General features: G+C 72.5%; 51 protein-coding genes (1 of these 51 cut by a window edge). 19 read left to right on the plus strand and 32 right to left on the minus strand.

Annotation, left to right across the window (positions count from 1 at the left end; genetic code table 11):
- Nucleotides 1–347: 347 nt before the first annotated feature.
- Nucleotides 348–1,355, minus strand: coding sequence for a stage II sporulation protein M (locus AC07DW_RS25660; RefSeq protein WP_478860043.1), 1,008 nt, complete (start codon nucleotides 1,353–1,355; stop codon nucleotides 348–350).
- A gap of 117 nt (nucleotides 1,356–1,472) precedes the next feature.
- Here AC07DW_RS25660 and AC07DW_RS25665 point away from each other — a divergent pair, with 117 nt between their 5' ends.
- On the plus strand, nucleotides 1,473–2,492 hold the full coding sequence (locus AC07DW_RS25665; RefSeq protein WP_478860044.1) for an RDD family protein: 1,020 nt from the start codon (nucleotides 1,473–1,475) through the stop codon (nucleotides 2,490–2,492).
- A 10-nt stretch (nucleotides 2,493–2,502) separates the two neighbouring features.
- Here the strand turns inward: AC07DW_RS25665 and AC07DW_RS25670 are convergent, their stop codons facing one another.
- From AC07DW_RS25670 to AC07DW_RS25705, 8 genes are all read right to left on the minus strand, one after another.
- Nucleotides 2,503–3,117, minus strand: a complete 615-nt coding sequence (locus AC07DW_RS25670) for a hypothetical protein (protein WP_478860045.1) — start codon at nucleotides 3,115–3,117, stop codon at nucleotides 2,503–2,505.
- A 137-nt stretch (nucleotides 3,118–3,254) separates the two neighbouring features.
- Nucleotides 3,255–4,712, minus strand: coding sequence for an adenosylhomocysteinase (ahcY, locus tag AC07DW_RS25675; protein WP_478860046.1), 1,458 nt, complete (start codon nucleotides 4,710–4,712; stop codon nucleotides 3,255–3,257).
- 306 nt (nucleotides 4,713–5,018) lie between these two features.
- The gene (locus tag AC07DW_RS25680; protein ID WP_478860047.1) at nucleotides 5,019–5,954 is read right to left on the minus strand and encodes a cation diffusion facilitator family transporter; all 936 of its coding nucleotides are present in this window, start codon (nucleotides 5,952–5,954) and stop codon (nucleotides 5,019–5,021) included.
- An 83-nt stretch (nucleotides 5,955–6,037) separates the two neighbouring features.
- Nucleotides 6,038–7,204, minus strand: coding sequence for a mannose-6-phosphate isomerase, class I (manA, locus tag AC07DW_RS25685; RefSeq protein WP_478860048.1), 1,167 nt, complete (start codon nucleotides 7,202–7,204; stop codon nucleotides 6,038–6,040).
- Between the two features lie 52 nt (nucleotides 7,205–7,256).
- Nucleotides 7,257–8,543, minus strand: coding sequence for an SIS domain-containing protein (locus AC07DW_RS25690; protein WP_478860049.1), 1,287 nt, complete (start codon nucleotides 8,541–8,543; stop codon nucleotides 7,257–7,259).
- A 144-nt stretch (nucleotides 8,544–8,687) separates the two neighbouring features.
- Nucleotides 8,688–8,870, minus strand: coding sequence for a Trm112 family protein (locus AC07DW_RS25695; protein WP_478860050.1), 183 nt, complete (start codon nucleotides 8,868–8,870; stop codon nucleotides 8,688–8,690).
- Nucleotides 8,871–9,234: 364 nt separating this feature from the next.
- Nucleotides 9,235–10,626 (minus strand): phosphomannomutase/phosphoglucomutase, encoded by a 1,392-nt coding sequence (locus tag AC07DW_RS25700; protein ID WP_478860051.1) that lies wholly within the window; start codon nucleotides 10,624–10,626, stop codon nucleotides 9,235–9,237.
- A gap of 75 nt (nucleotides 10,627–10,701) precedes the next feature.
- Complete coding sequence (locus AC07DW_RS25705; protein WP_478860052.1) at nucleotides 10,702–11,130, minus strand: DUF3499 domain-containing protein; 429 nt, start codon at nucleotides 11,128–11,130, stop codon at nucleotides 10,702–10,704.
- A gap of 273 nt (nucleotides 11,131–11,403) precedes the next feature.
- On the opposite strand from AC07DW_RS25705, the gene AC07DW_RS25710 reads away from it, so the two are divergent.
- Nucleotides 11,404–11,832, plus strand: coding sequence for a metallopeptidase family protein (locus tag AC07DW_RS25710; RefSeq protein ID WP_478860053.1), 429 nt, complete (start codon nucleotides 11,404–11,406; stop codon nucleotides 11,830–11,832).
- A gap of 28 nt (nucleotides 11,833–11,860) precedes the next feature.
- Here the strand turns inward: AC07DW_RS25710 and AC07DW_RS25715 are convergent, their stop codons facing one another.
- From AC07DW_RS25715 to AC07DW_RS25725, 3 genes are all read right to left on the minus strand, one after another.
- Complete coding sequence (locus AC07DW_RS25715) at nucleotides 11,861–13,411, minus strand: DUF5719 family protein (RefSeq protein WP_478860054.1); 1,551 nt, start codon at nucleotides 13,409–13,411, stop codon at nucleotides 11,861–11,863.
- Nucleotides 13,408–17,142, minus strand: coding sequence for a glycosyltransferase (locus AC07DW_RS25720; RefSeq protein WP_478860055.1), 3,735 nt, complete (start codon nucleotides 17,140–17,142; stop codon nucleotides 13,408–13,410). The genes AC07DW_RS25715 and AC07DW_RS25720 overlap by 4 nt, the downstream gene beginning before the upstream one ends.
- A gap of 646 nt (nucleotides 17,143–17,788) precedes the next feature.
- On the minus strand, nucleotides 17,789–18,052 hold the full coding sequence (locus AC07DW_RS25725) for a WhiB family transcriptional regulator (RefSeq protein WP_023588371.1): 264 nt from the start codon (nucleotides 18,050–18,052) through the stop codon (nucleotides 17,789–17,791).
- Between the two features lie 678 nt (nucleotides 18,053–18,730).
- Here AC07DW_RS25725 and AC07DW_RS25730 point away from each other — a divergent pair.
- From AC07DW_RS25730 to AC07DW_RS25740, 3 genes are read left to right on the plus strand one after another with little or no spacing between them, the layout of a single operon-like run.
- Nucleotides 18,731–19,237: a cysteine dioxygenase gene (locus AC07DW_RS25730; RefSeq protein ID WP_478860056.1), complete on the plus strand. Its 507-nt coding sequence runs from the start codon at nucleotides 18,731–18,733 to the stop codon at nucleotides 19,235–19,237.
- 42 nt (nucleotides 19,238–19,279) lie between these two features.
- Nucleotides 19,280–20,236 (plus strand): 2-phospho-L-lactate transferase, encoded by a 957-nt coding sequence (gene cofD, locus AC07DW_RS25735; protein ID WP_478860057.1) that lies wholly within the window; start codon nucleotides 19,280–19,282, stop codon nucleotides 20,234–20,236.
- Entirely contained in the window at nucleotides 20,233–21,537 is a 1,305-nt protein-coding gene (locus AC07DW_RS25740) for a coenzyme F420-0:L-glutamate ligase (protein WP_478860058.1), read from the plus strand. Before cofD ends, AC07DW_RS25740 begins: the two co-directional genes overlap by 4 nt.
- 21 nt (nucleotides 21,538–21,558) lie before the next feature.
- Here the strand turns inward: AC07DW_RS25740 and AC07DW_RS25745 are convergent, their stop codons facing one another.
- The 3 genes from AC07DW_RS25745 to AC07DW_RS25755 form a co-directional block, all read right to left on the minus strand.
- Nucleotides 21,559–22,563 (minus strand): DNA-3-methyladenine glycosylase family protein, encoded by a 1,005-nt coding sequence (locus AC07DW_RS25745; protein ID WP_478860059.1) that lies wholly within the window; start codon nucleotides 22,561–22,563, stop codon nucleotides 21,559–21,561.
- Nucleotides 22,564–22,696: 133 nt separating this feature from the next.
- Complete coding sequence (manB, locus tag AC07DW_RS25750; RefSeq protein ID WP_478860060.1) at nucleotides 22,697–23,779, minus strand: mannose-1-phosphate guanylyltransferase; 1,083 nt, start codon at nucleotides 23,777–23,779, stop codon at nucleotides 22,697–22,699.
- Between the two features lie 109 nt (nucleotides 23,780–23,888).
- Nucleotides 23,889–25,298, minus strand: a complete 1,410-nt coding sequence (locus AC07DW_RS25755) for a peptidoglycan recognition protein family protein (RefSeq protein ID WP_478860061.1) — start codon at nucleotides 25,296–25,298, stop codon at nucleotides 23,889–23,891.
- Between the two features lie 126 nt (nucleotides 25,299–25,424).
- Between AC07DW_RS25755 and AC07DW_RS25760 the strand changes: the two genes are divergently transcribed.
- From AC07DW_RS25760 to AC07DW_RS25775, 4 genes are all read left to right on the plus strand, one after another.
- On the plus strand, nucleotides 25,425–26,177 hold the full coding sequence (locus AC07DW_RS25760; protein ID WP_478860062.1) for a TIGR03089 family protein: 753 nt from the start codon (nucleotides 25,425–25,427) through the stop codon (nucleotides 26,175–26,177).
- Nucleotides 26,178–26,395: 218 nt separating this feature from the next.
- Nucleotides 26,396–27,541, plus strand: a complete 1,146-nt coding sequence (locus AC07DW_RS25765) for an LCP family protein (protein WP_478860063.1) — start codon at nucleotides 26,396–26,398, stop codon at nucleotides 27,539–27,541.
- A gap of 246 nt (nucleotides 27,542–27,787) precedes the next feature.
- Nucleotides 27,788–29,560, plus strand: a complete 1,773-nt coding sequence (locus AC07DW_RS25770) for an LCP family protein (protein ID WP_478860064.1) — start codon at nucleotides 27,788–27,790, stop codon at nucleotides 29,558–29,560.
- A gap of 29 nt (nucleotides 29,561–29,589) precedes the next feature.
- Nucleotides 29,590–31,284, plus strand: a complete 1,695-nt coding sequence (locus AC07DW_RS25775) for an LCP family protein (RefSeq protein ID WP_478860065.1) — start codon at nucleotides 29,590–29,592, stop codon at nucleotides 31,282–31,284.
- 4 nt (nucleotides 31,285–31,288) lie between these two features.
- Here the strand turns inward: AC07DW_RS25775 and AC07DW_RS25780 are convergent, their stop codons facing one another.
- A complete protein-coding gene (locus AC07DW_RS25780; RefSeq protein WP_478860066.1) occupies nucleotides 31,289–32,308 on the minus strand; it encodes a glycosyltransferase family 2 protein in 1,020 nt (339 codons plus the stop codon).
- 167 nt (nucleotides 32,309–32,475) lie between these two features.
- Here AC07DW_RS25780 and AC07DW_RS25785 point away from each other — a divergent pair, with 167 nt between their 5' ends.
- Nucleotides 32,476–33,963, plus strand: coding sequence for an LCP family protein (locus AC07DW_RS25785; RefSeq protein WP_478860067.1), 1,488 nt, complete (start codon nucleotides 32,476–32,478; stop codon nucleotides 33,961–33,963).
- A 311-nt stretch (nucleotides 33,964–34,274) separates the two neighbouring features.
- On the opposite strand, the gene AC07DW_RS25790 is transcribed toward AC07DW_RS25785, so the two are convergent.
- Nucleotides 34,275–34,811, minus strand: a complete 537-nt coding sequence (locus AC07DW_RS25790) for an acyl-CoA thioesterase (protein ID WP_478860068.1) — start codon at nucleotides 34,809–34,811, stop codon at nucleotides 34,275–34,277.
- Between the two features lie 119 nt (nucleotides 34,812–34,930).
- Between AC07DW_RS25790 and AC07DW_RS25795 the strand changes: the two genes are divergently transcribed.
- Nucleotides 34,931–36,166 (plus strand): LCP family protein, encoded by a 1,236-nt coding sequence (locus AC07DW_RS25795; protein ID WP_478860069.1) that lies wholly within the window; start codon nucleotides 34,931–34,933, stop codon nucleotides 36,164–36,166.
- A gap of 39 nt (nucleotides 36,167–36,205) precedes the next feature.
- Here the strand turns inward: AC07DW_RS25795 and AC07DW_RS25800 are convergent, their stop codons facing one another.
- Entirely contained in the window at nucleotides 36,206–36,388 is a 183-nt protein-coding gene (locus AC07DW_RS25800) for a DUF397 domain-containing protein (protein ID WP_478860070.1), read from the minus strand.
- Nucleotides 36,385–37,221, minus strand: a complete 837-nt coding sequence (locus tag AC07DW_RS25805; protein ID WP_478860071.1) for a helix-turn-helix domain-containing protein — start codon at nucleotides 37,219–37,221, stop codon at nucleotides 36,385–36,387. The genes AC07DW_RS25800 and AC07DW_RS25805 overlap by 4 nt, the downstream gene beginning before the upstream one ends.
- Before the next feature lie 132 nt (nucleotides 37,222–37,353).
- On the opposite strand from AC07DW_RS25805, the gene AC07DW_RS25810 reads away from it, so the two are divergent.
- The 3 genes from AC07DW_RS25810 to AC07DW_RS25820 all read left to right on the plus strand — a co-directional run bounded on the left by AC07DW_RS25810 (nucleotide 37,354) and on the right by AC07DW_RS25820 (nucleotide 39,581).
- Nucleotides 37,354–37,794 (plus strand): ATP-binding protein, encoded by a 441-nt coding sequence (locus AC07DW_RS25810; protein ID WP_478860072.1) that lies wholly within the window; start codon nucleotides 37,354–37,356, stop codon nucleotides 37,792–37,794.
- Between the two features lie 278 nt (nucleotides 37,795–38,072).
- A complete protein-coding gene (locus tag AC07DW_RS25815) occupies nucleotides 38,073–38,933 on the plus strand; it encodes a helix-turn-helix domain-containing protein (protein WP_478860073.1) in 861 nt (286 codons plus the stop codon).
- Between the two features lie 54 nt (nucleotides 38,934–38,987).
- Nucleotides 38,988–39,581: a Uma2 family endonuclease gene (locus AC07DW_RS25820; protein ID WP_478860074.1), complete on the plus strand. Its 594-nt coding sequence runs from the start codon at nucleotides 38,988–38,990 to the stop codon at nucleotides 39,579–39,581.
- A gap of 12 nt (nucleotides 39,582–39,593) precedes the next feature.
- On the opposite strand, the gene AC07DW_RS25825 is transcribed toward AC07DW_RS25820, so the two are convergent.
- Nucleotides 39,594–40,241: a hypothetical protein gene (locus tag AC07DW_RS25825; protein WP_478860075.1), complete on the minus strand. Its 648-nt coding sequence runs from the start codon at nucleotides 40,239–40,241 to the stop codon at nucleotides 39,594–39,596.
- A 110-nt stretch (nucleotides 40,242–40,351) separates the two neighbouring features.
- On the minus strand, nucleotides 40,352–41,509 hold the full coding sequence (locus AC07DW_RS25830; protein ID WP_423547381.1) for an acyl-CoA dehydrogenase: 1,158 nt from the start codon (nucleotides 41,507–41,509) through the stop codon (nucleotides 40,352–40,354).
- Between the two features lie 180 nt (nucleotides 41,510–41,689).
- Between AC07DW_RS25830 and AC07DW_RS25835 the strand changes: the two genes are divergently transcribed.
- A complete protein-coding gene (locus tag AC07DW_RS25835; RefSeq protein ID WP_478860076.1) occupies nucleotides 41,690–43,033 on the plus strand; it encodes a UDP-glucose dehydrogenase family protein in 1,344 nt (447 codons plus the stop codon).
- Nucleotides 43,034–43,077: 44 nt separating this feature from the next.
- Entirely contained in the window at nucleotides 43,078–43,458 is a 381-nt protein-coding gene (locus AC07DW_RS25840) for a VOC family protein (protein WP_478860077.1), read from the plus strand.
- Nucleotides 43,459–43,483: 25 nt separating this feature from the next.
- On the opposite strand, the gene AC07DW_RS25845 is transcribed toward AC07DW_RS25840, so the two are convergent.
- The 4 genes from AC07DW_RS25845 to AC07DW_RS25860 form a co-directional block, all read right to left on the minus strand.
- Nucleotides 43,484–44,557 carry a dipeptidase gene (locus AC07DW_RS25845; protein WP_478860078.1) on the minus strand — a complete coding sequence of 358 codons (1,074 nt, stop codon included), beginning with the start codon at nucleotides 44,555–44,557 and terminating at the stop codon, nucleotides 43,484–43,486.
- A 201-nt stretch (nucleotides 44,558–44,758) separates the two neighbouring features.
- Nucleotides 44,759–45,949 (minus strand): dipeptidase, encoded by a 1,191-nt coding sequence (locus AC07DW_RS25850; RefSeq protein ID WP_478860079.1) that lies wholly within the window; start codon nucleotides 45,947–45,949, stop codon nucleotides 44,759–44,761.
- Nucleotides 45,946–46,470 (minus strand): 5-(carboxyamino)imidazole ribonucleotide mutase, encoded by a 525-nt coding sequence (purE, locus tag AC07DW_RS25855; protein ID WP_478860094.1) that lies wholly within the window; start codon nucleotides 46,468–46,470, stop codon nucleotides 45,946–45,948. The genes AC07DW_RS25850 and purE overlap by 4 nt, the downstream gene beginning before the upstream one ends.
- A gap of 4 nt (nucleotides 46,471–46,474) precedes the next feature.
- Nucleotides 46,475–47,671 carry a 5-(carboxyamino)imidazole ribonucleotide synthase gene (locus tag AC07DW_RS25860; RefSeq protein WP_478860080.1) on the minus strand — a complete coding sequence of 399 codons (1,197 nt, stop codon included), beginning with the start codon at nucleotides 47,669–47,671 and terminating at the stop codon, nucleotides 46,475–46,477.
- Nucleotides 47,672–47,731: 60 nt separating this feature from the next.
- On the opposite strand from AC07DW_RS25860, the gene AC07DW_RS25865 reads away from it, so the two are divergent.
- The gene (locus AC07DW_RS25865; RefSeq protein WP_478860081.1) at nucleotides 47,732–48,256 is read left to right on the plus strand and encodes a GtrA family protein; all 525 of its coding nucleotides are present in this window, start codon (nucleotides 47,732–47,734) and stop codon (nucleotides 48,254–48,256) included.
- On the opposite strand, the gene AC07DW_RS25870 is transcribed toward AC07DW_RS25865, so the two are convergent.
- Together AC07DW_RS25870 and AC07DW_RS25875 are read right to left on the minus strand one after the other, a co-directional pair.
- Nucleotides 48,253–49,530, minus strand: a complete 1,278-nt coding sequence (locus AC07DW_RS25870) for an ATP-binding protein (RefSeq protein WP_478860082.1) — start codon at nucleotides 49,528–49,530, stop codon at nucleotides 48,253–48,255. The two genes, AC07DW_RS25865 and AC07DW_RS25870, sit on opposite strands and share 4 nt — an antisense overlap.
- 9 nt (nucleotides 49,531–49,539) lie before the next feature.
- Nucleotides 49,540–50,217, minus strand: a complete 678-nt coding sequence (locus AC07DW_RS25875; RefSeq protein ID WP_478860083.1) for a response regulator transcription factor — start codon at nucleotides 50,215–50,217, stop codon at nucleotides 49,540–49,542.
- A gap of 486 nt (nucleotides 50,218–50,703) precedes the next feature.
- Between AC07DW_RS25875 and AC07DW_RS25880 the strand changes: the two genes are divergently transcribed.
- Nucleotides 50,704–52,224 (plus strand): peptide MFS transporter, encoded by a 1,521-nt coding sequence (locus AC07DW_RS25880; RefSeq protein WP_478860084.1) that lies wholly within the window; start codon nucleotides 50,704–50,706, stop codon nucleotides 52,222–52,224.
- A gap of 338 nt (nucleotides 52,225–52,562) precedes the next feature.
- Here AC07DW_RS25880 and AC07DW_RS25885 read toward each other — a convergent pair whose 3' ends face one another.
- Nucleotides 52,563–53,144, minus strand: a complete 582-nt coding sequence (locus AC07DW_RS25885) for an ATP-binding protein (RefSeq protein ID WP_478860085.1) — start codon at nucleotides 53,142–53,144, stop codon at nucleotides 52,563–52,565.
- 149 nt (nucleotides 53,145–53,293) lie between these two features.
- Entirely contained in the window at nucleotides 53,294–53,662 is a 369-nt protein-coding gene (locus AC07DW_RS25890; RefSeq protein ID WP_478860086.1) for an STAS domain-containing protein, read from the minus strand.
- Nucleotides 53,663–53,889: 227 nt separating this feature from the next.
- On the opposite strand from AC07DW_RS25890, the gene AC07DW_RS25895 reads away from it, so the two are divergent.
- The gene (locus AC07DW_RS25895) at nucleotides 53,890–54,798 is read left to right on the plus strand and encodes an RNA polymerase sigma factor SigF (protein ID WP_478860087.1); all 909 of its coding nucleotides are present in this window, start codon (nucleotides 53,890–53,892) and stop codon (nucleotides 54,796–54,798) included.
- Nucleotides 54,799–55,002: 204 nt separating this feature from the next.
- Here the strand turns inward: AC07DW_RS25895 and AC07DW_RS25900 are convergent, their stop codons facing one another.
- The 3 genes from AC07DW_RS25900 to hutI all read right to left on the minus strand — a co-directional run.
- Nucleotides 55,003–55,695, minus strand: a complete 693-nt coding sequence (locus AC07DW_RS25900) for an aspartate/glutamate racemase family protein (RefSeq protein ID WP_478860088.1) — start codon at nucleotides 55,693–55,695, stop codon at nucleotides 55,003–55,005.
- A 57-nt stretch (nucleotides 55,696–55,752) separates the two neighbouring features.
- Entirely contained in the window at nucleotides 55,753–55,980 is a 228-nt protein-coding gene (locus tag AC07DW_RS25905) for a hypothetical protein (protein ID WP_478860089.1), read from the minus strand.
- Between the two features lie 331 nt (nucleotides 55,981–56,311).
- Nucleotides 56,312–56,593 carry the 3' portion of an imidazolonepropionase gene (hutI, locus tag AC07DW_RS25910; RefSeq protein WP_478860095.1) on the minus strand. The gene runs 966 nt beyond the window's last position, so the window shows 282 of its 1,248 coding nt (coding positions 967–1,248); its start codon lies off the right edge, out of view; the stop codon is at nucleotides 56,312–56,314.

Below are 56,593 nucleotides of genomic sequence, written 5' to 3' on the forward strand. Positions count from 1 at the left end.
GGGCGCTTCCCTTCGGTCTTTCGTGTTTCCAACCCTACCAGATCCTTTTTCCGTTCCGTTTCCGGTTCGGATTCTGTTTCCGGTGGCCGTTGGAGGGCCTTTGCCTTTCGGCTGATCCGACTTTATCAGAATCATTTCCGTCGAGCTAATCGGCGATCGGGATTCGGATGAAGAATCGAATTGGCTCCTCGGAAATCAATTCCGACCGGAGCGAGAGTGACTCTAACGTCCGCGCTCGAACCTGTCCAGTCCGAGGCAACCGTTCAAATCTACCTCCCCACGCGATCCGTGTCAACGGGTCTTGCGGGCGAAGAGGAGACTAGCAGGTCAGCGGGGACGGACGCACATCAGGCGGCGGTCGGCTGGTGCGCACTGCGGTCGGAGGTCTCGACGTCCCCCGTTTCGCCGGCCCGGCCTCCTCGGCCGCCGAGGACGTAGACGTACGCGAGGAAGGCCAGCTCGGCGGCGATGCCGATGGCGACGCGGGCCCAAGTGGGGAGGCCCGACGGGGTGACGAAGCCTTCGATCACGCCGGAGACGAAGAGGACCAGGGCCAGACCCAGGGCCATGCCGAGGGCGGCTCGGCCCTGCTGGGCGAGGGCGGTGCGGCGGGGCAGGGGGCCGGGGTCGATAAGGGTCCAGCCCAGGCGGAGACCGGTGCCGGCGGCGACGAAGACTGCGGTGAGCTCCAGCAGGCCGTGCGGAAGAAGCAGGCCGAGAAAGGTGTCGAGGCGCCCGGCCGACGACATGAGGCCGAGCCCGATGCCGAGGTTCAGCATGTTGAGGAAGAGGATCCACAGGACGGGGACGCAGAGGAACGCGCCGAGAACGAGGCACATGGCGGCGGCCTGCGCGTTGTTCGTCCAGACCTGGGCGGCGAAGGAGGCGGCCGGGTGGCTGGAGTAGTACGTCTCGTACTCACCGCCGGGGCGGGTCATCCGGCGGAGGTCCTCGGGCGCCGCGATGGACGCCTGGACCTCGGGGTGGGTGGCGATCCACCAGCCGATGAGAGCCGCCAGGAGCGTGGAGAGGACGGCGGTCGGGATCCACCAGTGGCGTGAGCGGTAGACCGCGGCCGGGAAGCCCGCGGTCAGGAAACCGGCCGCGTCCCGCCAGGAGGCGCGGCGGGTGCCGGTCACCGTGGCGCGTGCGCGGGCGACCAGCTGGGTGAGCCGGGCCGTGAGCATGGGGTCGGGGGCGCTCGACTGGAGGAGGGAGAGGTGGGTGGCGGTGCGCTGGTAGAGCGCGACGAGTTCGTCGGCCTCGGACCCGGTGAGGTGGCGGCCGCGTCGCAGGAGGTGGTCCAGACGGTCCCACTCGGCGCGGTGGGCGGTGACGTAGACGTCGAGGTCCATGATCGGCTGCTGCTCCAGGCACTGGTGCGTACGGTTCGTACTACTGCGGCGCGCTGACGGCCAGCTTGGCAGACTGGCGTTCGGAGGGGCCGGGAAGGCCGGAGAAGGGTGGGCGCTGTGAGCGGGGTTGTGACGGGCGACGCGGTCGTGCTCGGCTTGCAGCCGGCGAGGCTGCCGAGCCGGGCGCTGGCCCTCGTCATCGACCTGGTCGTCGTGTGGACCGCGTACCTGCTGATATCCGTGGGGCTGGCGATGGCCACCGCCTCTCTGGACGAGGCGGCCGTCATGGCGGTGACGATCGCGACTTTTCTGCTGGTGCTGGTGGGCGGTCCCATAGCGGTGGAGACGCTGTCCCACGGGCGGTCGCTGGGGAAGCTGGCGTGCGGGCTGCGCGTCGTGCGGGACGACGGAGGGCCGATCCGGTTCCGGCACGCGCTGGTGCGGGGGGCCATGGGGGTCGTCGAGATCCTGATGACCTTCGGCGTCGTGGCGTGCGTCGCGTCGCTCGTGTCGGCACGGGGTCGGCGGATCGGTGACGTCTTCGCGGGGACGCTGGTCGTACGGGAGCGGGTTCCGGGGGCTCGGGGGATGGCCGTGCCGCCTCCGCCGCCGTGGCTGGTGGGGCGGTTCGCGCGGCTGGACCTGTCCGCGGTGCCGGACGGGTTGTGGTCGGCGATACGGCAGTACCTGACACGGATGCGGCAGCTCGACCCCGCGGTGGGGCGGGCGCTGGCGGAGCGGCTGGCCGACGATCTCGTGGCGCGGACGGGTACGCCCCCGCCGCCGGGGGTGCCCGCGGCGGAGTACCTGGCCGCCGTCGTGAACGAGCGGCAGGCGCGGGACGCGCGGCGGGCGTTCTCCGCCGCTGGTGCCCGGGCGGCGACGGGTATCGGCGGGCCAGGTGGGGTGGTCGGTACGGGTGGTGCGGTCGGACCGGGTGGTGTGGGTGGCCCCGGTGGGGTGGTCGGTACGGGTGGTGCGGTCCGTCCGGGAGGGTGGAGCGCCCCGGTGGCAGCGGGCCCGGACGCCGGTGCCGATACCGGCCGGGTCGGCGGTGCCGGTGGTGACGCCGGTGGCGGCGACGGTGTCGGCCCCGGGGGTACGCCGCCTGCCACCGGTTTCGCTCCGCCCGCGTAGCGCGGCCGGGTCAGGCGAAGACCGACGGCGGGGTCTCGAGGTCCTCGAGCTCGATGCCGGGGGCTGCGAGGACCACGTCGCCGGCGATGTGGACCGTGTGCCGCTCGCCCGTGTCGAGGGCGTCGACCCGGTACTCGTCCACGGTCAGGGGGCCGTTGTCAGTGGTGTGCGCTTCACTTCTGATCAGGGCCCACGACTGGTCGACGGTGAGGGGGGCGAGGACCGGGTCCGTGAAGGCGACGAGGCGGACCCGGACGGCGGCGGACCCGGGGGTGAGGCGCAGCAGGCGGGATGTCGCGACGAGGAACGCGGGGGACGTGCCGGTGAAGGCGTGGGCGCGCACATTGCCTTCCGTGGCGTGCGTTCCGGTGGGATCGGTACGGACCCAGGTGACGCCGTCGAGGGCGGCGCCGCGGACCTGCCAGCTCGCCGCGTGGAGTTCGAGACGGATGGGGCGGCCGAGGTCGTCGAGGGCGAGGTCGACGGAGCCGGCGTGGTCGCCGGAGGGGGTGGTGGTCTGGGAGACGTAGCGCCAGCCGGAGGGGCCGGGGGCGCAGTGGAAGTGCTCTTCACCGAGGGGGGTGCGATCGTGCGGATCGTGGAGCGAATAACGGCCGCGGGGCATGGGTTCTCGGGTCCTCGGGATCGGCGGTAGGGGACGCCCGGTACGGGGCAGGCCCCCGGCACGGGGGTGCGGGGGCCTGCCTGGTGCGTGCTGCCGGTCACCGGCCGCTGCGGACGTGCGTCAGTGCACGGGCGCCGTCAGTAGCGGTAGTGGTCGGGCTTGTAGGGGCCTTCGACCTCGACACCGATGTAGGCGGCCTGCTCGGGGCGGAGCGTCGTGAGCTTCACGCCGAGCGCGTCGAGGTGCAGGCGGGCGACCTTCTCGTCGAGGTGCTTGGGCAGCACGTAGACGTCGGTCGGGTACTCCTCGGGCTTGGTGAACAGCTCGATCTGGGCGAGCGTCTGGTCCGCGAAGCTGTTGGACATCACGAACGAGGGGTGGCCGGTGGCGTTGCCCAGGTTCAGCAGGCGGCCCTCCGACAGCACGATGATCTTCTTGCCGTCGGGGAACGTCCAGGTGTGGACCTGGGGCTTGACCTCGTCCTTGACGATGCCGGGGATCTTGGCCAGGCCGGCCATGTCGATCTCGTTGTCGAAGTGACCGATGTTCCCGACGATCGCCTGGTGCTTCATCCTGGCCATGTCGGCGGCCATGATGATGTCCTTGTTGCCGGTGGTGGTGATGAAGATGTCGGCCGTCTCGACGACCTCGTCCAGGGTGGTGACCTGGTAACCGTCCATCGCCGCCTGGAGCGCGCAGATCGGGTCGATCTCGGTGACGATCACGCGGGCGCCCTGGCCGCGGAGGGACTCCGCGCAGCCCTTGCCGACGTCGCCGTAGCCGCAGACGACCGCGACCTTGCCGCCGATGAGGACGTCGGTGGCGCGGTTGATGCCGTCGACCAGCGAGTGGCGGCAGCCGTACTTGTTGTCGAACTTCGACTTGGTGACGGCGTCGTTGACGTTGATCGCCGGGAACAGCAGCGTGCCGTCGCGGTGCATCTCGTACAGACGGTGGACGCCCGTCGTGGTCTCCTCCGTGACGCCACGGATCTCGGAGGAGAGGAGGGTCCACTTCTGCGGGTTCTCGGTCAGGGTGCGGTTGAGGAGACGCAGGATGTGGGCGTACTCCTCGCTGTCCGCGGTGGACGGGTCCGGGGCCTCGCCGGCCTTCTCGAACTCGACGCCCTTGTGGACGAGGAGGGTGGCGTCACCACCGTCGTCGAGAATCATGTTGGGGCCGCCGGTGGGGGTGTCCGGCCAGGTCAGCGCCTGCTCGGTGCACCACCAGTACTCCTCCAGCGTCTCACCCTTCCAGGCGAAGACCGGGATGCCCTTGGGGTCGTCCGGGGTGCCCTCGGGGCCCACTGCGATGGCCGCGGCGGCGTGGTCCTGGGTGGAGAAGATGTTGCAGGACGCCCAGCGGACCTGTGCGCCGAGGGCGACCAGCGTCTCGATCAGGACGGCGGTCTGCACGGTCATGTGCAGGGAGCCGGTGATACGGGCGCCGGCGAGCGGCTGGGCCTCGGCGTACTCCTTGCGGATCGCCATCAGGCCCGGCATCTCGTGCTCGGCGAGGGTGATCTCCTTGCGGCCGAACTCGGCCAGGGAGAGATCGGCGACCTTGAAGTCCTGTCGGTTGGCGACAGTCGTCATTTCGAGCTGCTCCTCGTGTTGGGTCGAGGGTGGGTACGGCTGGCTCTGCGAGATGGCCGGACGACACAAGGATGCCCGGTGCTCGCAGTGCAGTCGTCGGAGGCCCTCTCTCCCTCGGCCGGTCCGTCGGACCGCCCGACCGCCATCAGCAGCGACGTCTGGCTCTCTCACGAATCTACACCGATCGGTCCGGAGGACCACAGCCCGCCGGCTCGCGGACGGCGCCTGGAGAGGTGCGCCCTGCGCCGCGGGACGGGAGAGGCCCCCGCCCCTTGCGGGAGCGGGGGCCCATTGTCGCCGGTCCCGTCAGGTGGCGGGGGTGGTGCGCTTGCTGTCCTGGTAGATGTCCGGTTCCAGGTAGATCACGCGGGCGATCGGTACGGCGGCACGGATGCGCGCCTCGGCCGCGTCGATCGCCGCGGCGACCTCGGAGGCCGTGTCGTCGTGCTGGACGGCGATCTTCGCGGCGACCAGCAGTTCCTCGGGCCCGAGGTGCAGCGTGCGCATGTGGATGATGCCGGTGACGGTGTCGTTGTCGACGAGCGCCTCCTCGATCTTCCTGACCTCGTCGATGCCGGCGGACTCGCCGAGGAGCAGCGACTTGGTCTCCGCGGCCAGGACGATGGCGATCACGATGAGCAGGATGCCGATGCAGAGGGTGCCGATGCCGTCCCAGATGCCGTTGCCGGTGACCAGGGCCAGGCTGACGCCGACGAGGGCGAGGACCAGGCCGACCAGCGCGCCGAGGTCCTCCAGGAGGACGACCGGGAGTTCGGGCGCCTTGGCACGGCGGACGAACTCCTTCCAGGAGAGCTTGCCGCGGACCTGGTTGGACTCCTTGATGGCCGTCCGGAAGGAGAACGACTCGGCGATGATCGCGAAGACCAGGACGCCGACCGGCCAGTACCAGGCCTTGATCTCGTGCGGGTGCTTGATCTTCTCGTAGCCCTCGTAGATGGCGAACATGCCGCCGACGGAGAAGAGGACGATCGAGACGAGGAAGGCATAGATGTACCGCTCACGGCCGTAGCCGAAGGGGTGCTGGGGCGTTGCCTCGCGCTGGGCCTTCTTGCCGCCGAGGAGCAGCAGGCCCTGGTTGCCGGAGTCGGCGAGCGAGTGGACGCTCTCGGCGAGCATGGAGGACGAACCACTGAAGAGGAACGCCACGAATTTGCTCGCCGCGATAGCGAGGTTCGCGACGAGTGCCGCCACGATCGCCTTGGTTCCGCCTGACGCGCTCATGCGTGCGGGTGTCCCTTCTGGATGATGCTGGGGGGTGGTTCGTACGGCGGCACATTGTTGCAGTAGCGGTGGTGGGTGGTGCCTCAGGCCACCACCGTGGCACGGAAGACCGTGCCGGTACCGGACAGTTCGGCTCTTTCGCCCGCGGGGACGAAGACGGACTGCCCGGGGGTGAGGGGGAGGTCGTTGGTCCTCGGGGTGCCGGATGTGGCGAGGACGATCTGGGGGGTGGGGGCGGTGATGTCGACGGGGGCGGCGCCTTCCGCCCGTACGTATCGGGAGAGGCGGAACTCGTCGGCCGGTGTCTCGTAGACCTCTTCGCCGGACGGGGAGGCCTCGGGTCGCAGGACGCCGGGGTCGTGCGGTTCGAAGCGGACCACGCGGAGGAGTTCCGGGACGTCGACGTGCTTGGGCGTCAGGCCGCAGCGCAGGACGTTGTCGGAGTTGGCCATGACCTCGATGCCGAGGCCGTCGAGGTACGCGTGCGGGACCCCGGCGCCCAGGTACAGCGCCTCGCCGGGTTGGAGCCGGACGTGGTTGAGCAGCATGGCGGCGAGGACGCCCGGGTCGCCGGGGAAGTGGTGCGCGAGGACGGCGTACGGGGCGTGGGGGCCGCCGAGGCGGTCGCAGACGGCGGCGGTCTCGGTGACGGTGGCGGCCATCTCGGCGCGGTCGGCGGACAGGACGGCGGTGAGGACCTCGCGGAGCGCGGCGTCCTCGGGGTGGGCGCGGAGGAGGTCGACGTACGGCTTGAGGGAGTCGATGTCGAGCGCGGCGAGGAGTTCGGCGGTCCGGTCGGGCGCGCGGAAGCCGCAGAAGCCCTCGAACGGAGTGAGGGCGCAGATGAGTTCGGGCTTGTGGTTGGCGTCCTTGTAGTTGCGGTGGGGCGCGTCGACGGGGACGCCGGCGCGCTCCTCGGCGGCGTGGCCGGCCCGGGCCTGTTCGAGGTCGGGGTGGACCTGGAGGGAGAGCGGGGCGCCGGCCGCGAGGATCTTGAGGAGGAACGGGAGGCGCGGGCCGAACCTGGCGACGGTGGCCGGGCCGAGTTCGCGTTCCGGGTCGGCCTCGATGACGGCCGACAGGGGTTGCTCCGGGTGTCCGGCGCGGGTGACGCGGGAGGGCGCGCCGGGGTGGGCGCCCATCCACATCTCGGCCTGCGGCTCGCCGGTGGGGGCGACGCCGAGCAGTTCCGGGATGGCCGTCGTGGAGCCCCAGGCGTAGGGGCGGACGGTGTTGGAGAGGCGGTCCATGCGTCGTCGTTCCTTGCGTCTTCGCTTGCGGTGCGGCCGGGGGCGGGGGGCGTCAGGTGGTGTGGAGACGGGACGTCAGTGCCAGGTAGACGGCCGCGAAGTCCGTGATCGCGAGGAGCTCCGCGACGCCTTCCAGGTCGGTCGTGCCGTCGTGGGCCGGGCCGGGCGTGACCGCGCCGTCGCCGGCCGGGGTGCCGGTCCCGGTCGCCGGGCCGTCGCCGGTCTCCGGGCGGTCGTCGCCGGGAGCCGGGCCGTCGCCGGTCTCCGGGCCGGTGCCGGTACCGGTCGTGGTGTCCTCGGGTTCGAGTTCGCTGATCGCCGTGTCGTGGCTCAACGCGAGTTCGCGGGCCGCGGGGGCGGCGGTGAGGCCGCCGACGGGGCGGTCGCGGAGCAGGACGACACGGGCGTGCAGGGCCTGGGCCTCGTCCACGCGGTCGCGGAAGAAGTCGTCGGGGTCCGCGCCGCCCGCGAAGTCACCGGCGAGGAGGACGCGGTGGGCGGCGAGTGCTTCGGGGAGTTCGGCCGCGAAGGCGGGGCGGCCGGCCAGCTCGGCGAGCACGGCGGCGAACCGGCGGCCGACCGGGGCCGCCATCGCGCCCTCGGTCCAGATGAGCGGGAGGGTGTCGGCGAGTTCGGCGGCGAGGGTCTTGGCCGGGTTGCCGTACGTGGCGACGGCCGGGCCGCAGCGTTCGGCGGTGCGGTCGAGGCGGTCGGCGACCCGCTGGAGGGTGTCGGCGGGCGCGGTGACGAGGCCGACCCGGTCGAGCAGCGCGAGGAGGGGGGTGAACAGTGCCCACAGGGCGGCGGAGCCGGCCTCCTGGGCTTCCTCGTCGGTCAGCTCGTGGGGGGCGACGGCCATCGGGACGACGAGGCCGTGCGTACCCGTGACGGCCTCGGCGAGCGGGGAGCGCCCGGGTACGACGGCGACGACGGTGACGCCGCGGCGGTAGGCCTGCTCGGCGAGCAGGGCGAGGCCGGGTTCGCTGCCGTCGGTGGTGGTGATCAGGAGCAGGTCCACGGAGCCGGCCCAGCCCGGGAGCGTCCAGCGCAGCGCGCCGGCGGCGGCCGCCACGCCGGTGGAGTGCAGGCGGGCCACGGGCGCGGAGGACCCGGCCAGGGCGGCCACCAGGTCGGCGACGCCGGCGGCCGCGGTGCCGGGGCCGGCGACCAGGATGGAGCGCGGGCGCCCGTCGGGGTTCAGCTCGGTGACGCCCGCCTCGGCGGCGTGGCGGGCGGCGGTGCGTACGCGCGCCCCGGCTTCGGCGGCTCCCCGGAGGAGGCCGCGGCGGTCGGCCCGGGCCAAGGCGTCCGGGTCGTCGAGCAGCGTCTCGTCGAGCATGAGGTGGGGCCTCCGATCGCCGTGCGGTATGGGGTGCGGTGCGGCGCGGCGCCGGGTGAGCGGCGCCCCCTCGTGAGTGGAGGCGGGAACGGCCGGGGTGCCCGTGGGTCCCCGGCGTGGCCCGTGCGCGCTGCCGGTGCGCCGTCAGGCGGGGCGGCGGGCCTCGTCCACGAGGAGGACCGGGATGCCGTCGCGTACCGGGTAGGCCAGGCCGCAGTCGTCGCCGGTGCAGATCAGCTCGGGGGTCTCGGCTGCCGTGCGGTCGCTGAGCGGGGCGTGGCAGGCCGGGCAGGCGAGGATCTCCAGAAGGCCGGCTTCGAGCGGCATGGGGTGGGTCCCTTCGGGCGGGTGAGGCCGGTCGCGGTGGACCGGGTCCTGCGGTCGGTCGTGCGTGGTGCTGTTGTGGGTCGTGCCGTCGTGCTGTTCGCGCGTCGTGCTGTCGTACGGGGTGGTGCTCGTGGCCCGGTCGGTGGTGCGCGTCGGGCCACGTCAGCCTACCGCCGGGGGCCGGCGATGCGGCGTTGGCGGGGACGGGCTCGCCCCCACTCCGCCCCTTCCCGGAACCGCGGGCTTCACCCCCCGACGCCCGCCGGGGATCCGGACGGGACGCCGGGCCCGCCGGGCGTGGAGGGGTGAGGGGTCCGCGTCCCGCCGGCCCGGCGGGGCACGGGTCGGCGCTCGGGGACGCCGGTCAGGGTGTACGGACGAGGGCGAGGACCTCGTCGCGGAGCCGGGCCATGGTCGGTTCGTCGCGGGCCTCGACGTTCAGGCGCAGCAGCGGTTCCGTGTTGGAGGGGCGCAGGTTGAACCACCAGTCGGCGCCCGTGACCGTCAGGCCGTCGAGGTCGTCGGTCGTGACGCCGTCGCGGGACGCGAACGCCTCGCGGACCGCCGCCGTGCGGCCGGGCTGGTCGGCGACCGTGGAGTTGATCTCGCCGGAGCCGGTGTAGCGGTCGTACGAGGAGACCAGCCCGGACAGCGGACCGGACTGGCCGCCCAGCGCCGCCAGGACGTGGAGCGCCGCCAGCATGCCGGTGTCCGCGTTCCAGAAGTCGCGGAAGTAGTAGTGCGCGGAGTGCTCGCCGCCGAAGATGGCACCGGTACGGGCCATCTCCTCCTTGATGAAGGAGTGACCGACCCGGGTGCGCACCGGCGTGCCGCCGTGCTCGCGCACGACCTCGGGCACGGACCACGAGGTGATCAGGTTGTGGATGACGGTCCCCGTGCCGCCGTTCCTGGCCAGCTCACGCGCCGCGACCAGCGCCGTGATCGCCGACGGCGACACCGGGTCGCCCTTCTCGTCCACCACGAAGCACCGGTCGGCGTCGCCGTCGAAGGCCAGGCCCAGGTCGGCGCCCTCCTCGCGCACCCGCTGCTGCAAATCCACGAGGTTGGCCGGGTCCAGCGGGTTGGCCTCGTGGTTGGGGAAGGTGCCGTCCAGCTCGAAGTACATGGGGACCAGGTCCAGCGGCAGGTCCCGGAAGACGCTGGGGACCGTGTGGCCGCCCATGCCGTTGCCCGCGTCGACCACGACCTTCAGCGGCCGGACGGACGTGAGGTCCACGAGGGTCTTGAGGTGGGCGGCGTAGTCGGTGAGGGTGTCGCGCTCGGTGAGCGTGCCGGGTGTGGCCGCCGCTTCCGGTGCGCCCGTCTCCAGCCACTTCTCCGCGAGGGCGCGGATCTCCGCCAGGCCCGTGTCCTGGCCGACCGGGGCGGCGCCGGCGCGGCACAGCTTGATGCCGTTGTACTGGGCGGGGTTGTGCGACGCCGTGAACATCGCGCCCGGCAGCCCGAAGGCCCCGGAAGCGAAGTACAGCTGGTCCGTGGAGCACAGGCCGATCATCGTGACGTCCGCGCCCCGCCGCGCCGCGCCGCGCGCGAACGCGCCGGACAGCCCGGGGGACGACGGGCGCATGTCGTGGCCGACCACGATCGCGTCGGCACGGGTCACCTCGACGAAGGCCGCGCCGAACAGCTCCGCCAGCGGCTCGTCCCACTGGTCCGGGACCACTCCGCGAACGTCGTACGCCTTCACGATCCCCGACAGATCACGAGACGGACCACCAGACAGATCAGCTGTCACTTCCCCGCACCCTCCTGCAAGCCCTGTGTGTCCACCCGCGGTGGAGCACACAAACTACCCGTACGGGGCGAGCGGTCAGGAGTCGGGAGAGCGCAGCACCCGCAGGTGACCTCGGCGCCCGACCTCCACGGGGTCCCCGGCCCGGCCTCCGGGCTTGCCGCCGGCCTGCGCGGCGCGCTCCTGGGGGCGGGCGGCCTCCCGGACGGCGTTGGCGAGCGCTTCGAGGTCGTCGCCGCTGGGGCGGGCGGGGGTGGAGCCGTCCGACAGCCGGACGACCTCCCAGCCGCGCGGCGCGGTGAGGCGCTCGCTGTGCTCGGCGCACAGGTCGTAGCAGTGGGGCTCGGCGTAGGTGGCGAGCGGGCCGAGAACCGCTGTCGAGTCGGCATAGACGTACGTCAGTGTCGCGACGGCAGGGCGGCCGCACGCGGTGCGCGAACAGCGACGTACAGGGCTCACGACGTTGGACGGTACCGCACTCTTGAGCGGGCCGCGACGACTCTCCACCAGGTCACTCGCCCGTGTCGCGGTGTGATGTGCCGCACAGGGGTCGTCGGAAACGCTCTGCTGACCTGCGGGGAAGGTGTCGGCCCGGGGGTCCGGCGGTCGGCCCGCCGAACATCACCCCTCACGAATCCGGTCAATCGTGACGGGCCAACCGATCGGGCAGGCATGCCGAATCGCGTCGAAGTGTGACCGGAACGCGCAATCGTCGACATGCCTCGGGCCCGGCGCGCGGCACGATCGCGGTACGCCGGGGAGAGCTACCCTGCCTCAGTGATGGACAGTCCCGTACCGCCCCGCCCGGCCGAGCCCCGGCCGCGCCGCCGAGACCGCCACGGCCGCGGCATGCGCGGGCCCGTCGCCCCGCCGCAGGTACCGCTCTCCGCCAGCCGTGCCGACACCTTCCGCGATCAGGTCCAGGACTCGGTGGAACGGCTGGAGCGCCGCTGGCCCCAGCTGGCCGACGTCGACTTCCTCGTGCTGGAGGTGCCGGTGGCGCCCGAGGAGTCCGTGCCGCTGGGCGTCTCGGTGCCGGCCGGGCGCGACCGGCCCGCGCGGGTCATCGTCTACCGGCGGCCGGTCGAGCTGCGCGCGAAGAGCCGGGACGAGCGGGCCCTGCTGGTCCACGAGGTCGTGGTCGAGCAGGTCGCCGAGCTGCTCGGGCTGTCCCCCGAATCGGTCGACCCGCGGTACGGGCAGGACTAGCCGGTACGGCGGGCCGGCCCGTACCGGATCAGTCGTCCAGGACGGACAGGTCCTGTTCCGCCGCCGGGACCTCCACCGTCCCCCGGTCGTCGGCGAACGTCTGCACGGTGAACATCGGCAGGCCGTCGTCCGGCTCGGCCAGCGTCCGCGCCGCGTGCACCGGGCCGCCCGAGACGCTCTCCACGGTCAGGGCGTACGAGCCCTTCAACCCGGCCGGCACCGGCGGCGTGACCGCCAGGGTCGTACCGCCGGCGACCTTGTACGTCTTGGTGACCGGCGTCCCGCCCTCCGTGCCGGCCGACGCGGTGACCTTCACCTCCGCGCTCCCGCCGGGCGCCGTCAGCGACAGGGTGGTGCCCTCGGCCCGGTTGTCCGCCACGGTCGCCCGCTCCCCCACCGGCCCGGCCGCCGGGATGAACGCCACCTCCTGGTCGTCGCCCTTGCCGCGCACCACGCGCAGCGCGGCGACCACCGGGGTGGTACGTCCCTTGCGCGCCGGGGACAGCAGCAGTGAGCCCGCCTCGCCGCGCGTGACGTCCTTGAGGTCGACGGCCGCGGTCATGCCCGACTTCACGTGCAGGCTCTCGGCGGCGGCCGGGGTGATCGTGCCGGTCGGGCTCGCGAGCTGGATCCTCAGGTCGGCGTCGTCCTCGCCCGGCGCGTAGGCCACCAGCCGGACGGACGTGGCGTCCGCCGGGATGCCGGGCATCACGAGCGTCCCGGCCGGGTCGGCCGAGGCGGGCAGCCAGTCGCTGCCCAGCTTCTCGTCGGCCGAGCGCACCACCGCGCCGACCCGCCCGCTGCGGGTGGTGACGTGGACGGTGACGTCCTCGGCTGCGGGAGCGGTCGTCAGGGTGGACAGCAGGACCGGCACACCGGACCGGGCGGGGACGGTGATGCCTTCGGTGAGCTGCGTCTTCAGGGCACCGCCGGGCCCGTACAACTCGATGTCGACGACGGTGGCCGTGTCGTCGGGGTTGGTCAGGTGGACGTAGTCCGCGCGCTGCTGGACCGTCGAGGCGCCGGGGAACCAGAAGTCCGTGTCGGGCGGGGTGCAGCTGAGGCCGAGCATCCCGCGGCCGCCGCCCGCCGGGACCTTGGTGGTCTGCTGGGTGGTCCAGCCGGGTGCGAGCCGGCCGGAGGCGGCACCGACCAGGGCCGGGGCGTCACCGCCGTCGACCTCGGCGGCGACCGGCCGGCCGGGCTGGGTGAGCGCGAGGACGGGCTTGTCGGCGGCGGTGGCCTTCTTCGGCGCGTTCGCCTTCCTGGGGTCGGCCGTCGTCACGTCGCCGGTGGCGGCGGAGGGCTTCAGCTCCGCCCGGTCGGCGGCCTCGCCCCCGGTCGCGCCGGCGCCCCGCGGGCCGGCCGCCGGGGTGAACGACGTGTACACGGTCTCGGCGACCTGGGAGTTGCTGGGCGCGGGGCACAGCAGGCTGGAGCGTTCGACCGGGAGCCGTACCGGGGCCTTGGCGGCGGTCGCCGTCCCGCCGTCGCCCGCCGGGGCGGTGAGGACGCCGTACCCGGTGACCGCGGCGAGCGCGGTGACGGCGGCGGCGAGGGAGAGGGTGGTGCGGTTCACTGGTTGCTGCTCCCGTCGGGACGCTGCTCGTTGTCGTACTCGTAGCCGTGGCCCTGCTGCTGCTCGTACTGCCCCGGCGGGTACGGCTGCTCGTACTGGCCCTGGGTGTACTGGTCGTACTGGCCCTGTTCGTAGGGCTGCTGACCGTACGTGCCCTGCTCGTAGGGCTGCTGCGGGTACTGGCCGTACTGCGCGTACTGCTGCGGGTGCCCGGGGTACTGCTGCTGCCCGGGGTACTGCTGGTACGCGTCGGCCGGGTACTGCTGTCCATCGGCCGGATAGGCCGCGTACGCCTGGTCGCCGGTGCCGGCGCCCGCGTCACCGCCGCCCGCTCCGCCGCCGTCCCAGTCGCCGTAGGCCGGCTGCTGCGGCACGCCCGGCGCCGCATACGGATCGGCGTCCGGTACGGGGGCGGGGGCCGGACCGGTCTCCGCGGCGGCCTCCGTCTCCGCCGCCCCGGCGGCGGCCGCCGCCCGCAGCCTGCGCGCCCGCCGGCCGTCGCCCGCCAGGTCCTCGGCGGTCACGGCGGGCTGCTCCTCCTCGGGCAGGTCGTCGTCCACGTCCCTGCGGCGCCCCGGCAGGGCCAGCACGAGGAGGACCACGGCCAGGGAGCACTGGGTCCAGATCCAGGCGGTGTGACCCACCGAGTCGTCATGGGTCAGGTCCAGCCGGCCGCCGGCGGCGGGCAGCTCGAAGCCCTGCGCCCAGTCGTCGACGACCGTCTTCTTCAGGGGCTTGCCGTCGATGGTGGCCTGCCAGCCCTCGTCCGCGCGGTCCGCGATGCGCAGGACGCGGCCGGGACCGCCGGCCGGGATCTCGGTGTGCGCCTCGACCGGGCCCGCGGCGACCGGCAGCCGCTCGCCCTTGCCGTCGCCGCCCGGGACGATGGTGGCCCGCGCGACCTGGCGGTCGACCCGCCACAGCGCGCTGCCGTCCAGCTGGCTGAGCCGGGTGAGCCCCGGCGTGGCGTCCAGGACGCGGCTCATCTGGCGCGGCGCCCCGTCCCGCACCAGGACGTACCGGATCGCGAAGCCGCTCAGCTCGGCGGTCTGGTCCGCGCCGGAGCCGGCGACCAGGTGGGCGACGACCTCGTCGAGGCGGGGGTCGCCGCCGCCGGCCGCGGTGAGCTCGGCGTCGCCGAGGCGGGCCCCGGAGCCGCGCACCAGGGTGTACGGCACATGGGCGGACGACGTGCCGCCCAGGACCAGGGTGCGCGGCTGGTCCCGGGTGTCGCTCTCCTCCGCCACGAAGGCGGGCACCTGGACCGGGTCGCGGCGCTCCAGCGGCCCCGCGGCGCCGCCGAGCATCCAGCTCGCCGCCGAGACGAGCGGGCCGGCGGCGGCGGCCAGGGCGATCAGCACGGCGACGGGCTGGCGCCAGCCGAAGCTCTGCGAGGCGACGCGGGTACGGCCGCCCTCCGCGCCGAGCATGCCGGCCGCCAGCAGCGCGACGCCGTACACCAGGGTGGCCGGTCCTGCCCAGCCGGACCCGCCGGCGGATCCGTTGACCAGCACCGCGAAGACGAGGGCGACCACGGCCGTGACCCACGCCGTACGGATCGCGAACCGCCGCTCGCCGCGCAGCAGGGCGGCGAGCGCCGCCAGGACCAGGCCGACCAGGACCGGGCCGCCGACGGTCCGGGGCCCGCCCGGCGAGACGCCGAGCAGGTCCAGCGGGGACGCCGCCCCCGTACCGAACCGCATCCCGGCCTCCGCGAAGAGGGCGGACGGGTCGGTCAGCAGCGTCAGGGACCAGGGGGCGAGCATCAGTACCGGTGTGCCGACAGCGGCCAGGAAGCGCAGCCCGTACGCGACGAGGTCGCCGCGCCGCAGCGCCAGCACCGCGAGCCCGAGAACGACCGCGAGCGGCCAGACGACGGGCGTGAACGCCATGGTGAAGGTGAGCAGGAAGGCGTACGCCCAGGTGGCGCGCCAGCTGCCGCGCCCCTCGCCGCGCAGCCCGTGCGCCGCGACGGCGGCCCGGGCGATCAGCGGCAGCAGGACCGCGAGGACCGCGGTGCCGACCCGTCCGGTCGCGAGGGCTCCGGTCACGGCGGGCAGGAACGCGTACGCGACGGCTCCCCAGGCGCGCAGCAGCCGGGACTGGACGAGCGAGCGGGAGGCGAAGTACGCGGTGATGCCGGCCAGCGGCACCGAGCAGACCAGCAGCACGGTGAGCGCCAGCCCGGTGGAGCCGAGGAACACGGCGGAGAGGGCGGCGAGGAGCGCGAGGTACGGCGGGGCGGTCTGCGTGCCGCCGGTGCCGAGCGGATGCCACGCGTCCGCGTACCGGTTCCAGAGGTCCCCGACGCCGTCGGGGGCGGGCAGCAGCGCACCGCCCGCCAGCGCGCCGCCGCCGAACAGGCCGCGGCAGGCGACCACCGACGCGACGAGCAGCAGCGCGAAGAGGACGGGGCCCGGCCTGCGGGCGATCTTCTTCAGGCGGGCGAACTGCTCGATCTCCAGGTAGTCGGCGTCGTCCCCGCCGGGGCCCGACTCGACGGCGCCGTGCCGTGAGCCGCCCGAATCGGCGTCCGCGCCGCCGAAGTCGGACATCACCTGCTCGACGGTGACGCGGACGGTGGCGCCGGGCGGCGGGAACAGCGGGCGCAGCTCGGACGCCTCGACGGCCCTCGCGCGCCTCCTGCGGCGGGCCGCGACGATCCGCTCCGGCCGCAGCAACGTGCCGAACAGGCCCATCACTTCGTCGACCGCCTGGCCGGGTGCCTTGCCGACGATGTAGGCGAGCGTACGGAGGAGGGTGCCGACGACGAGGCGGAGCAGGACCCAGGGGAAGGCGATGCCGCGCGCGTTGGCGAGCAGCGTGTAGACGGCGCCCGCCTTGTCGACGCGGTGCGGGCTGGCGACGGAGCGGCCCGCGCAGTCGACGGTGCGCCGCTCGCGCGCGGACGCCTCGGCGTGGCGGAGGACGGCGTCGGGGGCGACGAGGACGCGGTGGCCGGCGGAGTGGGCGCGCCAGCACAGGTCGACGTCGTCACGCATCAGGGGCAGGCGGCGGTCGAAGCCGCCGAGCTCCTCGAAGACGTCACGGCGGACGAGCATCCCGGCGCTGGACACGGACAGCACGGCGCGGACCTGGTCGTGCTGGCCCTGGTCCTGCTCGCGCCGGTCCAGTCCGGTCCAGCGGCGGCCGCTGTTGGCGATGGAGACGCCCACTTCGAGGAGTTGCTTGCGGTCGTACCAGCCGCGCAGCTTGGGGCCGATGACGGCCGCGTACGCGTCGCCGTCCGCGACCCGGAGCAGCTCGGCGAGGGCGCCGGGCTCGGGGGCGGCGTCGTCGTGCAGCAGCCAGAGCCACTGGACGGGCTCTCCGTGCGGCAGGTCCGGCAGGTCGTAGGCGTCGTCGTTCCACGTCCGGCTGACCGGGTCCCAGCCGCTGGGCCGCTTGAGGTAGGGCAGCTCCTCGGGCCCGAGGACGGGCGCGGTGCGGACCGCTTCCTCGACGGCGGCGCCGAATCCCGTACGCCGCGCGAGGTGCAGCACCCGTTCGTCGCCGATGGCCTCGGAGACCAGCCGCGCGGAGTCGTCGGCGCTGCCGGTGTCGGCGGCGACGACGTTCTGCACGGGGCGCTCCTGGCCGAGCAGCCCGGCAAGGACGTCCGGCAGCCACCGGGCGCCGTCGTGGGACACGAGCACGGCGGTGACGACGTGCCTGGGGAACTCGGGCTGCTGCGTGGGGGGAACGGGGGTGAACGCGGCTGTGGCGGACATCGGGTTACGGGCCCTCCGGCCGGGGGTCGCCCGCGGGGGGCGTCGGAGCGTCTCGGACGGAGGCCCACACTAATGGCTGGCACGTCACCGTTCCGCCGCCTGTGGACAGCGCGCGGACGGTGGCCCGTTCCTTACGGGCGTGTGTGCGCGCTTTGGCCGGTCGGCGCCGGTTCATTGGCCGAACCCGCCTACGGACGCGCCTCGGGGGCGCTTGGCGGGGGACGCGGATCTCGGGTCCGCTCGCGCCGGGCGCCCGGAGGACCGGGTCGCGTTCCGGGGCACCGCGGTCCGCGCCGGTTCACTCGCCGCGGGGCCGGTTCACGCACGGGGTACGAGGGGCTCGGCGCCGGACCGGGTCCGCCGTCGGGGCCGTCGCGGCACGCGGCGGAGTCCTCGCCCCCACGGCGCGCGGCGTTGGCGGGGGGGGGTACGGGCCGGGGCGGTCGCCGCTCGGCGCTGGGGGGTCGTCGCCCCGCGGGGCCCGGCTCCGGGCGGACGGGCGGCGCCGGCCGGGCGCGAGTGGTCGCTCGGCGCTCGCCCGGAATGCCGTCGCCCCGGTGGGCCCGGCGCGCGGGCCGGGCGCGCGGGCGCGGGGTGACCGCGTGGCGGCCGGGGCGGGGACGGAGCGCGGCGGTGGCCGACGACGTCAGACGGCGGCCTTTTTCAGGCGGCGGCGTTCACGCTCCGACAGCCCGCCCCAAATTCCGAATCTCTCGTCGTTGGCGAGCGCGTATTCGAGGCATTCCGAACGGACTTCGCAGGCGAGGCAGACCTTCTTGGCCTCACGAGTGGAGCCGCCCTTCTCGGGGAAGAAGGACTCCGGATCCGTTTGGGCGCACAACGCGCGCTCCTGCCAGCCGAGTTCCTCATCCGCGTCCTCGACCAGCAGTTCCTGGAACAACTCGGTCATGTGCGCCCCTCGTCGGTCTTTGCGTCCCCGTGTGGTGGCCGTTTGTCGAATTTTTCGGCCGAACGACACGAGTGAAATTACAAGTGCGGTGCTCCGTGCCAGTCAAGCCGGGATCTGCTATTGGGCCCGGTATTCACTCTGCGGAACCAAGGCTATGCGGAAAGTGTTCAAATCATTAAAAACGAGACACATGCCGCCACCCTGTCGACACCCTCCCTTTCGCCGCTCTCCAAGGGAGGACGCTCACCACTTCGATCTTGTTGCGGTCGAGCGGGTGAAGCGACCCGGATCACAGTCGGGTCACGGGACTGCGACGGCGTTTGCGCCGGTGGTTGCTGCGGCATGTGTCCTGGTCCCCGGCAGCACAAACCTTTCTCCGGACGGGGTAACCGGATGAGGTGAAACATTTCGACCAAATCGGGCATTGGGTTGACATGCGGAATCCGGCCGGTCACCTTTGTTTGCATGCCAGCGACCGCAGCGCTCCTCGCGACCCACGCCCGTGGGTCCCTCAGTGCTGCCCGGGCTCTCCAGCCGCTCTGTCGCTGTAGCTGTCGCTGTTCCAGCTGTTGACGCCCCAGCGCTCCAGCCTCTGGGCCCAGCGCCCGAGCTCCGCCCCTCCCGCGTGCACCGCTTCCGGCTTCCGGACCCGTTTCTCTCGAGGAACCCCCGCATCCCATGAACAGCGACAGCGACCTCCAGATCGCCGGCGACATCCTCGCCGTACAGCACCTTCTCCAGCCCCCCAAGGAGCACCCCTCCACCGTGGCCGAGTTCGTCGGCCTGGCCCGCGCCATCGCCGCCGACAGGTCGCAGTGGGCCCACCTCGTCGAGTACGACGCCACCACCCGCTGGTACCACCGGCTGCGCACCGGACCCGGCTACGAGGTCTGGCTGCTGTCCTGGGTTCCCGGTCAGGGCACAGGTATGCATGATCACGGCGAGTCCTCCGGCGTACTGACCGTCCTCGAGGGCGAACTGACGGAGCGTACGGGGAAGGGCGTGCGTCCGCTCGCCGCCGGGGCGCAGCGCGTTTTCGCACCGGGATACGCGCACGACGTGGTCAACGACTCACTCGAACCGGCCGTCAGCCTGCACGTGTACCACCCCGGCCTCACCGACATGCCGATGCACCCCAGCGCCTGCTCCGCCCCCGAGAGCCGCGACGCCGCCGTCACCGCCTGACCGGGCTCGGAGCGAGCGGTCACCGGCTGACAGACTGTGCCCATGCGCATTGTGGTTCTGGCCGGCGGCATCGGCGGTGCCCGTTTTCTGCGCGGCCTCAAGCAGGCCGCGCCCGACGCGGACATCACGGTCATCGGCAACACCGGTGATGACATCCATCTGTTCGGGCTGAAGGTCTGCCCCGACCTCGACACGGTGATGTACACCCTGGGCAGGGGCATCGACGAGGACCAGGGCTGGGGGCGCGCGGACGAGACGTTCCACGTCAAGGGCGAGCTCGCGGCGTACGGCGTGGGGCCCGAGTGGTTCGGGCTCGGCGACCGCGACTTCGCCACCCACATCGTCCGGACCCAGATGCTCGGCGCCGGCTACCCGCTGAGCGCCGTCACCGAGGCGCTGTGCGCCCGCTGGAAGCCGGGCGTGCGGCTGCTGCCGATGTCCGACGACCGGGTCGAGACGCACGTCGCCATCGAGCTGGACGGCGAGCGCAGGGCCGTCCACTTCCAGGAGTACTGGGTGCGGCTGCGCGCGTCCGTGGACGCGCTGGCGGTGGTGCCGGTCGGCGCCGAGCAGGCCACGCCCGCGCCCGGGGTGCTGGAAGCCGTCGCCGAGGCCGACGTCGTGCTGTTCCCGCCGTCCAACCCGGTGGTGTCCATCGGGACCATCCTCGCCGTGCCCGGCATCCGGGAGGCGATCGCCGACGCGGGCGTGCCCGTCGTCGGCCTGTCCCCCATCGTGGGGAACGCGCCGGTGCGCGGCATGGCGGACAAGGTGCTCGCCGCGGTGGGCGTCGAGTCCACGGCCGCGGCGGTCGCCCGGCACTACGGCTCGGGGCTGCTGGACGGCTGGCTCGTCGACACGGCCGACGCCGGCACGGTCGGCGAGGTCGAGGCGGCCGGCATCCGGTGCCGGGCCGTGCCGCTGATGATGACCGACGTGGACGCCACGGCGGCGATGGCGCGCGAGGCCCTGGCCCTCGCCGAGGAGGTACGCGCGTGACGGCCCCCTCGTACCGGGTGTGGGCACCGCCGGGGCTGCCGGAGGTGCTGCCCGGCGACGACCTCGCCAAGCTGATCGCCACCGCCGAACCGGGGCTGGCCGACGGTGACGTGCTGCTCGTCACCTCCAAGGTCGTCAGCAAGGCGGAGGGCCGCGTCGTCACGGCGGACGACCGCGAGGCGGCGATCGAGGCCGAGACGGTACGGGTGGTGGCGCGGCGCGGCCCGCTCCGCATCGTCGAGAACCGCCAGGGCCTGGTCATGGCCGCGGCCGGGGTCGACGCGTCCAACACCCCGGCGGGCACGGTGCTGCTGCTGCCGGAGGACCCGGACGCGTCCGCGCGCGCGATCCGGGAGGGGCTGCGGGACGCGCTCGGCGTGGACGTGGGCGTCGTCGTCACGGACACCTCCGGGCGGCCCTGGCGCAGCGGGGTCACCGACATGGCGATCGGCGCGGCGGGGGTGCGGGTCCTGGACGACCTGCGCGGCGGCACGGACACGTACGGCAACCCGCTGGTCGCCACCGTGGTCGCCGGCGCGGACGAGCTCGCGGCGGCCGGGGACCTGGTGAAGGGCAAGGCGGCGGGGCTGCCGGTCGCGGTGGTGCGGGGCCTCGCGCACCTCGTCGTCTCCGGGGAGGCCGACCGGGGCGCCCGGGCGCTGGTGCGGGACGCGGCGGACGACATGTTCCGGCTCGGTACGTCGGAGGCGGTGCGGGAGGCGGTCACGCAGCGGCGCACCGTGCGGGAGTTCACGGACGACCCGGTGGACCCCGGCGCGGTGCGGCGGGCGGTGGCGGCCGCGCTGACGGCGCCCGCGCCGCACCACACCACGCCGTGGCGGTTCGTGCTGCTGGAGTCGGCACAGTCGCGGGTGCGGCTGCTGGACGCGATGCGGGACGCGTGGGTCGCGGACCTGCGGGCCGACGGGCTCGGCGAGGAGGCGATCGCCCGCCGGGTGCGCCGCGGGGACGTTCTGCGGCGCGCGCCCTACCTGGTGGTGCCGTGCCTGGTGATGGACGGTTCGCACCACTACGGGGACGCCCGGCGGGACGGGGCGGAGCGGGAGATGTTCGTGGTCGCGGCCGGGGCCGGCGTACAGAACTTCCTGGTGGCGCTGGCCGGTGAGCGGCTGGGGTCGGCGTGGGTGTCGTCGACGATGTTCTGCCGGGACGTCGTACGGGAGGCGCTGGACCTGCCGGCGCACTGGGACCCGATGGGCGCGGTGGCGGTCGGGCGGCCGGCGGGTGTGCCCGCGCCCCGGCCGGCGCGGGAGGCGGACGGTTTCGTCGAGGTGCGGTGATGCGACAGGCCGGCCCGCGGGTCAGAGCGCCGCGATGTTGCCGGGGGTGAACCGGGGGCCGTGACGGGGCGGGATGCGGCCGCTCAGGAGGACGAGGCGGGCGGCGCGGTGGCGCTGGCCCGCGTACGGGGCCAGGAGCTCCAGCATCTCGTCGTCGTCGGCGTCCCGGCGCCCGGCCAGGGCGTGGCCGACGATGCTCGGCAGGTGGTAGTCGCCGGTGGTGACCGCGTCGGGGGCGCCGTTGCTGCGCTGGACCGTCTCGGCGGACGTCCAGGGGCCGATGCCCGGGATGAGCTCCAGGCGCCGCCGGGCCTGTTCGGGTTCCATCGCGGCGGCCTCCTCCAGGCGCCGGGCCACCCGGACGGCGCGCATCACCGTGTCGGAGCGCTTGGCGTCCACGCCCGCGCGGTGCCACTCCCAGGACGGGATCAGCGCCCAGGCGCGCGGTTCGGGCATCACGTACAGGCGGTCGTCCGGGCCCGGTGCCGGCTCGCCGAACCGGCGCACGAGCAGCCGCCACGCCCGGTACGCCTCGTCCGTCGTGACCTTCTGCTCCAGGATCGAGGGGATCAGCGACTCCAGCACCAGCCCGGTGCGAGTCAGCCGCAGTCCCGGGCGGCGCCGTTCCGTGACGGCCAGCAGCCGGTGGCGCGGGGTGAACGCGGACGGATCGTCCTCCGAGCCGAGGAGCGCCGGGAGCCGGTCCAGGAGCCACTCCGCGCCGGCCCCCCACGCCTCCGCCCGGACCGTCCCGCCCCCGGCCGCGACCCGGAGCGTGCCGGGGCCCGCCGGGGTGCGACAGGTCCGCCAGACGGAGCCGTCGGGCGACGTGCGGAACGTGGGGTCGGCCGGGCCGCGCCGCAGCGGCCCCAGGGTGAGCCCGAGGTCCAGGGGGAACGGGGGCGTCCAGGTCCGGGTCCGGGGGACGGCGGGCGCGGTGGCCGGGGCCGTCCGGGCTGCGGGTACGGCGACGTGCCCGCCGCGCACGGTGGTGCGGGTCGGGCGCGGGGCGTAACGGCCTGCCACGGAAGTACGGTCCTCGGGGTTTGGGTGCGGCCCACGGTCGGGGCCCTACGAGGGTAAGCCCCCGCACGCGCCACCGCTCCCGCACGCGCCACCGCTCCCCGCCGGAGCCCCCCGGGCCCTCGGGGGCGCCGCCCTACTGGTCGGAGGAGAAGCGGACCGCGCCGTCCGGCAGCCGGGCCCCGCACCACACCCGGACGCCGTCCCGGAGCTCGTTGTCGGCGCCCACGTGCGCGCCGTCGCCGATGACCGCGCCGTGCAGGACGGTCCGGGCGCCCACCCGCGCGCCCTCGCCGATCAGCGAGTCGGTGACCACCGCGCCGGCCTCGACGACCGCGCCGTCCAGGACGGTGCTGCCGTCGACCCGGGCGCCCTCGCCGACCGTCGCGCCGGCGCCGATGACGGTACCGCCCGTGAGCTTGGCGTCCTGGGCGACGGAGGCGCCGTCGAGGACGAGCCGGTCGCCGCGGCGGCCCGGCACGGCCGGGGACGGGGCGCGGCCCATCACCAGGTCGGCGGAGCCGCGCACGAACGCCTGCGGGGTGCCGAGGTCCAGCCAGTACGTGGAGTCGACCATGCCCTGGAGGTGGGCGCCCGCCGCCAGCAGGCCGGGGAACGTCTCGCGTTCGACCGAGACGGGGCGGCCCGCCGGGATGGTGTCGATGACCGAGCGCCGGAAGACGTACGCACCCGCGTTGATCTGGTCGGTGACGATCTCCTCCGGCGTCTGGGGCTTCTCCAGGAACGCCGTGACGCGGCCGGTGGGGTCCGTCGGCACCAGCCCGAAGGCCCGCGGGTCCTCGACCCGGGTGAGGTGGAGCGAGACGTCGGCGCCGGACGTCTCGTGGGTGTCCACCAGGGCCCGGATGTCCAGGCCGGTGAGGATGTCGCCGTTGAAGATCAGCACCGGCTCGTCCGGCTCCGAGCGCAGGCGGGAGGCGACGTTGCGGATCGCCCCGCCCGTGCCCAGCGGCTCGCGTTCGGTGACGTACTCGATGTGCAGGCCCAGCGACGACCCGTCGCCGAAGTAGGGCTCGAACACCTCGGCGAGGTACGAGGTCGCCAGCACGATGTGCTCGACGCCCGCCGCCCGCGCGCGGGCCAGCTGGTGCGTGAGGAACGGGACACCCGCAGCCGGAACCATCGGCTTCGGTGTGTTGACCGTCATCGGACGCAGCCGGGTGCCCTTGCCACCGACCAGGAGGATCGCTTCTGTCACCTGTCGTCTCTGCTTCCTGCTGGGTCCGGTCGATGGGCCACATCGGTCATATGACCGATACGACCGGACAGTGTATGCAGACCGTTCGGTACAGCCGTCCCGGTCGTCGTCACCGGCCCTGGTACTTGGCCGCCGCGCTGCGGGCGGTGCCGAGCTTGCCGTACAGCCGTGCGCCGGGGCAGTCGGTCGAAAAGCCGTCCCGGTGCCCGGAGATGACGTTGAGCTTGACCTTGGTGCCCTTCTTGTACCGGTTTCCGCCACCTGAGGTCAGGGTGGTCTTCCCCCGCGGGTCCTTTCCGTACAGTCCGAGCTTCCACGCCGTCAGCCGCGCGACGGCGGTCACCGCCGCCGAGGGCGGGGTGGACTGACTGTACGTGCCCAGGACCGCGATGCCCATGCTGTTGGTGTTGAAGCCCCTGGTGTGCGCGCCCATCACCGCCTTGGCCACACCTCCGGCACGCCCTTCGTAGATGTTTCCGCACTTGTCGACGGCGAAGTTGTAGCCGAAGTCACGCCAGCCGCTGCTCTTGACGTGGTAGCGGTAGATGCTGCGCAGAACGGACGGGGCCTGCTTGCAGGTGTAGTTGTTGCCGGTGGCGCTGTGGTGGACGAACGCCGCCTGGACGGACTTGGTGTAGACGAAGTTGCGTTCCCGCAGCCGTTCGTCGGCGCCCCATCCCTTGCGGGTGACGATGCGCGGGCGGGGCCCGATGTACGGCTTGGCGGACACCGTCTCCTCGTCGAACCGGTCGGCGTACGCGGCCTCCGTCTCCTCCTTGGTCAGTTCCGGGATCTCGGTGGAGCCGAGCGGTACGAGTTCGGCGTTGACCGCGGAGGCGGCCGACTCCTCGGGCGTCAGCGCCGGGGCGGGGACCTGGCCGGTGGTGGTACCGGTGTCGTTGCCCTCGGGGACCTCCGGGCCCTGGGCGGTGTCCTCGCCGGCGGGTTCGCCGGCGGTCTCACTGGCGGGCTCGTCGCCGGGGTCGACCAGCTCGATGCGCATGCCGCGCGGCAGTGGGGCGGGAGAGGCGCCCGCGCGCGGGGCCTCGGCCCGTACGCGCACCTCGACGCCGTCCGAGGCGCCGACCCACAGGGGGGCGGTGGAGCCGCGGACCGTGCCCGACTCGCGTTCGGGCGTGCCGGGGTCGGCGGCATGGTCGTCGTTGTGGGTCTCGACGGACTGCCACCCGGACCAGGCGCCGGTGCCGGAGGCACGGGTACGGACCTGGACGGAGCCGTGCAGCTCGGCGTCCGGGTCGTCCCAGACCACGCCGACCAGCGAGAAGGGACGGACGTCCCGCCGGGTCAGCCCCTGGACCGCGGCGCCGGTCGACCGCTCGAAGGGGAGCGTCCGGAGCGGCAGCGACTGGGTGGAGCCGGGGACGGACACCTCACCGGCCGGGACGGCGGCGGGGGCGTTGGCGGAGGTGGCGGGGGACGCGCTCGCGGGGAGCGCGAGCGGAAGCACGAGGGCCGCGGAGCACGCGACGCCGATCGAGGTTGCAAGGAAGGCACGCATGCGGCGATCCTCGGCCGCCCTGACGCGGCGCGCCCGCCGGAAAACTGACGGCCCATCGGTCCGACCGGTGGACCCCGTCACCGGTACGGCGGACCCCGCCCGCCCCGCGCGCGTACCCTGGCGCGCGTGAATGCCAGCGACCGTACCCCCGCCGACCTGCTGCGATCCGCCCTCGCCTCGGACGCGGCCCGCCCCTTGGTCACCTACTACGACGACGCGACCGGCGAGCGCGTCGAATTGTCGGTGGCCACCTTCGCCAATTGGGTGGCCAAGACGGCCAACCTCCTCCAGGACGGCCTGTCCGCCGAGCCGGGCGAGCGCGTCGCGCTGCTGCTGCCGGCGCACTGGCAGACCGCCGTCTGGCTGGTGGCCTGCTCCTCGGTCGGGGTCGTCGCCGACCTCAACGGCGACCCCGCCGCCGCCGACCACGTGGTCGCCGGGCCGGACCGGCTGGAGGAGGGGCTGGCCTGCCGCGGCGAGCGTCTCGCGCTGTCCCTGGCGCCGCTGGGGCGCCGCTTCCCCTCGCCGCCGGCCGGGTACGACGACTACGCGGTGGAGGTGCCGACGCAGGGCGACGTGTTCGCCCCGTACGCCCCGGTGGACCCCGCCGCCCCGGCGCTCGCCGTGGACGGTACGGAGCTGAGCGGTGCGCGGCTGGTGGACCGGGCCCGCGAGGACGCGCGGCGGCTGGGCCTGGCCGGCGGGGCACGGCTGCTCTCGGCGCTGCCGTACGACACGTGGGAGGGGCTGTCGGCGGGGCTGTACGCGCCGCTGGCGGCCGGCGCGTCCGTCGTGCTGTGCCGGAACCTGGAGCAGCTGTCGCCGGAGGGGCTCGCGAAGCGGGTCGAGAGCGAGCGGGTCACCAGCACTCTGGTGTGAAGTCCACCCGTCCGGCGCACCGCGCGCCGAGTCCCCCGGGTGCCGGTGCCGTCCGCGATGGATGATCGTCACACCACCCCTGGGCCTCGTGCGAAGGACGGACGGCAGACGTGACGGACAGCGCTGGTACGCCCCCGGAGCCGGACCCCCCAGCAGGGGAGTCCGGTCCCGGTACCCCAGCCGGCGGCCCGGCCGCGCCCGTTCCCGCCCCCGTCCCTGTGCGGATCACCCATCGCACCGGGTACCGGCCCCGCGGCCTGCGGGTCATCGCGTTCCTGGGCGCGGCCGCCGTACTGGCGGCGGCCGGCGCCGGATGGTGGCTGTACAAGAAGCTCGACGAGAACATCACCACCGACTCCTCCGCCGCCGCGGAGCTGGAGCGGTACGAGCGGGAGCGCCCCGGCGCCCTCGTGCGGGACGCGCGGAACATCCTGCTGATCGGGTCCGACACCCGCGCGGGCAGCGGCAACGCCCAGTACGGGCGCGACCGGGGCACCCAGCGCTCCGACACGACCATCCTGCTGCACCTGGCGGCCCGGGGGCGGGGCGTGACGGCGGTGTCCGTGCCACGCGACCTGATGGTGCGCATCCCGAGCTGCCGCAAGAGCGACGGATCCCGCACGGCGCCGATGGTCGCCCAGTTCAACTTCGCGTTCGAGTTCGGCGGTACCGCCTGCACGGTCCGGACGCTGGAGAAGCTGACCGGCATCCGCGTCGACCACCACATGGTGATCGACTTCCGGGGCTTCAAGGACATGGTGAACGCGGTCGGCGGTGTGCGGGTCTGCGTCACCCGGCCGATCGACGACCCCGACGCGCAGGTGAAGCTGAGGCCGGGCGCCCGGACGCTCAACGGCGAGCAGGCCCTCGGTTACGTCAGGGCCCGCAAGTCCCTCGGCAACGGCAGCGACACCGAACGCATGGGCCGGCAGCAGCAGTTCCTCGGCGCGCTCGTCAACAAGGTGCAGAGCAACGGGGTGCTGCTCAACCCGGCGCGCCTCTACCCGGTGCTGGACGCGGCCACCAGGTCGGTCACCACCGACCCGGGCCTGGACTCGCTCAAGGACCTGTACGACCTGTCGCGCGCGATGCGCAGCGTACCGACGGAAAAGGTGCAGTTCCTGACCATCCCCCGGCGGCCGTACCGGAACGACCCGAACCGCGACGAACTCGTACAACCCCGGGCGAACAGCTTGTTCAAGCGGCTGCGCGACGACAAACCCGTCGTGGTCGTGCCCGGCGACGGGCAGAACGAGCCGGGCGGCGAGGAAGCGGCGGAATCGAGCAGGCGCAAGAGGGATGCGAGCTCTTCCTCGACGCCCACCTTCACGGGGACGAACGCCGCCGCAGGCGGCTGCCGATAGGGCCTGCGGGCGGAGCCTGCGAGTAAAGCCCAGGCCAAAGACATCCGCACAGTCCAGGCGGATTGGGCGGATTGCCCGCTTGTAAGGGGCGTGGAATTTGTCACGGACGTCGCCCCGCGCTGAACTGGGCGGATAGTGTGACGCGATCCGGTGCACCCGGCCGCGAGGTCGCGCACTCAAGGATCGTGAAACCGAGCGCCTGGGGGGAGGCGCCTCGCGTGGCACCGACGGAGGACTCAGGCAACCGTGGACGCGCACAGCCGTGGACGGGCGGACGACATCGACCCCGCCGACCAGTGGGTACTCAACCCGCAGACCGGTAACTACGAACTGCGACTGGACCAATCCGCTGAGCAGTCGTCACCGGCCCAGTCGTCCCGGAGCACCGGCCGCCGTGGCGCCGCCACTTCGCGAACGTCCTCCTCCAGGGCCGCGAACGCGGCCGGCCCGGCGTCCTCGGCCGGCAGCCGCACGGCCGGCGTCCCCGGCCAGCGCCGGCGCCGCGCACCGGGCGCCCCGGACGGACGGGGCCGCGACGGCGGTACGCCGTCCGCGGCGGGCCGCCGCAAGCGCAAGCCGCAGAAGGCCGGCAAGAAGAAGGCCCTGATGTGGACGAGCGGAGTGACGGCCGGCACGGTCGTCGCCCTCGCCATCACGGCGTTCGCCTATTACGAGCACCTCAACTCCAACATCAGCACGGTCGACATCGCGGGCGCCGGCAGCGGCGGCTTCAAGAAGGACCAGGCCATCAACATCCTGGTCATCGGTACGGACAAGCGGACCGGCAACGGCAACGAGGGCTACGGCGACAAGAACAGCGCCGGCCACGCCGACACCACGATCCTCTTCCACGTCTCCAAGGACCGGACGAACGCCACCGCGATGTCCATCCCCCGGGACCTGATGACCGACATCCCGGACTGCGAGACGAGGACGTCCGAGGGCTCGAAGGTCATCCCGGGCGAGCAGAACGTCCGGTTCAACACCAGCCTCGGCCAGGCCGGCCGCGACCCCGGCTGCACCATGCGCACGGTCAAGGAGATCACCGGGCTGACGGTCGACCACTTCATGATGGCCGACTTCAACGCGGTGAAGACGCTGACGACGGCTATCGGCGGCGTCGAGGTGTGCGTGGCCAAGGACGTCGACGACGAGCGCTCGAAGCTGAAGCTGACCAAGGGCAAGCACGTCATCGAGGGCGAGGACGCCCTCGCCTTCGTACGCACCCGGCACGCGTTCGGCAACGAGAGCGACCTGGACCGGATCAAGACGCAGCAGCAGTTCCTCGGGTCGATGATCCGCAAGATGAAGTCGAGCGAGACGCTCACCAGCCCGTCCAAGTTGCTGGACCTCGCGGAGGCGGCCACCAAGGCCCTCACCGTCGACACGGGGATAGGGAGCATCAAGAAGCTCCAGGACCTCGGCAGCGAGCTGGCCAAGGTGAACCCCAAGAACATCACCTTCACCACCCTCCCCGTGGTCGACAACCCCGCCGAGGCGGTCAAGGCGACCGTCGTCGTCAACCAGGAGAAGGCCCAGCCGCTCTTCTCCATGATGCTGAACGACGTCTCGCTGACCGAGGTGAAGAAGAAGGAGAAGGACGCCAAGGACGCCCAGGCCGCCCTGCTCAAGGGCGCGCGGGCCGAGGCCTCCGAGGTACGCGTGGACGTGTACAACGGCAGTGGCAGGACGGGCGGCGCTCAGGCGACCATCAACTGGCTCCAGAACGACCAGGGCGTCCTCAAGTCCTCGAACAAGAGCAACGCCCCGCAGGAGATCGCCAAGACGACGCTGGAGTTCGCGCCGAACCAGGCCGACCAGGCACGCAAGCTCGCGGACCTGATGGGCCTGCCCGCCGCGGCGCTGAAGCAGGGTACGGCCGACGCCGGGGAGACGGAGCCGATGAAGCTCACCCTCGGCGGGGACTTCAAGGGCGCAGGGGTGCCCATCACCGGTCCGGCGAAGGCGCCGGACGGTGTGCAGAAGGTAGTGGCGGACAAGCAGGTGTGCGCCGAATGACGTACGTCTGAGCGACAGGGGGACCTGGGGTGGGACAGAGCAGCGTGCGTGGGGAGGGAACGCGGGACCGCGTTCCGCACGCCCGTGGCAGCGGCTGGGACGGCGGTCACCACGGTGACCCGTCGTCCGGCGACACGGAGGACCCGGCGAGACCGGCGGAGCCCGCGGTGACCGGCGCGGACGACGACCGGGGGAACCGCCGCGGCGGTGGCGGCGGACGGCGCCGCGCGGGCAAGGGCGGCGAGGGCCGGAACGGCAAGCGGCGGGTGCTCCGGTGGAGCGCCTCCGTGCTGTCCCTGCTGATACTCGGGACGGCCGGCGCCGGTTACCTCTACTACGAGCACCTCAACGGCAGGATCAGGAAGGAAGACCTGACGCTCGGCAAGAACGGGATGCCCGAGCACCGGGCGAACGCCGAGGGCCAGACCCCGCTGAACATCCTGCTGATCGGCTCGGACGCCCGGGACTCCAAGGAGAACCAGGCACTGGGCGGCGGCCGGGACACCTTCGACGGCCCTCCGCTCGCCGACGTCCAGATGCTGGTGCACCTCTCCGCCGACCGCAGCAACATCTCCGTGGTCAGCATGCCGCGCGACACCATGCTGCGGCTGCCGGAGTGCAGGGACGGCAAGGGCAAGGTCTACCCGGCGCGCGAGTTCGCCCAGACCAACGAGTCGCTGGACCGCGGCGGTCCCGGCTGCACGGTCGCGACCTGGGTCGAGCTGACCGGCATCCCCATCGACCACTTCATGATGATCGACTTCTCCGGTGTGGTGTCGATGGCCGACGCGATCGGCGGCGTACCCGTGTGCGTCGACAAGAACATCGAGTCGCGCACCCGGGACGGCAAGGGCTCCGGTCTGAAACTCCCCGCGGGCACGCACCCCATCAAGGGCGAGCAGGCGTTGCAGTGGCTGCGCACCCGGTACGGCTGGGTGGGCGGCACCGACCTGGAGCGCGCCAAGGCCCAGCACATGTACATGAACTCGATGGTCCGCGAGCTGCGCAGGAACGCGAAGCTCACCGACCCCAACAAGCTGCGCAAGCTCGCCGAGGCGGCCACCGAGGCGCTCACCGTGGACAAGGGCCTCGACACCATCGGCAAGCTGTACGACGTGGCCGAGCAGCTCAAGAGCGTCCCGACCGGCCGCATCAGCATGACGACCATGCCGAACTTCTACTCGACCCGCAGGGCGGGCAAGGTCGAGCCCACGCCCGGGGAGGCCGAGGAGCTGTTCCGGATGATCCGCGAGGACATCCCCCTCGACGGCAAGCCGTCGAAGCGCGCCACGCCCGCCGCCTCCAAGGACCCGGCCGCACCGCCCGCCGAGACCGAGGTGACCGTGCAGAACGGCACGTACACCGACCAGTACGGCTCCGCCCAGGGACGGGCCACCGCGGTCGCCGGGCTGCTGGCCGCCAAGGGCTACACCGGTGCCAGGTCCGACACGGCCACCCCCCGGCAGGCGAAGACCCTCGTCCTGTTCCCGACCGCGGACCTGGAGGGCGACGCGCAGGCCGTCGCCAAGTCGCTGGGCATCCCGGCCGGTTCGGTGAAGAAGTCCGACACGGTGCGGGGCATCACGGTGATCGTGGGCGCCGACTGGCGCGAGGGCGACACCTATCCCAAGCCGCCCAAGGCCGCGGGCAAGGCACCCGGGTCCAACACCAGCAGGGCCGACCAGTCCGGCTGCATGACGGTCGACCCCAACTTCACCTGGTGAGCCGCTACGCCGCCGTCCGGACGACCGCCGGGCGGCGGCTGGCGATGACCTTCTTCGCGAGGGAGCGCGGGCTCGTGAGGAATCCGTACCCCCACGACATGTGCATCGTCGCCAGCGCCACCGGGATCCGAAGGCGCGCCTTCAGCGGCAGGCCCTTGCCGGCCGGGACCGAGCCGGCGACGATGGCCGCCAGGTAGCCCGCCGGGACGACGAAGCCGAACGGGGTGAGCGTCGCGCCCACCACGACGCCGGCCGCCATGGCGCACACGGCGGTCGGCGGGGCCAGGTAGCGGAGGTTGATGGAGCCCTGGTGGTAGCGGGCGACCACGTGCCGCCAGCGGCCGTAGTCCTTGTACTGCTTCGCCAGCGCCCGCACGCTCGGCCGGGGCCGGTACTGGACCCTCAGCTCAGGCGAGAACCAGATCAGGCCGCCCGCCTCGCGGATGCGGAAGTTCAGCTCCCAGTCCTGGGCGCGGATGAACTCCTCGTTGTACCCGCCCTGCTGCTCCAGCGCCTCGCGGCGGAACACGCCCAGGTACACGGTCTCGGCCGGGCCCGCCTCGCCACCGGTGTGGAAGGCCGCGTTGCCGACGCCGATCCTTGAGGTCATCGCGGCGGCGACCGCGTGCTCCCAGTCGTTCTCGCCCTCGGCGTGCATGATGCCGCCGACGTTCTGCGCGCCGGTCTCCTCCAGGAGGCGGACGGCGGTGGCGATGTAGTTCGGCGACAGCATGCCGTGCCCGTCGACCCGTACCACGATCGGGTGACGCGACGCCTTGATGGCGGCGTTCAGCGCCGCCGGCGTGCGGCCGGTGGGGTTGGGCACCGTGTGGACGCGCGGGTCCTCGCGCACGAGCTCGGCGGCGATCTCGTCGGTACGGTCCGTGGACGGGCCCAGCGCGATCACCACCTCCATCTCACCGTCGTACTCCTGCTCGAGGATGTGACGGACCGAGGCGCGCAGGTGCCGCTCCTCGTTGAGGACCGGCATGATCACGGAAACCGGGGGCGGGGGCGTGGGCATCGTTTCCTCGGGGGTCCGGGGGTCGCTCCCGGGAGACAGCAGTATCGCCGCCACGTTACCGCGAATGGGGGACAGCGGTGCGCGCCGCCCGGGTGGCGCGGACGGTCGCTGATCGTATGGGCCTACCGTGCTCACCATTCCCCCAGCCGCCCGCGGAGGTGTCCTTCGTGCCCACGCCGCCCCGCCGCACCGTCCCACCCCGGCCACCCGCACCCGGGCGGCCGAGACGGGCCCGGGCGGCGGCACCTGGCGTGCGGCGGGGGCGCCCCGGGCGGACCCGCTGGGGCGTGCGGATGGCGACCACCCTGTCGGTGCTGGTCCTCGCGGCGGGTGGCGTCGGGCACGCGATCGTGACGAGCCTGGACACCGAGATCGGCCGCCTCGACCCGTTCAAGGACATGAAGAACCGACCCGCGGCGGGGCACGGCACCAACATCCTGGTCGTCGGCACCGACGGGCGTGACCGGATCACCCCGCGGGAGAAGGAGAAGTACCGGCTCGGCGGCGCGCCCTGCCGCTGCACCGACACGATCATGCTGGTGCACATCTCCGCCGACCGCCGCCGGGCCAGCATGGTGTCGCTGCCCCGCGACTCGTACGCCGAGATCCCGCCGCACACCGACGCCACCACCGGCAAGCACCACCACCGGCACCCGGTGAAGCTCAACGCGGCGTACGCCGAGGGCGGCCCGAACCTCACCGTACGGACCGTCGAGCACATGACCGGCATCAAGGTCGACCACTACCTGGAGCTGGACTTCACCAGCTTCATGCGGACCGTCGACACCGTCGGGGGCGTGGAGATCTGCACCGCGAAGCCCATGAAGGACGCCTACACCGGCCTCGACCTGCCCGCCGGCACGCACAAGCTGGACGGCGGCCAGGCGCTCCAGTACGTCCGCTCCCGCCATGTCGACGGGGCGTCCGACCTCGGCCGCATGCAGCGGCAGCAGCGCTTCATGGCGGCCCTGATCGACCGGGCCACCAGCAACGGCACCCTGCTGAACCCGGTGCGGTTCCAGCAGGTCGTCACCTCGATGCTCGGTTCCGTGCGGGCCGACCAGGGCTTCGGGGCGGAGCAGCTGCTCGCCATGGCCAAGGCCATGCGCGGCTTCACGGCGGCGTCGTCGGAGTTCACCTCCGTACCCGTCAGCGACCCCAGCTTCCCCGTCAAGGGCATCGGCTCGACGGTGAAGTGGGATCCGGTGAAGGCCAAGCGACTGTTCGCGGCGGTACGGGCGGACAAGCCGCTGGCCCCTTACGCGTCACGCGGCTCGGCCCGCAAGAAGCTCGTGGAGGTCTCGCCGCAGCAGATCCGGGTGCAGGTCTACAACGGCACCCTGGTGCACGGGCTGGGCGCCCGGGCCGACGCGGCGCTGCGGGCGACCGGGTTCCGGACGAGCGCCGCCGCCCTGAACTGGCCGCGGCGTGACGTGTCCCGCACGGTCGTCTGGTTCGACCCGCGCTGGGACCGCTCGGCCCGTTCCCTCGCCACGGCGCTGCCGGGCTGCCGACTGCTTCCGGTGGAGGGGCAGGGCGCGCTGTTCAAGGTCACGATCGGCGCGAACTTCGCGGGCGTCCTGCCGGTGCGGGCGGAGAACGCCTTCCAGGGCGAGTTCGGGGCGGTCACGGGCGACCAGGTCATCTGCACCTGACGCCACAGGGCGGAGGGTGGTGGAGGACGGGTGCCGTGCCGTCGGCGGGCCGGGGGACGGGTGCCGTGCCGTCGGCGGGCCGGGGGACGGGTGCCGTGCCGTCGGCGGGCGGCGGCCACCACCGGTGGGTGGTGGGGCGGGACCCCTCCGGGCTCACCTCCGCCGGCGGCCTCGGGTACGTCGTACGGGGAGCCCGCTCGTCGCCTCCCCACAAGCTCTCGCTGCGCTTGAGCTGGGGCTACTCCCAGCCCCTGCGGGGGCCGCACGGCCCCACCCCGGGTCCGTCTCCCGGCCGCGGGCCGCTGGGGGCGTCAGTCGTCGATGCCCTCCGCCGCACGCCTCTCGCGGAGTTCCTTGATGGCACGGCGGCGGGCCAGGCGGTGCGTGCGGCGGATCTGCGCCTCCTGGTAGCGGCGCTTGTCGCGCTCGGTCTCCGGGACGACCGGCGGGACGATACGCGGCTTGCCGTCCGCGTCCACGGCCGCGAAGACCAGATAGGCCGAGCCGACCTGCGTCGCGGGCGTGGACTCGTTCCAGCGCTCGGCCAGTACCCGGACCCCGACCTCCATGGAGGACCGCCCGGTCCAGTTGACCTGGGCCTTCACATGGACCAGGTCGCCGACGCGGACCGGCTCCAAAAACACCATCTCGTCCATGGACGCGGTCACCGCGGGCCCGCCCGAGTGGCGTCCCGCGACGGCGCCCGCCGCGTCGTCCACCAACTTCATGATCACGCCACCGTGCACGGTGCCGAGGAGGTTGGTGTCGCTGCCGGTCATGATGTGGCTGAGGGTGGTGCGGGAGGCCGAGGTGGGCTTTCCCTGCAGCTCGGGGGCCTGATCTGTCATGCCCTCCACCCTATGCCCGAGTCCGTCCCGCCCTTCATTGCATCAGCTTCGCTACAGCCCTGGCCCGATTTCCCACCCACCCTGTCGGGTCACCGGAGGCGGCCTGCACACTGGTCCGCATGAACGATGGATGGACCGACGACCGCAACGCGCGGTACGGCCGCGGCAGCGCCGACGCCCAGCCCGAGGGCGCCCGGGTGATGCGGCACGTACAGCGCCCCGCCGCACCGCCGCAGCGCCCGCCGGTCCCCCAGCAGTCGCAGGGGTACGACGCCTACGACAGCGGCTACAACACCGGGCAGGTCTACGGCCCCCGCGGGGGCGGCCGTGGTGGCGGCCGCGCCGACCGCGGCTCGGTCCGCGCCCCGGGCCCGGCCCCCGACTGGCGCCGCCGCATCAAGGTCGGGTCCATCGTGGCGCTGGTGGCCGTGCTCGGCACGACCGTGGGCACGTACTTCTGGGCGGACGGCAAGGTGCGCCGCGAGGTCGACCTCGCCAAGGTCATCGACCGCCCCAAGGAGGGCGACTGCACCACGTACCTGATCGTCGGCTCCGACAGCCGTGAGGGCATGACGGCCGAGGAGAAGAAGAAGCTGCACACCGGTTCCGCCGAGGGCAAGCGGACCGACTCGATGATGATCCTGGCGGCGTGCGGCAGCGGCAACACCATGATCTCGCTCCCCCGCGACTCCGACGTGGAGATCCCTAAGTTCGTCGGCTCCGAGTCCGGCAAGACCTTCCCCGCCCAGGGCCGCCGCGTGAAGCTGAACGCCGCGTACGCCGAGGACGGGCCCGAGCTGCTCGTCCGCACCGTCGAGCACAACACCGGGCTGCGCATCGACCACTACGCCGAGATCGGCTTCGCGGGCTTCGCCAACATCGTCGACGCGCTCGGCGGCGTCGAGATGGACATCCCGAAGGCCTTCAAGGACAAGAAGTCCGGCGCCGACTTCCAGGCCGGCAAGCAGACCCTCAACGGAGAGCAGTCCCTCGCCTTCGTCCGCACCCGGTACGCGTTCGCCGGCTCGGACCTGGACCGGACGAAGAACCAGCAGAAGTTCCTGGCGACGCTGGCGAACCAGGCGGCGACGCCCGGCACGCTCCTGAACCCGTTCCGGCTCTACCCGACCCTCGGCGCCGGCCTGGACACCCTGATCGTCGACAAGGACATGTCCCTGTTCGACCTGGGTGAGATGTTCTTCGCGATGAAGGGCATCAGCGGCGGTGACGGTACGTCGATGAACATCCCCATCTCGGGCAGCACGGGCGGCAACCTGGTGTGGGACAAGGCGAAGGTGCGGCAGCTGGTGCAGCAGATCCAGAACGACGAGAAGGTCACCGTCACGGGCAACTGACGGCGCCGCGTCCGGGAGCGTGGCCAGGGGCCCCGGGGGTCAGCTCCCGGACGCGTACGTCACGAAGTCCGACCAGGCGTCGGGCGTGAAGCCGAGCTGCGGGCCGGGCAGGTTCTTGGAGTCGCGGACGTGGACGGTGTCGGGCGCGGCGGCGACCTCGACGCAGTCGGGGCCGTCGTTGGTGCTGTAGCTGCTCTTGACCCACGTCAGCTCGGCGTTCATGTCTCTCCCAGCAGTTTCTCGATGAAGGTCCGCGACAACCGCGGTGTGAGCGCCTGTGCCCTGATCATGCCGTACCGCATCTCAAGGATCTGGACCTCCTTGGGATCACTGATCAGGCGGCTCGTGAGCTGCACTTCGATGTGTCCCACCGTCGTGCCGTCGCTCAGCTTGAGCACCCGGTGGGAGCCCGCCAGCCCCGCGTGCTCCTCCGTCCCCGTCGGCATGACCTGGACCTCCACGTGCCTCAACGCGCTGATTTCCAGCAGGTGTTCGAGCTGTCGGCGCAGCACCATTCTGCCCCCGATCGGCCGCCTCAGGGTCGCTTCTTCCTGGACAAAGGTCAGGAGAGGTGCGGGTTGCCGCGCGAAGACCGACTGCCGGGCCATCCGGGCCGCCACCAAGCGCTCCACCTGGTCCTCGGAGAAGGCGGGGCGCCGCTCCCCGTACAGAGCGCGGGCGTACTCCTCGGTCTGGAGCAGCCCGTGCACCACGCCTGCGGCATAGGCGCCCATCTCGACCGCGTCGGCCTCCAGCTTGGCCAGGTCGCGGACCTTCTTCGGGTACCGGGCCTCCGCCACGTCCTTCTTCATCGCGGCGAGCTTGCCGCCCGCGCCCAGGGCCTCGTCCGCCCTGTCCAGGAACTCCGGCTTGGGGATGCGCTTGCCGGCCTCCACCTTGTAGACCTGGTTCTCGCCGTACCCGATGGCCGCGCCGAGGTCGGCGGCGCGCATGCCGGCGGCCTCGCGCCACAGCCTGACCTGCCGCCCGACCGCCGCGATCACCGCTCCGGAGTCGTCCTCCAGGTCGATGTCCTGTTCCGGTTCGTCCGCCATGAGATCCGCCTCCGCCCGTGTCCGTGTGCGCCGCCGTACCGGATGGACAGGTCCGCACACCTGCTGGACAGTCACTGTCCGTACACGCGTCGCTCTGTTCAGCGTAGGGGCCGGACGGCCACGCTGAGTCACGTGAACCTGGAAATCACCCGAACCGAACCTTCCGCTACCGCCCGGAAGTTCACCGTGCTGCTCTCCCCCACCCGCCGGGGCGCCCGGCTCGCCCGCCTGCTGACCTCGGCCCAACTGGCGGACTGGGGACTGCCGTCGGAGGCGGCGGCGCGGATCGTCGCCGAGCTGGCCACCAACGCCGCGTTCCACGGGCGTGTGCCGGGGCGGGACTTCCGGCTCGACCTCTCCGTCGAGGGCGGGGGCGCGCGGCTGCGGATCGCGGTCACCGACACGCGCGGTGACCGGCTGCCGCCGGGCCCCGGGGAGGTCGTCGTGCCCGCCGCCGACGCCGAGGGCGGGCGCGGTCTGCTGATCGTCGAGGCGCTCGCCGACCGGTGGGGCGTCACGGCGGGACCCGTGCCCCGCAAGACCGTGTGGGCCGAGCTGGACCTCGTACCGTGACCGGCGGCACCGGGTCGCGGGTTTCCACGACCCGGTGGTCCGCGACGCGGTGGCGCAGGACGCAAAAGATCGAAGAACGTCTGTGAGGAACGGGGAAACCACCCCACCCACCCCACCGCGCCTGGTCACTCTCCCGGGTGACCTTGCCCAATTGGGCTGGCTTTCGGGCGGGTTGGCGGGCATATGCTCACGCCGACAACCGCAGACAGACGTCGGCCCCCGGCCGGGACGGCAATCCCGATCGAGGGCCTGACCATCAAGGAAGTTAGGGCTTCCCGATGGATACCCAGCAGGTTAGCGCGCCCTCGCGCGCCCCGTCCCGTCTTCCGGGCCGCGTCACCGGTTCCGGTGTGCGCCATGTGAAGGCGCATCACCCCAGCCGCTTCACGGTCGTCGGCAACCACCTCGCCCAGCACGGCGAGCTGTCCCTCACCGCGATCGGGCTCGCCGTGCACATTCAGTCGCTGCCCGACGGGGCGAAGGTCGGCATCAAGGCGCTGGCCGACCGCTTCCCGGAGAGCGAGACCCGGATCGCCGCCGCGCTGCGGGAGCTGGAGGCACACCGCTATCTGGAGCGCACCCGGGTCCGCCTCCCGGGCGGCAGGCTCGTCACCCGCACGGTCTCGTACGACCGCCCGGGCGTCGCCGCCCCGGCCACGCCTCCGCCGCCCCCGCCCCCGGCGCCGGAACCCGAGCCGGAACCCGAGCCCGAGCCCGTACCGCAGCAGGCCCCGGACCGCCCACGCCCGCCGCTCCCCCGGCCGCAGGGGCCGGACGTGGAGCGGCACCGGGTGGCCACCGAGCTCCTGGCCGGGCTGCGCCGGGACGACGCCCGACTGCTGCTGGGCGAGCGGGACGTCCGCCGCCTGGCCCCCGCCGTGGCTGCCTGGCTGGAGCGCGACGCGCACCCCGACGCCGTACGCCACGCCCTGACGGCCGACCTGCCCGACCGGCTGAGACAGCCCGCCGGCCTCCTCGCCCACCGGCTCACCGCGCTTCTGCCACCACCGCTACCGGCAGCAGTACCGGCCTCCACGAGAGACCCGTTCCAGACCTGCGACACCTGCGACCGCGCCTTCCGGGCGCCGGAGCCGGGCCGCTGCCGCGACTGCCGGTCCGATCTCCCGGAGGCCGCCTAGCATGAACGTGACGATCCTTGCCCCCGGGCGCACAGACGACGAGGAGCGCACGCCATGATCGCCCCGGACGACGCGCAGCGGGAGACGCACTACCTGTACCGGACGATGCGGGAGTTCGTTTCGTCGATGGACGACACCCTTCCCGGCAAGTTCGAGATCACCAAGGAAGGGATCGTTCACGACATGGTGTCGCCGGGAGGACCCCACGAGGTGACGGCTGCGCGCGTCAGCCGCCGTCTGGAGCGCGTCATGCCGGACGAACTGCTGGCACACACCGGCACGCCCGATGTCGAGCACGAGCCCGAGGGCATCATGCGCCACCCCGACGTGACGGTGATCCCGTGGGCCGACCTGGATGTCGAAGGATCCATCGACCCGCGTTCGGTCATCGCCGCCATCGAAGTCGTGTCCCGCTCGAACCCCGACAACGACTGGGTCGGCAAGACGCGGGACTACGCGCTGCTCGGCATCCCCAGCTACGTGATCTTCGATCCTCGCACGGGTTCCGGGGCCGTCCTGTCCGACATCCACGCCACGCCGTCGGGCCCCCGCTACGCCACCCGCAAGGAGTTCGTGTACGGCGAGGACGTCACCATCGGCGAGTGGACGATCCCGACCACGGATCTCCCCCGGTACGCCGACGTCTGACAGCCGCGTCCGTCAGGCCGCCAACGGGTTCGCGTGGCCCGGGAGTTGCTGGCCGGGGCGCAGGAACCGCTGCCGTCCCGACTCGTCCCGAACCGGCGTGAAGCCCGCCTCCTGGAGGCGCTGGGCGAGGCGCTGCCGGCGGACCTCGCTGATCTTGACGCCTCCCAGGAGGAACCCGGCCAGGGCGGCACCGCCCGCGAGGGCGGCGACGTACATCTGGCAGATCAGCAGCGTCACCACCAGGCCCGCCACACAGAACCAGGCGAAGCCCATCTTCCGCGCCCCGGCCATCTGCGTCATGACGTCGAACCCGATGCGGGCCTTCGTCAGGGCGACCGCCTCCGCCGCCTCAGGCGTCGGCTTCAGCGTCCCGGGCTGCAGGCCGGGCACCGTACCGCCCATGCCCGCCTGCGGATGCGCGGCGATGGTCGCCGCCTCACGGGCTCGGGCCTCGGGCGCGGGGTCGCGGTACAGGTAGACGGCGAGGGTCCGGCTGTTGTGACCCTCGCGCCGGGTCTCGGCGTACTCGAAGCCGTAGTGCTCGACGACGTGCGCGAGCGTGGCGGCCCGCCCCGCGTGGGAGAACTCGTTGGTGACGACCACGACGTCCTGGGTCGCTATCTGCTTGAGCAGTGCGGAGATCTGTCGATCCACACTCATGGGGACTCCCACCTGGTGCTGTGCTGGTTGTGCGGCAGCGCAGCCTAACCGCAACGGCCCCCGGCGAATCGCCGGGGGCCGTCCTGTGCGGTCGCGGGGGCACGGTGGTGTTACGGCAGGTTGCGGGCCATGACGATGCGCTGGACCTGGTTGGTGCCCTCGTAGATCTGGGTGATCTTGGCGTCGCGCATCATGCGCTCGACCGGGTAGTCGCGGGTGTAGCCGTAGCCGCCGAGGAGCTGGACGGCGTCGGTGGTGGCCTCCATGGCGACGTCGGAGGCGAAGCACTTCGCCGCCGCGCCGAGGTAGGTCAGGTCGGCGTCCCCGCGCTCGGAGGCCGCGGCGGCCTGGTAGGTCAGGGCGCGGGCGGCGGAGATCTTCATCGCCATGTCGGCCAGCATGAACTGGACGCCCTGGAAGTCGGCGATCGGCTTGCCGAACTGCTTGCGCTCCTGGACGTAGCCCTTGGCGTAGTCCAGGGCGCCCTGGGCGATGCCGAGGGCCTGGGCGGCGATGGTGATGCGGGTGTGGTCCAGCGTCTTCATCGCGGTGGCGAAGCCGGTGCCCTCCTCGCCGATCATGCGGTCGGCGGGGATACGGACGTTGTCGAGGTAGACCTCGCGGGTCGGCGAGCCCTTGATGCCGAGCTTCTTCTCCGGGGCGCCGAAGGACACGCCCTCGTCGCCCTTCTCGACGACGAAGGCGCTGATGCCCTTGGAGCGCTTGGTCGGGTCGGTGACGGCCATCACCGTGTAGAACTCGGACACGCCCGCGTTGGTGATCCAGCGCTTCACGCCGTTGAGGACGTAGTGGTCGCCGTCGCGGACCGCCTTGGTCTTCATGCCGGCGGCGTCGGAGCCCGCGTCGGGCTCGGAGAGGCAGTACGAGAACATCGCGTCGCCCTTGGCGAGCGGGCCCAGGTACTTCTTCTTCAGCTCCTCGGACCCGGAGAGGATCACCGGCAGCGAGCCGAGCTTGTTCACGGCCGGGATCAGCGACGACGACGCGCAGACCCGCGCGACCTCTTCGATGACGATCACGGTCGCCAGGGCGTCCGCGCCCGCGCCGCCGTAGCTCTCCGGTACGTGGACGGCGTGCAGGTCGGAGGCGACGAGCGCGTCCAGCGCCTCCTGCGGGAAGCGGGCCTCCTCGTCCACCGCGGCGGCGAACGGCAGGATCTTGGCCTCGGCGAGCGAGCGGACGGTGTCCCGGAGCATGTCGTGCTCCTCGGACGGGCGGTACAGATCGAAGTCAGGCGTTCCCGCCACTTTCTCTCACTCCCCTGGACTGCTGCTAACTACCGTTAAGTAACCCGAATTTTAGTAGGTCGGGCGGAGCCAGGCATACGTGAGTTTGACGACAGCGCCCGTCCCGGGGGAACGGTGCCCGGCGCCGGGCCCGACTATGCTCGGGCGCGCACTCCCTCCCGTACGTCAATGGAGCACCGTATGGCCCTCAAGATCACCGTGATCGGCACCGGATACCTCGGCGCCACCCATGCGGCGGCCATGGCGGAGCTGGGTTTCGAGGTGCTCGGGCTCGACGTCGTCCCCGAGAAGATCGAGATGCTGTCGGCGGGCCGCGTCCCCATGTACGAGCCGGGGCTGGAGGAGCTGCTGCGCAAGCACGTCGCCGGGATCGAGGGCTCCTCCGGGCGGCTGCGCTTCACCACCTCCTGGGAGGAGGTGGGCGAGTTCGGCGACGTCCACTTCGTGTGCGTGAACACCCCGCAGAAGCAGGGCGACTACGCGTGCGACATGCGGTACGTCGACGCCGCCTTCGGTTCCCTCGCCCCGCACCTGCGGCGGCCCGCGCTGGTCGTCGGCAAGTCGACCGTGCCGGTGGGAAGCGCCGAACGGCTGGCGCGGCTCCTCGCCGACCGGGCGCCGGTGGGCGCGGACGCCGAGCTGGCGTGGAACCCGGAGTTCCTGCGCGAGGGCTTCGCCGTGAACGACACCCTGCGCCCCGACCGGATCGTGGTGGGCGTGGAGAGCGCGGCGGCGGAGAAGCTGCTGCGCGAGGTGTACGCCACCCCCGTGGAGGAAGGGTCGCCGTTCGTGGTGACCGACTTCCCGACGGCGGAGCTGGTGAAGACCGCCGCGAACTCCTTCCTCGCGACCAAGATCTCGTTCATCAACGCCATGGCGGAGGTCTGCGAGGCCGCGGGCGGTGACGTGGTCAAGCTCGCGGAGGCGATCGGGTACGACGAGCGCATCGGCGCCAAGTTCCTGCGGGCCGGCATCGGCTTCGGCGGCGGCTGCCTGCCCAAGGACATCCGGGCGTTCATGGCGCGGGCCGGTGAGCTGGGCGCGGACCAGGCGCTGACGTTCCTGCGCGAGATCGACTCCATCAACATGCGGCGCCGCGGCCAGATGGTCGGCATGGCCCGCGAGGCCCTGGGCGACGACACCTTCCTCGGCAAGCGGGTGGCCGTGCTGGGCGCGACGTTCAAGCCCGACTCGGACGACGTGCGGGACTCGCCCGCGCTGAACGTCGCGGGGCAGATCCACCTCCAGGGCGGCCAGGTCACCGTGTACGACCCGAAGGGCATGGACAACGCGCGGCGCCTGTTCCCGACGCTGGGGTACGCCGACAGCGCCCTGGACGCGGTGCGGGGCGCCGACATCGTGCTGCACCTGACGGAATGGCGCGAGTTCCGCGAGCTGGACCCGGCCGAGCTGGGCGAGGTCACGACGTCGCGGCTCATCCTGGACGGCCGCAACGCGCTGGACGCGGAGCGCTGGCGGGCGGCGGGCTGGACCTTCCGCGCGATGGGCCGCCCCCGGGCCTGACCGGCGGCAGGTATGGCCCCTGGCCTCCTGGGCACCCGGGCGGCATGGCTTTTGCGACGCTCGCCCTGACCGCGATCGACTGTCCCGAGCCCCGTCGGCTCGCCGAGTTCTACGCCGCGATCCTCGGCGGCGAGGTGAAGGACGACCAGACCGAGGACGGCCACTGGATCGACCTGTACCTGCCGGGCGGGCAGCGCCTCGCCTTCCAGAAGGTGCCGGACCTGCGCCCGCCCGAGTGGCCCCGGGCCGACCGGAACTCCCAGCAGCTCCACCTCGACCTGGACGTCGAGGATCTCGACGCCGCCCAGGAGCGGGTCCTCGCACTGGGCGCCCGGCCGCTGGACGTCGACGACGACGGGGGCAGGCGGGGCTTCCGGGTGTACGCCGACCCGGCCGGGCACCCTTTCTGCCTCTGCCGGGCGTAGCGCCGCCGGACGGCTGCGCGGGGGCCTAGGCGGGCTGGGCCGCGTCCGCCGCCTCGCGCACCACGCGGGCCGCGTTGCCCCACGTCAGGGCCGCGATGTCGGCCTCCGCCCAGTCACGGTGCAGCAGCTCGGCGATCAGGTTCGGGTACGAGGACGCGTCCTCCAGGCCGAGGGTGTGCGGGGCGTCGGCGGACGCTCCGTAGGACCCCGACAGCCCGACGCACTCCGGCCCGGCGACCTCGCGCACGTACTCCACGTGGTCGGCCACGTCCCAGAGCGTGGCCGGCCGGTCGGCACGGCGGGTGACCTGGTCGGGCGCGAAGCTGACCATGCAGACCCCGCCGTTGCCCCGCAGGCGGCGCAGCACGTCGTCGGGGACGTTGGCGGTGTGCGGGGTGAGGGCCTGGGCCGCCGAGTGGGACAGGATGACCGGCGCCTTGGACACGTCCAGGACCCGGTCCATCGTGGCCCCGGAGGCGCCCGAGAGGTCGACGAGGACCCCGAGGCGGTTCATCTCCCGGACCGCCTGCTCCCCGAACGGCGTCAGACCGGCGGGGTCGGCCGTCCAGCGCGTACGGGCGATGCCCACGCTGCGCACGCCGAGCGCGTGGTACGCCCGCAGGGTGCCCAGCGAGTCCCCGAGGGCGGCGCCGGACACGGGCCCCAGGAGGGAGGCGATCCGGCCGCAATCCCGGGCCTGCGCCATGTCGGCGGCGGTGAGGGCGAGCCGGAGGGCTTCGGGGCAGGACGCGATGAGGGTGCGGACGGCGTCTATTCGGTCCAGCGTGTCCTGCACGGCGGCGGGCCCCGGCGGTACGCACAGCGACCAGAACTGCGCGCCGACGCCGCCGGCCCGGATGCGCGGGATGTCGGTGTCCAGGACGGCCGAGCCGTGCTGGAGATCGTGCCAGTGCGTACGGTCGAGCTCCTGCGCGAGGGTGTTGTGGCCGTCGACCACGAGTTGCGCGGCGAGCAGGACGCGGGCCCGCTCGGTGTCGACCGCGGCGGGAGTGGTCGCCTCGGCGAGCCCGTCGGCGGTGTCGTCGAGCTCGCCGATCGCGGAGGGTGCCGCACAGGGGTGGTCCTGAAGGTCTGCCATGGGGGAGCTCCGCTACGGACGAACGACGAGCCGACACGGCCACGGTGACACGAGCGGATCGGGCGGTCGCGGCGGCGTACTCCGACCGGGTGACCCCGTCGGCCCACCCGGTGCCGTGCCGTCCGCCGTGCGGCGCGTGGCCGGGTCGGCCGCTGCCGGTGGGTGCGCCGGAGGCACCAGCACCCGCACCGCGCCGCGCGGTCAGGCGTCCAGGGACTGGAGCGTGGCGGTGGAGGGCGCGCGGTCCGCGAGGGCGCGGGACACCGACTCCGCGTCCCGCAGCACCCGCACCGCGTTCTGCCAGGTCAGCTTCGCCAGGTCGGCGTGCGACCAGCCCCGGTGCAGGAGCTCCGCGATCAGGTTGGGGTAGCCCGACACGTCGTCCAGGCCCGCCGGGGTGAACGCGGTGCCGTCGAAGTCGCCGCCGATGCCGATGTGGGCGACGCCCGCGACCTCGCGCATGTGGTCGAGGTGGTCCGCCACCGTCGCGGCGGTGGCGACGGGGCGGGGGTTCGCCTCCTCGAAGGCCGCGTGGACGCGCATCGCATCCGGTGTGGTGTCCAGGTGGTGGAAGCCGTGCGCCCGCATGTTCTCGTCGGCCCGCCGGGTCCATTCGACGGCGGCGGGGAGGACGAACTTGGGGACGAAGGTCGCCATGGCGACGCCGCCGTTGCCGGGGAGCAGGGCCAGCACGTCGTCGGGGATGTTGCGCGGGTGGTCGCACACGGCCCGTGCGGAGGAGTGGGAGAAGATCACCGGCGCCCCGGACGTGGCGAGGGCGTCGCGCATCGTGGTGTCGGCCACGTGCGAGAGGTCCACCAGCATGCCGAGCCGGTTCATCTCCCGTACGACCTCGCGGCCGAAGGCGGACAGGCCGCCGACGCCCGGTGCGTCGGTCGCCGAGTCGGCCCAGGGGACGTTGTCGTTGTGGGTGAGCGTCATGTAGCGGACGCCCAGCGCGTACAGGGCCCGGAGCGTGGCCATCGAGTTGTTGATGGAGTGGCCGCCCTCGGCGCCCTTCAGGGACGCGACGCGCCCCGACGCCCGGGCGGCCTCCATGTCGTCGGCCGTCAGCGCGGGCGCCAGGTCGGCGGGATGGCGGGCCAGCAGCCGGTCGACGCAGTCGATCTGTTCCAGCGTCGCGCTGACCGCGTCGTCGCCGGCCATGCCGGTGCGCACGTACACCGACCAGAACTGGGCGCCGACCCCGCCGGCCCGCAGCCGGGGGATGTCGGTGTGGAGCCGGCCCGTCTGGTCGGCTCCGACGTCGAGGCGGTCCAGGTCGTAGCCGGCGTGCTCGCGCAGCGCCCACGGCAGGTCGTTGTGGCCGTCCACCACGGGGTACGAGGCGAGCAGCTCGCGCGCCTCGTCCCGGAAACGGCCGGCCGTCACTTGGCGAAACCGAACGCCGACGAGCCCTCGACCTTCGCCCGCAGCCGCTTGCCCTTCTCCGTGGCCTGGTCGTTCAGCTCCTGCTGGAACTCGGCCATGCGGGCCAGCAGCTCGGGGTCGGAGCTCGCGAGGACGCGGGCCGCGAGGAGGCCGGCGTTGCGCGCGCCGCCCACGGAGACGGTCGCCACGGGGACGCCGGCGGGCATCTGGACGATCGACAGCAGGGAGTCCATGCCGTCCAGGTACTTGAGGGGAACGGGAACGCCGATGACGGGGAGGGGCGTGACCGAGGCGAGCATGCCGGGCAGGTGCGCGGCACCGCCGGCGCCCGCGATGATCGCCTTGAGGCCGCGGTCGGCGGCGCGCTCCCCGTACGCGATCATCTCGCGCGGCATGCGGTGCGCGGAGACGACGTCGACCTCGTAGGGGATCTCGAACTCGTCGAGGGCTCCGGCCGCGGCCTCCATCACGGGCCAGTCGGAGTCGGAGCCCATGACGATGCCGACGAGCGGGGTGTCCATCGGGTTACTCAACGATCGTTCCTCGCAGGTAGCCGGCGGCGTGACGCGCGCGGTCCAGCACGTCGTCGAGGTCGTCGCCGTAGGTGTTGACGTGCCCCACCTTGCGGCCGGGCTTCACGTCCTTGCCGTACATATGGATCTTCAGCTGGGGGTCGCGGGCCATGCAGTGCAGGTAGGCCCGGTACATGTCCGGGTAGTCACCGCCCAGCACATTGCACATGACGGTCCACGGGGCGCGCGGGCGGGGGTCGCCGAGCGGCAGGTCGAGGACGGCCCGCACGTGGTTGGCGAACTGCGAGGTGACCGCGCCGTCCTGGGTCCAGTGGCCGGAGTTGTGGGGGCGCATGGCCAGCTCGTTGACGAGGATGCGGCCGTCGCGCGTCTCGAAGAGCTCGACCGCGAGGTGGCCGACGACGCCGAGCTCCCGGGCGATGCGGAGCGCCAGTTCCTGCGCCTGGCCGGCCAGCTCGGCCGACAGGTCGGGCGCCGGGGCGATCACGGTGTCGCAGACGCCGTCGACCTGCCGCGACTCGACGACGGGGTACGCCACCGCCTGGCCGTGCGGCGAGCGGACGATGTTGGCCGCCAGCTCGCGCACGAAGTCGACCTTCTCCTCTGCGAGGACCGGCACGCCCGCGAGGAACGGGTCGCGGGCCTCCTCCTCGGAGCGGACGAACCACACGCCCTTGCCGTCGTACCCGCCGCGCACCGTCTTGAGGATGATCGGGAACCCGCCGGTCTCGGCGGCGAAGGCCGCCGCGTCGGCCGGGTCCGCCACGATGCGGTGGCGGGGGGACGGGGCGCCGATCGCGTCGAGTCTGGCCCGCATCACGCCCTTGTCCTGGGCGTGCACCAGCGCGTCGGGGCCGGGCCGGACGGGGATGCCGTCCGCCTCCAGGGCCCGCAGGTGCTCGGTCGGCACGTGCTCGTGATCGAAGGTGATCACGTCACAGCCGCGCGCGAACTCACGCAGCGTGTCCAGGTCGCGATAGTCGCCGATGACGACGTCGCTCACCACCTGGGCCGCCGAGTCCTGGGGGGAGTCGCTGAGGAGCTTGAACTTGATACCGAGGGGGATGCCCGCCTCGTGAGTCATACGGGCCAGCTGACCGCCGCCCACCATGCCTACTACCGGGAACGTCACCCTCTTAGGGTATCCGGCCCGCGGAACCGGACCGTCTCCGTCCCCGAGCGGGGTCACGGGCGGGTGGTTAGCATGGCTTGGTTGACCCACTCGACCGGACGGGGCTGAAAGATCACCATGAGTGAACGGGGCGCACTGCGGGTGCGGCTGGACCGGCTCGTCCGCGAGATCGCCAAATTCGGTCTCGTCGGCGGTCTGGGTCTGCTGGTCAACATGGCGGTCTTCAACCTGGTGCGCCACACCACGGAGCTGCCGGTGGTCCGGGCCAGCCTGGTCGCCACGGTCGTCGCCATCGTCTTCAACTACGTGGGCTTCCGCTACTTCACGTACCGGGACCGCGACAAGGGCGGCCGGACGAGAGAGCTGACGCTGTTCCTGCTGTTCAGCCTGGTCGGGCTGGTCATCGAGAACGGTGTGCTGTACGCGGCGACGTACGGCTTCGGCTGGGACACTCCGCTGCAGAACAACTTCTTCAAGTTCTTCGGCATCGGTGTGGCCACCCTGTTCCGCTTCTGGTCGTACCGCACCTGGGTGTTCCGGACGCTGCCGGTCCACGGGACGCTGCCGCCCGCCGAATCGTTCCTGGAGCAGCGGCGGCACGAGCCCGAGCGGGCCGCCGAGCCGGTCGCCCCGCGCCGCTAGCGGACCGGCGCGGGTTCGTCGGGGGCCTTCTCCCGGCGGCCGCGGACCTCACGGCTGAGGAAGAGGGCGAAGACGGGGGGCTGCTGCTGGAGCAGTTCCAGGCGTCCGCCGTCCGCCTCGGCGAGGTCGCGGGCGACCGCGAGCCCGATGCCGGTGGAGTTGCGGCCGCTGATGGTCCGCTCGAAGATCCGCGCCCCGAGGTCGGGCGGTACGCCCGGCCCCTCGTCGGTGACCTCGACGACGGCCTGGTTGCCGGTGACGCGGGTACGCAGGGCGACGGTGCCGCCACCGTGCATCAGCGAGTTCTCGATCAGCGCGGCGAGGACCTGGGCGACCGCGCCCGGAGTGCCCACGGCCCGCATGCCGATCTTGCCGGAGCGGACGACCGCCCGCCCGGCGCTGCGGTAGGCCGGCCGCCATTCCTCGATCTGCTGCTTGACGACCTCGTCGAGGTCGAAGGCGATCGCGGAGCCGGTACGGGGGTCGCGCGAGTTGGTCAGCAGCCGCTGGACGACGTCGGTGAGCCGCTCCACCTGGGTGAGGGCGATGTGCGCCTCCTCCTTGACGGTGGCCGGGTCGTCGGTCTCGGAGATCTCCTCCAGCCGCATGGACAGCGCGGTGAGCGGCGTACGCAGCTGGTGCGAGGCGTCGGCCGCGAGCCGCCGCTCGGCGGTGAGCATGCGGGCGATCCGCTCGGCGGAGGCGTCCAGGACGTCGGCGACCCGGTCCAGCTCCGGCACGCCGTAGCGCCGGTGCCGGGGCCTCGGGTCGCCCGAGCCGAGCCGTTCGGCGGTCTCGGCGAGGTCGGTGAGCGGTGAGGCGAGGCGGTTGGCCTGGCGTACGGCGAGGAGGACGGCGGCGATCACGGCGAGCAGCGCCACGGCGCCGATGATCAGCAGCGTGCGGCCGACCTCGCGGGTCACGCTGGAGCGCGACTCCTCGACGGTCACCCGCTCGCCGCGCTTGCCGTCGGCGCTGCCGCGGATGACGCTGCCCGCGGGGCGGTCGCCGATCTCGATGGGGGCGCGGCCGGGCACCTCGATCAGGGCGTAGCGCTTGGCGCCGCTCTGCTGGGCGAGGATCCCGGGGTTGACCGGCTCGCCGCCGACGAGGCGGCTTTCGACGATGCTGACCAGCCGGACGGCCTCGGAGTCCACGCTCTCCTGTGCGCTGCTGCTGATGGTGCGCGTCTCGACGATGACGAGGGAGACCCCGAAGACGGCGATGACGACGAGGACCACCGCGAGCGTGGAGTTGATCAGTCGGCGGCGCACGGTGCGTACCTAGCTCTTTTCGAAGCGGAAGCCCACGCCCCGGACGGTGGCGATGTAGCGGGGGTTGGCGGCGTCGTCGCCGAGCTTCTTGCGCAGCCAGGAGATGTGCATGTCGAGGGTCTTGGTGGAGGACCACCAGGTGGTGTCCCACACCTCGCGCATCAGCTGGTCGCGGGTGACGACCCGGCCGGCGTCGCGGACGAGGACCCGCAGCAGGTCGAACTCCTTGGCGGTGAGCTGGAGCTCCTCGTCGCCCATCCAGGCGCGGTGCGACTCGACGTCGATGCGCACGCCGTGCGTGGCGGGGGCCGGTGCGGGCTCGCTGGCGCCGCGCCGCAGCAGGGCCCGGACGCGGGCGAGCAGCTCGGCGAGGCGGAACGGCTTGGTGACGTAGTCGTCGGCGCCCGCGTCGAGCCCGACAACGGTGTCGACCTCGTCGGCGCGGGCCGTCAGCACCAGGATCGGCACCGTGAGCCCTTCGGCACGCAGCCGCCGCGCCACCTCCAGGCCGTCCATCCCGGGCAGCCCGAGGTCCAGGACGACCAGGTCGACATGGCCCTGAAGTCCGGCGTCGAGGGCGCTGGGTCCGTCCTCCCGCACCTCGACCTCGTACCCCTCCCGCCGCAGGGCGCGGGCCAGCGGTTCCGAGATGGATGCGTCGTCCTCGGCGAGCAGTACACGGGTCATGGGGTGATGGTAGTCCGCACCGGACGGGCGACGCGGGGGGATCGCACGATGATCGGCATGCCCTGCGAGTATGGGATGCCATCCAGTGGAATACCTTCGAAACAGCGCGGATGGTTCCAGCGACACCTGTGATCCATCTCTCAAGTCCTTCCATATGCCGCCCTGTCGTGTCGTATGGTGGCGAGACGCCTGATGCACTATCCGGGGACCTTTGGCCCACTAAGCGCCAAAGGTCTCTTTCTGCGTGAGGCCGGCCCGGCCGGTCTCGAGACAGTGAATGACCTGTGGGCCGGGCCCCGAAGCGCGATGTCGCCCCCGGGGCGTGGATCCCGGTGCGGACTGTCCCCCCGCCTCCGTACGCCGTACGAGGGCGGACCCCTGTGGGCGTGGGGGCGGGGCGGAGCCCGTGCCGGTGCCGGCCGCCCCCCAACGGGCGCGTGACCGCTCACGAAGCGCAGCGCGTCCCGAGCAAGCAAGGATCGACCCATGGCGTCCAGCCTGACGAAGGACTCGGCCCGCACCTCTGGCGGAGAGAAGTCCTTCTTCGGCCACCCCCGCGGCCTGGCCACCCTGTTCCTGACCGAGATGTGGGAGCGCTTCAGCTACTACGGCATGCGCGCCCTGCTCGTGTACTACCTGGTCTCGGGCGGCGCCGACGCCGCGGTGGGCAGCCAGGGCGGCGGGCTCGCGATGACCGCGGCCACGGCCACGGCCATCTACTCCGTCTACGTGTCGATGGTCTACCTGATGGCCATGCCCGGCGGCTGGTTCGGTGACCGCGTCTGGGGCGCTCGCAAGACCGTCGCGATCGCCGGTGCCGTGATCATGGTCGGCCACCTGTCGCTGGCCCTGCCGGGCCAGGCGATGTTCTTCGTCGGCCTGATCCTGGTGGCCGCCGGTTCCGGTCTGCTGAAGGCCAACATCTCCACGATGGTGGGCCACCTGTACGAGGGCCCCGAGGACCCGCGCCGTGACGGTGGCTTCACGCTCTTCTACATCGGCATCAACCTCGGTGCCTTCGTCGCCCCGTTCGTCATCGGCACCATCGGCAAGGAGCACAACTGGCACTTCGGCTTCGCGCTGGCCGCGCTGGGCATGGGTCTGGGCCTGCTCCAGTTCCTGCTCGGCACGCGTCACCTGAGCCCGAAGAGCAGCGTCGTCCCGAACCCGCTGAGCCCGGAGGAGCGCCGCGCGGTCCTGCTCAAGGCCACCGGCGCGGTGCTGGCCCTCGCCGTCTTCTACGGCGTGGTCGTCGCCGTCGGCGCGTACACCCTGAACTGGGCGCTGGTCCCGCTGACCCTCGCCGGTCTGATCATCCCGGTCGCCGTCCTCGTGCGCATCAAGCGCGACAAGGAGCTGTCGTCGACCGAGCAGTCCAAGATGAACGGCTACATCTGGTTCTTCGTCGCCGCCGCCATCTTCTGGATGATCTACGACCAGGGCGGCTCGACCCTGTCCCTGTTCGCCGACGACAAGACCGCCGGCAGCGTCTTCGGCTTCGACTTCTCGGCCACCTGGTACCAGTCGCTGAACCCGCTGTTCGTCATGGCGCTGGCCCCGGTCTTCGCCTGGCTGTGGCTGTGGCTGGCCCGTAAGAACCAGGAGCCCAACACCATCGTGAAGTTCGCGATGGGCCTGGTCCTCGTCGGCGCGTCGTTCTTCGTCTTCATCGTCCCGATGGGCATGGCGGGTGACGGCACCAAGGTCTCGCCCATGTGGCTGGTCTCCATCTACATGGTCCAGACGATCGGTGAGCTGTGCCTCTCCCCCGTCGGCCTGTCGGTCACGACGAAGATGGCGCCGCAGAAGTACGCCTCGCAGATGATGGGTGTCTGGTTCCTCGCGGTCACCGCGGGCGACTGCACCACGGGTCTGCTGTCCCTGGCGGGCGTGGACCTGAACGGCGTCGGGATCATCGCCATGGAGGCCACGCTGGCGGCACTCGCCGGTGTCGCGATCTTCATGTACCGCAAGAAGGTGCAGACGCTGATGGGCAACGTGCACTGACGTCCACGTCCACGTCCTGACGAAGGGCCGCCGTACCGGATCCGTCCGGTACGGCGGCCCTTCGCCGTACCGGACGTGCCGTCAGGGTCCTCGGTGGTGCCGTCGGTGCCGCCAGTGCCTCGGTGCCTCGGCGGCCGCCACGGCTCGGGTACGCGCGCCGCGGCTCGGGTGCCCGGGTCTCGGGCCGCCCGGGCACCCACGGCGCCTCGAAGCCGGGCCGGGCGGGGCCGTGGCGCCCCGCCAAGGGGGATCGTCCGGGGCGGCAGAAGGGCCCGGGAACGACAAAGAGCACGGCATGTCGCCGTGCTCCACCACCGCTCCCGCGGAACCCGCCGGGATCAGGCGGGTGCCGCGAGTTCCGCCCAGACCGTCTTGCCGGGTGTGCCCTCGGACCGGGCGACCCCCCAGTCCAGACACAGGCGCTGGACGATGAACATGCCGTGACCGCCCGGGCGCCCCGCCTGGTGCGGGGTGCGCGGCGCGGGCTGCCCCGCGCCGCGGTCCTCGACCTCCAGCCGCAGCACCTTCGCGTCCAGCGAGACGCGCAGCTCCTCCGGGCCATCGGCGTGCAGGCACGCGTTGGTGACCAGCTCCGAGACGACGAGCAGGACGTCCTCGGCGGCGGCCCGCCGGTCGGCGGTGGCCGCCGGCAGCCAACCCCAGTCGTAGAGCGCCTGCCTCGTGAAGTCCCGGGCGAGCGGAACGATCCCGCTGGCACTGCCCAGCGAGAGCCGCCGCGTCCGGCGCCCCGCGGGCGTGGCCCCGGGACCCGCCCCGGCCGCCGCACCTGACATCTCCGACCTCACCTCCGGCGTGGTGGACACGGAGGAGGCAGCCGGGAGCGAGGCACCGACACCGAGGCCGGAGCCCTCCGGCTGGGGGCCGAGATCGCTCGGCGGATGCTGCTGGGTGATACCCATCAGCGCTTCACCTCACCGAATTCACCAAGTCGCCATTACGTCGTCGCAGGGCAGCCACAAGGCCGTGACAGAGAGTGTGGAGCCCGTCCGTACAGTTGCCGCGGGATTCTTCTGCCCGGCCGATCCCGGACAACACCCGCTTTGTCACTTCAGTCGGCCAGTGCCGCGTCCAACGAGTCGTGGACGGTGAAAACCGCCTCCGCACCCGTGATCTCGAACACCCTGGCCACCACGGGCTGCATCCCCGCGAGATGCACCCCGCCGCCCGCGGCCTCCGCCTTCAGGCGGGCCCCGAGCAGCACGTTGAGCCCGGTGGAGTCGCAGAACGCGAGCTGCGAGCAGTCGATCACCAGGCGGGTGCGACCTTGTTCGAGCGCGGCGTCCAGCGGGTCGCGCAGCAGCTCGGCGGTGTGGTGATCAAGCTCACCCGCCGGCGTGAGAACCTCGCTGCGGCCTTCCGTCCGGACCCCGACCTTGAGTCGGCCCTGATTCGCGCTGCCGACCGTCCCGCGGTCCATGCCGTCCCTCTTCGCCGATGCCATTGAGTCGGTAGAACCCTACGCCTTCTGAACGGCAGTCGGTAGTCGAGACTTAACCACAAGTCGCTCATATGGGACAATTGACACTTGCAACGATCCGTGCGAAGCGGGTAGGGCTAGTAGGGACACAACCAACACGGCCGGCTTTGGAGGCGCCGCACACCGCAGCCACACCTTTGGGCATCGGCGGCCATATGCCGAGAACGATGGAGGAGACCATGTCACCCCGGCTCGACGAAACGCGTGCCCCCCACGCGCCGTCGACAACCCCGCCCCACCACACCGCGGATTCCGAGCAGATCGGGGCCGAAGCCCTCGGCCTGCCCGACATCCCCCGGCTCGACGAGGTTGCACCTCTCGACGCGAGGGCTCTGTCCAAGACGCTCTTCGCGCGCCTCGAAAGCCTCGAGGAAGGGACGCACGAGCACGCGTACGTCCGCAACACACTGGTTGAACTCAACCTCGCACTGGTCAAGTTCGCCGCCTCCCGGTTCCGCTCCCGCAGCGAGCCGATGGAGGACATCATCCAGGTCGGCACCATCGGTCTCATCAAGGCCATCGACCGCTTCGAACTCAGTCGAGGGGTCGAGTTCCCCACCTTCGCGATGCCAACCATCGTCGGAGAGATCAAGCGCTTCTTCCGCGACACCTCCTGGTCCGTGCGCGTCCCGCGAAGGCTTCAGGAACTCCGCCTCGACCTGGCCAAGGCCGGGGACGAACTGGCCCAGCAACTCGACCGCTCGCCCACCGTGGCCGAGCTCGCCGAGAAGCTCGGGATCAGCAAGGAGGAGGTCGTCGAGGGCATGGCGGCGAGCAACGCCTACACGGCCAGCTCGCTCGACGCCCAGCCCGAGGAGGACGACAGCGAGGGCGCGCTCGCGGACCGCATCGGCTACGAGGACCACGGCCTCGAGGGCATCGAGTACATCGAGTCGCTCAAGCCGCTGATCGCCTCGCTCCCGGCCCGCGACCGGAAGATCCTCTCCCTGCGCTTCGTCGCCGGGCTCACCCAGTCGGAGATCGGCGAGGAGCTCAACATCTCGCAGATGCACGTCTCCCGTCTGCTTTCCCGCACGCTGAGCAAGCTGCGCAAGGGCCTCACCCTGGACGAGTGATTTTGGTCACGCCCACCCCCTGAGGCTCCCGAAAGGTCCGTTCCGTCAAGGGACGGGCCTTTCCGGCCTCTTGGGGGAGTCGTCCGGAATGGGCGGCATGGCCCCCGCGCCCGCGCCGGTGGAGTACGAACCGGTGGCGTACGAACCGGTGGGCGCGGCGGCCGGGTCCGGCCCAGACGCCGGCCGGCGGCGTACCGGCGGCGGTCAGGAGGACAAGGCGGCCGTGACGGCGGCCTCGGCGTGCAAGCGAGTGGTGGGGAAGACCGGCACCGGGCTGTGCTCCTGCCCGATCAGCAGCTCGATCTCGGTGCAGCCGAGGACGACGCCCTCCGCGCCGTCGGCCACCAGCTGCTCGATGACCTCCCGGTACACGGCGCGGGAGGCGTCCTCGACGACGCCGAGGCACAGCTCCTCGTAGATGATCCGGTGCACCTCGGCACGCCCCTCCGCCTCGGGCACCAGGACGGTGAGCCCGTGCCCGGCGAGCCGGTCCCGGTAGAAGTCCTGCTCCATGGTGAACGCGGTGCCGAGCAGCCCGACGGTCTTCAGCCCCGCCGCGCGTACCGCGTCGGCGGTGGCGTCGCCGAGGTGCAGCAGCGGCACGGGCACCGCGTCCTGCACCTGGCCGGCGACCTTGTGCATGGTGTTCGTACAGATCAGCAGCAGGTCCGCCCCGGCGGCGGCCAGCCCACGGCCCGCCTCGGCGAGCACCTCACCGGCCTGCTCCCACTCGCCGGAGACCTGGAGCCGCTCGATCTCCGCGAAGTCGACGGAGTGCAGGATGCAGCGTGCGGAGTGCAGTCCGCCGAGGCGCTCGCGTACCAGCTCGTTGAGGAGCCGGTAGTACTCCGCGCTGGATTCCCAGCTCATGCCGCCGATCAGTCCGATGGTCTTCATCGGGACAGATTGCCATGATCGTCGGGGGACCGGCCGCCGGGACGGCGACCGGCTGCGTCAGGTGGCCGTGCGCACCTGCCGGGCGAGTCCGGCCAGGTGCGTGAGGGCGGCGTCGGTGGCGGGGTCGGGCATGGCGACGATGACGTGGTCGATGCCCTGGTCCGCGAGTTCGCCGCACCGCTCGACGCTCTCCGCCACGGACTGCCCGTCGGGCACGCGCATGTGGAGCGTCTTCTCGATCGCCTCGTAGGGGCGCCGTTCCGCCTCGCAGTGCGCGCGCAGCACACGGAGCTTGTGGCGTACGTCGGCGCCGTGGAGAAGGTTGCACGCGTCGCCCTAGCGGGCGACCAGCCGCAGGGTTTTGCGCTCCCCGCCGCCGACGAGGACGGGCGGGTGGGGCCGGGAGAGGGACCGGGGGGAGTTGAGGGTGCGGGCCAGCCGGTAGTGCTCGCCCTCGTACGGGGTGTCGGTATCGGGACGGGACCCCGCGCTCGGAAGGGGTGGTCCGGGACGGGCCGCCGGTGGGGGTGTTCTGGGAGACGACGCGCCCGCGTGCGGCTTTCGGGCGGACGGGGAGCCCCCGGGTGGGGTCCCGGGGGCGCTGCCGGACGGGGGGTCAGAGGACGCGCCTGCCGCGCTGCCAGACCGCCGAGACCAGGGGGACGCCCGGACGGTAGGCGAGGTGGACGTGGGAAGGAGCGTCCAGGAGGACGAGGTCGGCGCGGGCGCCGGGGGTGAGGCGGCCGACGTCGGTGCGGCGGAGGGCGGCCGCGCCGCCGGCCGTGGCGGACCAGAGGGCTTCGTCGGGGGTCATGCCCATGTCCCTTACCGCCAGCGCGATGCAGAACGGGACGGACGACGTGAACGACGAGCCCGGGTTGCAGTCGGTGGAGAGGGC

The sequence above is a fragment of the Streptomyces sp. NPDC045701 genome, from assembly GCF_056432045.1.

Excerpts from the sequence above, each read along its gene's own strand:
- AC07DW_RS25800 (WP_478860070.1), bottom strand. The coding sequence starts at position 36,388 with ATGAACGCCGAGCTGACGTGGGTCAAGAGCAGCTACAGCACCAACGAC.
- AC07DW_RS25780 (WP_478860066.1), bottom strand. The coding sequence starts at position 32,308 with ATGCCCACGCCCCCGCCCCCGGTTTCCGTGATCATGCCGGTCCTCAAC.
- AC07DW_RS25890 (WP_478860086.1), bottom strand. The coding sequence starts at position 53,662 with ATGGACCGCGGGACGGTCGGCAGCGCGAATCAGGGCCGACTCAAGGTC.
- cofD (WP_478860057.1), top strand. The coding sequence starts at position 19,280 with ATGCGCATTGTGGTTCTGGCCGGCGGCATCGGCGGTGCCCGTTTTCTG.
- AC07DW_RS25895 (WP_478860087.1), top strand. The coding sequence starts at position 53,890 with ATGGAGGAGACCATGTCACCCCGGCTCGACGAAACGCGTGCCCCCCAC.
- AC07DW_RS25680 (WP_478860047.1), bottom strand. The coding sequence starts at position 5,954 with ATGAGCGCGTCAGGCGGAACCAAGGCGATCGTGGCGGCACTCGTCGCG.
- AC07DW_RS25835 (WP_478860076.1), top strand. The coding sequence starts at position 41,690 with ATGGCCCTCAAGATCACCGTGATCGGCACCGGATACCTCGGCGCCACC.
- AC07DW_RS25880 (WP_478860084.1), top strand. The coding sequence starts at position 50,704 with ATGGCGTCCAGCCTGACGAAGGACTCGGCCCGCACCTCTGGCGGAGAG.
- AC07DW_RS25900 (WP_478860088.1), bottom strand. The coding sequence starts at position 55,695 with ATGAAGACCATCGGACTGATCGGCGGCATGAGCTGGGAATCCAGCGCG.
- AC07DW_RS25670 (WP_478860045.1), bottom strand. The coding sequence starts at position 3,117 with ATGCCCCGCGGCCGTTATTCGCTCCACGATCCGCACGATCGCACCCCC.
- AC07DW_RS25660 (WP_478860043.1), bottom strand. The coding sequence starts at position 1,355 with ATGGACCTCGACGTCTACGTCACCGCCCACCGCGCCGAGTGGGACCGT.
- AC07DW_RS25710 (WP_478860053.1), top strand. The coding sequence starts at position 11,404 with ATGGACAGTCCCGTACCGCCCCGCCCGGCCGAGCCCCGGCCGCGCCGC.
- AC07DW_RS25720 (WP_478860055.1), bottom strand. The coding sequence starts at position 17,142 with ATGTCCGCCACAGCCGCGTTCACCCCCGTTCCCCCCACGCAGCAGCCC.
- AC07DW_RS25875 (WP_478860083.1), bottom strand. The coding sequence starts at position 50,217 with ATGACCCGTGTACTGCTCGCCGAGGACGACGCATCCATCTCGGAACCG.
- ahcY (WP_478860046.1), bottom strand. The coding sequence starts at position 4,712 with ATGACGACTGTCGCCAACCGACAGGACTTCAAGGTCGCCGATCTCTCC.
- AC07DW_RS25865 (WP_478860081.1), top strand. The coding sequence starts at position 47,732 with ATGAGTGAACGGGGCGCACTGCGGGTGCGGCTGGACCGGCTCGTCCGC.
- AC07DW_RS25825 (WP_478860075.1), bottom strand. The coding sequence starts at position 40,241 with ATGAGTGTGGATCGACAGATCTCCGCACTGCTCAAGCAGATAGCGACC.
- AC07DW_RS25695 (WP_478860050.1), bottom strand. The coding sequence starts at position 8,870 with ATGCCGCTCGAAGCCGGCCTTCTGGAGATCCTCGCCTGCCCGGCCTGC.
- AC07DW_RS25845 (WP_478860078.1), bottom strand. The coding sequence starts at position 44,557 with ATGGCAGACCTTCAGGACCACCCCTGTGCGGCACCCTCCGCGATCGGC.
- manA (WP_478860048.1), bottom strand. The coding sequence starts at position 7,204 with ATGGACCGCCTCTCCAACACCGTCCGCCCCTACGCCTGGGGCTCCACG.
- AC07DW_RS25730 (WP_478860056.1), top strand. The coding sequence starts at position 18,731 with ATGAACAGCGACAGCGACCTCCAGATCGCCGGCGACATCCTCGCCGTA.
- AC07DW_RS25820 (WP_478860074.1), top strand. The coding sequence starts at position 38,988 with ATGATCGCCCCGGACGACGCGCAGCGGGAGACGCACTACCTGTACCGG.
- AC07DW_RS25885 (WP_478860085.1), bottom strand. The coding sequence starts at position 53,144 with ATGGGTATCACCCAGCAGCATCCGCCGAGCGATCTCGGCCCCCAGCCG.
- AC07DW_RS25790 (WP_478860068.1), bottom strand. The coding sequence starts at position 34,811 with ATGACAGATCAGGCCCCCGAGCTGCAGGGAAAGCCCACCTCGGCCTCC.
- AC07DW_RS25755 (WP_478860061.1), bottom strand. The coding sequence starts at position 25,298 with ATGCGTGCCTTCCTTGCAACCTCGATCGGCGTCGCGTGCTCCGCGGCC.
- AC07DW_RS25795 (WP_478860069.1), top strand. The coding sequence starts at position 34,931 with ATGAACGATGGATGGACCGACGACCGCAACGCGCGGTACGGCCGCGGC.
- AC07DW_RS25805 (WP_478860071.1), bottom strand. The coding sequence starts at position 37,221 with ATGGCGGACGAACCGGAACAGGACATCGACCTGGAGGACGACTCCGGA.
- purE (WP_478860094.1), bottom strand. The coding sequence starts at position 46,470 with ATGGACACCCCGCTCGTCGGCATCGTCATGGGCTCCGACTCCGACTGG.
- AC07DW_RS25725 (WP_023588371.1), bottom strand. The coding sequence starts at position 18,052 with ATGACCGAGTTGTTCCAGGAACTGCTGGTCGAGGACGCGGATGAGGAA.
- AC07DW_RS25840 (WP_478860077.1), top strand. The coding sequence starts at position 43,078 with ATGGCTTTTGCGACGCTCGCCCTGACCGCGATCGACTGTCCCGAGCCC.
- AC07DW_RS25815 (WP_478860073.1), top strand. The coding sequence starts at position 38,073 with ATGGATACCCAGCAGGTTAGCGCGCCCTCGCGCGCCCCGTCCCGTCTT.
- AC07DW_RS25690 (WP_478860049.1), bottom strand. The coding sequence starts at position 8,543 with ATGCTCGACGAGACGCTGCTCGACGACCCGGACGCCTTGGCCCGGGCC.